Source organism: Pontibacter sp. H249 (assembly GCF_037892465.1).
Lineage (GTDB): Bacteria > Bacteroidota > Bacteroidia > Cytophagales > Hymenobacteraceae > Pontibacter.
Map to the genome: position 1 here is coordinate 1 of NZ_JBBKTR010000010.1, position 57,671 is coordinate 57,671.

Annotated in this window: 56 protein-coding genes and 1 tRNA gene; 25 read left to right on the plus strand and 32 right to left on the minus strand. The window is 44.2% G+C overall.

Annotated features, from left to right (window positions below; translation table 11 throughout):
• On the plus strand, positions 1–252 hold a 252-nt coding region (locus WG943_RS12910; protein WP_340409582.1), incomplete at its 5' end, for a hypothetical protein.
• Positions 253–297: 45 nt separating this feature from the next.
• Here WG943_RS12910 and WG943_RS12915 read toward each other — a convergent pair.
• From WG943_RS12915 to WG943_RS12930, 4 genes are all read right to left on the minus strand, one after another.
• Positions 298–630, minus strand: coding sequence for a hypothetical protein (locus WG943_RS12915; protein WP_340409584.1), 333 nt, complete (start codon positions 628–630; stop codon positions 298–300).
• Between the two features lie 77 nt (positions 631–707).
• Positions 708–1,430 (minus strand): 7-carboxy-7-deazaguanine synthase QueE, encoded by a 723-nt coding sequence (locus WG943_RS12920; protein WP_340409586.1) that lies wholly within the window; start codon positions 1,428–1,430, stop codon positions 708–710.
• 16 nt (positions 1,431–1,446) lie between these two features.
• Positions 1,447–2,130, minus strand: coding sequence for a 7-cyano-7-deazaguanine synthase QueC (gene queC / locus WG943_RS12925; RefSeq protein WP_340409588.1), 684 nt, complete (start codon positions 2,128–2,130; stop codon positions 1,447–1,449).
• Positions 2,131–2,164: 34 nt separating this feature from the next.
• Complete coding sequence (locus WG943_RS12930) at positions 2,165–2,644, minus strand: 6-pyruvoyl trahydropterin synthase family protein (RefSeq protein ID WP_340409590.1); 480 nt, start codon at positions 2,642–2,644, stop codon at positions 2,165–2,167.
• Positions 2,645–2,906: 262 nt separating this feature from the next.
• Between WG943_RS12930 and queF the strand changes: the two genes are divergently transcribed.
• The gene (gene queF, locus WG943_RS12935; RefSeq protein ID WP_340409592.1) at positions 2,907–3,407 is read left to right on the plus strand and encodes a preQ(1) synthase; all 501 of its coding nucleotides are present in this window, start codon (positions 2,907–2,909) and stop codon (positions 3,405–3,407) included.
• Positions 3,408–3,549: 142 nt separating this feature from the next.
• On the opposite strand, the gene WG943_RS12940 is transcribed toward queF, so the two are convergent.
• The 4 genes from WG943_RS12940 to mltG all read right to left on the minus strand — a co-directional run bounded on the left by WG943_RS12940 (position 3,550) and on the right by mltG (position 6,323).
• Positions 3,550–3,634, minus strand: a tRNA-Ser gene (locus WG943_RS12940).
• Between the two features lie 144 nt (positions 3,635–3,778).
• Positions 3,779–4,750 (minus strand): YihY/virulence factor BrkB family protein, encoded by a 972-nt coding sequence (locus WG943_RS12945; RefSeq protein ID WP_340409594.1) that lies wholly within the window; start codon positions 4,748–4,750, stop codon positions 3,779–3,781.
• A complete protein-coding gene (locus WG943_RS12950; RefSeq protein WP_340409596.1) occupies positions 4,747–5,160 on the minus strand; it encodes an acyl-CoA thioesterase in 414 nt (137 codons plus the stop codon). Before WG943_RS12950 ends, WG943_RS12945 begins: the two co-directional genes overlap by 4 nt.
• A 92-nt stretch (positions 5,161–5,252) precedes the next feature.
• Positions 5,253–6,323 carry an endolytic transglycosylase MltG gene (gene mltG, locus WG943_RS12955; RefSeq protein ID WP_445323635.1) on the minus strand — a complete coding sequence of 357 codons (1,071 nt, stop codon included), beginning with the start codon at positions 6,321–6,323 and terminating at the stop codon, positions 5,253–5,255.
• Positions 6,324–6,539: 216 nt separating this feature from the next.
• Here mltG and WG943_RS12960 point away from each other — a divergent pair, with 216 nt between their 5' ends.
• Positions 6,540–7,166 carry an L-threonylcarbamoyladenylate synthase gene (locus tag WG943_RS12960; RefSeq protein WP_340409598.1) on the plus strand — a complete coding sequence of 209 codons (627 nt, stop codon included), beginning with the start codon at positions 6,540–6,542 and terminating at the stop codon, positions 7,164–7,166.
• 78 nt (positions 7,167–7,244) lie between these two features.
• Here the strand turns inward: WG943_RS12960 and WG943_RS12965 are convergent, their stop codons facing one another.
• Complete coding sequence (locus WG943_RS12965; RefSeq protein ID WP_340409599.1) at positions 7,245–8,150, minus strand: lysophospholipid acyltransferase family protein; 906 nt, start codon at positions 8,148–8,150, stop codon at positions 7,245–7,247.
• A 218-nt stretch (positions 8,151–8,368) separates the two neighbouring features.
• Between WG943_RS12965 and WG943_RS12970 the strand changes: the two genes are divergently transcribed.
• Together WG943_RS12970 and WG943_RS12975 are read left to right on the plus strand one after the other, a co-directional pair.
• Positions 8,369–8,953, plus strand: a complete 585-nt coding sequence (locus tag WG943_RS12970; protein ID WP_340409600.1) for a WbqC family protein — start codon at positions 8,369–8,371, stop codon at positions 8,951–8,953.
• Positions 8,954–9,065: 112 nt separating this feature from the next.
• Positions 9,066–11,666: an ATP-dependent Clp protease ATP-binding subunit gene (locus WG943_RS12975; RefSeq protein WP_340409601.1), complete on the plus strand. Its 2,601-nt coding sequence runs from the start codon at positions 9,066–9,068 to the stop codon at positions 11,664–11,666.
• Positions 11,667–11,810: 144 nt separating this feature from the next.
• On the opposite strand, the gene WG943_RS12980 is transcribed toward WG943_RS12975, so the two are convergent.
• On the minus strand, positions 11,811–12,179 hold the full coding sequence (locus WG943_RS12980; protein ID WP_340409602.1) for a hypothetical protein: 369 nt from the start codon (positions 12,177–12,179) through the stop codon (positions 11,811–11,813).
• 304 nt (positions 12,180–12,483) lie between these two features.
• On the opposite strand from WG943_RS12980, the gene WG943_RS12985 reads away from it, so the two are divergent.
• From WG943_RS12985 to WG943_RS13000, 4 genes are all read left to right on the plus strand, one after another.
• Positions 12,484–14,043 (plus strand): acyl-CoA carboxylase subunit beta, encoded by a 1,560-nt coding sequence (locus tag WG943_RS12985; protein ID WP_340409603.1) that lies wholly within the window; start codon positions 12,484–12,486, stop codon positions 14,041–14,043.
• Positions 14,044–14,140: 97 nt separating this feature from the next.
• The gene (locus tag WG943_RS12990) at positions 14,141–15,211 is read left to right on the plus strand and encodes a M42 family metallopeptidase (protein WP_340409605.1); all 1,071 of its coding nucleotides are present in this window, start codon (positions 14,141–14,143) and stop codon (positions 15,209–15,211) included.
• A 102-nt stretch (positions 15,212–15,313) separates the two neighbouring features.
• Complete coding sequence (locus tag WG943_RS12995) at positions 15,314–15,556, plus strand: hypothetical protein (protein ID WP_340409607.1); 243 nt, start codon at positions 15,314–15,316, stop codon at positions 15,554–15,556.
• Between the two features lie 95 nt (positions 15,557–15,651).
• Positions 15,652–16,431, plus strand: coding sequence for a helical backbone metal receptor (locus tag WG943_RS13000; protein ID WP_340409805.1), 780 nt, complete (start codon positions 15,652–15,654; stop codon positions 16,429–16,431).
• A gap of 7 nt (positions 16,432–16,438) precedes the next feature.
• Here WG943_RS13000 and WG943_RS13005 read toward each other — a convergent pair whose 3' ends face one another.
• Genes WG943_RS13005 through aroB form a run of 3 tightly spaced genes read right to left on the minus strand, consistent with a single transcriptional unit; the run spans position 16,439 to position 19,232 of the window.
• The gene (locus WG943_RS13005; protein WP_340409609.1) at positions 16,439–16,963 is read right to left on the minus strand and encodes a hypothetical protein; all 525 of its coding nucleotides are present in this window, start codon (positions 16,961–16,963) and stop codon (positions 16,439–16,441) included.
• Positions 16,964–16,968: 5 nt separating this feature from the next.
• On the minus strand, positions 16,969–18,198 hold the full coding sequence (locus WG943_RS13010; RefSeq protein ID WP_340409610.1) for a 3-phosphoshikimate 1-carboxyvinyltransferase: 1,230 nt from the start codon (positions 18,196–18,198) through the stop codon (positions 16,969–16,971).
• On the minus strand, positions 18,195–19,232 hold the full coding sequence (aroB, locus tag WG943_RS13015) for a 3-dehydroquinate synthase (protein ID WP_340409612.1): 1,038 nt from the start codon (positions 19,230–19,232) through the stop codon (positions 18,195–18,197). The genes WG943_RS13010 and aroB overlap by 4 nt, the downstream gene beginning before the upstream one ends.
• Positions 19,233–19,513: 281 nt before the next feature.
• Between aroB and WG943_RS13020 the strand changes: the two genes are divergently transcribed.
• Complete coding sequence (locus WG943_RS13020; RefSeq protein WP_340409613.1) at positions 19,514–22,207, plus strand: cation-translocating P-type ATPase; 2,694 nt, start codon at positions 19,514–19,516, stop codon at positions 22,205–22,207.
• Positions 22,208–22,216: 9 nt separating this feature from the next.
• Here WG943_RS13020 and WG943_RS13025 read toward each other — a convergent pair whose 3' ends face one another.
• On the minus strand, positions 22,217–23,311 hold the full coding sequence (locus tag WG943_RS13025) for a bifunctional 3-deoxy-7-phosphoheptulonate synthase/chorismate mutase type II (protein WP_340409614.1): 1,095 nt from the start codon (positions 23,309–23,311) through the stop codon (positions 22,217–22,219).
• A 315-nt stretch (positions 23,312–23,626) separates the two neighbouring features.
• Between WG943_RS13025 and WG943_RS13030 the strand changes: the two genes are divergently transcribed.
• The gene (locus WG943_RS13030; RefSeq protein ID WP_340409615.1) at positions 23,627–24,811 is read left to right on the plus strand and encodes a proline dehydrogenase family protein; all 1,185 of its coding nucleotides are present in this window, start codon (positions 23,627–23,629) and stop codon (positions 24,809–24,811) included.
• 148 nt (positions 24,812–24,959) lie between these two features.
• Here WG943_RS13030 and WG943_RS13035 read toward each other — a convergent pair whose 3' ends face one another.
• Positions 24,960–25,151, minus strand: a complete 192-nt coding sequence (locus WG943_RS13035; RefSeq protein ID WP_340409616.1) for a hypothetical protein — start codon at positions 25,149–25,151, stop codon at positions 24,960–24,962.
• Positions 25,152–25,296: 145 nt separating this feature from the next.
• Between WG943_RS13035 and WG943_RS13040 the strand changes: the two genes are divergently transcribed.
• The 7 genes from WG943_RS13040 to WG943_RS13070 all read left to right on the plus strand — a co-directional run bounded on the left by WG943_RS13040 (position 25,297) and on the right by WG943_RS13070 (position 30,970).
• Positions 25,297–25,872, plus strand: a complete 576-nt coding sequence (locus WG943_RS13040; protein ID WP_340409617.1) for an RNA polymerase sigma factor — start codon at positions 25,297–25,299, stop codon at positions 25,870–25,872.
• A 44-nt stretch (positions 25,873–25,916) separates the two neighbouring features.
• The gene (locus WG943_RS13045; protein ID WP_340409618.1) at positions 25,917–27,002 is read left to right on the plus strand and encodes a S1C family serine protease; all 1,086 of its coding nucleotides are present in this window, start codon (positions 25,917–25,919) and stop codon (positions 27,000–27,002) included.
• A 153-nt stretch (positions 27,003–27,155) separates the two neighbouring features.
• Positions 27,156–27,854 (plus strand): fasciclin domain-containing protein, encoded by a 699-nt coding sequence (locus WG943_RS13050; RefSeq protein WP_340409619.1) that lies wholly within the window; start codon positions 27,156–27,158, stop codon positions 27,852–27,854.
• A gap of 156 nt (positions 27,855–28,010) precedes the next feature.
• Complete coding sequence (locus tag WG943_RS13055; RefSeq protein WP_340409620.1) at positions 28,011–28,730, plus strand: fasciclin domain-containing protein; 720 nt, start codon at positions 28,011–28,013, stop codon at positions 28,728–28,730.
• Positions 28,731–28,852: 122 nt separating this feature from the next.
• Positions 28,853–29,494, plus strand: coding sequence for a fasciclin domain-containing protein (locus tag WG943_RS13060; protein WP_340409621.1), 642 nt, complete (start codon positions 28,853–28,855; stop codon positions 29,492–29,494).
• Positions 29,495–29,640: 146 nt separating this feature from the next.
• Positions 29,641–30,180, plus strand: coding sequence for a hypothetical protein (locus WG943_RS13065; protein ID WP_445323636.1), 540 nt, complete (start codon positions 29,641–29,643; stop codon positions 30,178–30,180).
• Between the two features lie 163 nt (positions 30,181–30,343).
• Positions 30,344–30,970: a DUF4142 domain-containing protein gene (locus WG943_RS13070; RefSeq protein ID WP_340409622.1), complete on the plus strand. Its 627-nt coding sequence runs from the start codon at positions 30,344–30,346 to the stop codon at positions 30,968–30,970.
• A 27-nt stretch (positions 30,971–30,997) separates the two neighbouring features.
• Here WG943_RS13070 and WG943_RS13075 read toward each other — a convergent pair whose 3' ends face one another.
• A complete protein-coding gene (locus WG943_RS13075) occupies positions 30,998–31,555 on the minus strand; it encodes an arylesterase (RefSeq protein WP_340409623.1) in 558 nt (185 codons plus the stop codon).
• 96 nt (positions 31,556–31,651) lie between these two features.
• Positions 31,652–32,104, minus strand: a complete 453-nt coding sequence (locus tag WG943_RS13080; protein ID WP_340409624.1) for a PA2169 family four-helix-bundle protein — start codon at positions 32,102–32,104, stop codon at positions 31,652–31,654.
• 263 nt (positions 32,105–32,367) lie between these two features.
• On the opposite strand from WG943_RS13080, the gene WG943_RS13085 reads away from it, so the two are divergent.
• Positions 32,368–34,476 carry a carboxy terminal-processing peptidase gene (locus WG943_RS13085; protein WP_340409625.1) on the plus strand — a complete coding sequence of 703 codons (2,109 nt, stop codon included), beginning with the start codon at positions 32,368–32,370 and terminating at the stop codon, positions 34,474–34,476.
• An 88-nt stretch (positions 34,477–34,564) separates the two neighbouring features.
• Positions 34,565–36,301 (plus strand): gamma-glutamyltransferase, encoded by a 1,737-nt coding sequence (ggt, locus tag WG943_RS13090; RefSeq protein ID WP_445323637.1) that lies wholly within the window; start codon positions 34,565–34,567, stop codon positions 36,299–36,301.
• A 72-nt stretch (positions 36,302–36,373) separates the two neighbouring features.
• Here ggt and WG943_RS13095 read toward each other — a convergent pair whose 3' ends face one another.
• The 3 genes from WG943_RS13095 to WG943_RS13105 all read right to left on the minus strand — a co-directional run bounded on the left by WG943_RS13095 (position 36,374) and on the right by WG943_RS13105 (position 42,052).
• On the minus strand, positions 36,374–36,868 hold the full coding sequence (locus tag WG943_RS13095) for a hypothetical protein (protein WP_340409627.1): 495 nt from the start codon (positions 36,866–36,868) through the stop codon (positions 36,374–36,376).
• A gap of 36 nt (positions 36,869–36,904) precedes the next feature.
• Positions 36,905–40,660 (minus strand): T9SS-dependent choice-of-anchor J family protein, encoded by a 3,756-nt coding sequence (locus WG943_RS13100; RefSeq protein WP_340409628.1) that lies wholly within the window; start codon positions 40,658–40,660, stop codon positions 36,905–36,907.
• 234 nt (positions 40,661–40,894) lie between these two features.
• Positions 40,895–42,052, minus strand: coding sequence for a trans-sulfuration enzyme family protein (locus WG943_RS13105; protein ID WP_340409629.1), 1,158 nt, complete (start codon positions 42,050–42,052; stop codon positions 40,895–40,897).
• A 313-nt stretch (positions 42,053–42,365) separates the two neighbouring features.
• Here WG943_RS13105 and WG943_RS13110 point away from each other — a divergent pair, with 313 nt between their 5' ends.
• Complete coding sequence (locus tag WG943_RS13110) at positions 42,366–43,394, plus strand: hypothetical protein (protein ID WP_340409630.1); 1,029 nt, start codon at positions 42,366–42,368, stop codon at positions 43,392–43,394.
• Positions 43,395–43,662: 268 nt separating this feature from the next.
• The gene (lysS, locus tag WG943_RS13115) at positions 43,663–45,204 is read left to right on the plus strand and encodes a lysine--tRNA ligase (protein ID WP_340409632.1); all 1,542 of its coding nucleotides are present in this window, start codon (positions 43,663–43,665) and stop codon (positions 45,202–45,204) included.
• 73 nt (positions 45,205–45,277) lie between these two features.
• Here lysS and WG943_RS13120 read toward each other — a convergent pair whose 3' ends face one another.
• From WG943_RS13120 to WG943_RS13130, 3 genes are all read right to left on the minus strand, one after another.
• Positions 45,278–45,766, minus strand: coding sequence for a YtxH domain-containing protein (locus WG943_RS13120; RefSeq protein WP_340409634.1), 489 nt, complete (start codon positions 45,764–45,766; stop codon positions 45,278–45,280).
• 248 nt (positions 45,767–46,014) lie between these two features.
• Entirely contained in the window at positions 46,015–46,335 is a 321-nt protein-coding gene (locus WG943_RS13125; protein WP_340409636.1) for a YtxH domain-containing protein, read from the minus strand.
• Between the two features lie 166 nt (positions 46,336–46,501).
• On the minus strand, positions 46,502–46,912 hold the full coding sequence (locus tag WG943_RS13130; protein ID WP_340409638.1) for a YtxH domain-containing protein: 411 nt from the start codon (positions 46,910–46,912) through the stop codon (positions 46,502–46,504).
• Positions 46,913–47,109: 197 nt separating this feature from the next.
• Here WG943_RS13130 and WG943_RS13135 point away from each other — a divergent pair, with 197 nt between their 5' ends.
• Both WG943_RS13135 and WG943_RS13140 read left to right on the plus strand, forming a co-directional pair.
• The gene (locus WG943_RS13135) at positions 47,110–47,346 is read left to right on the plus strand and encodes a Kazal-type serine protease inhibitor domain-containing protein (protein ID WP_445323639.1); all 237 of its coding nucleotides are present in this window, start codon (positions 47,110–47,112) and stop codon (positions 47,344–47,346) included.
• Positions 47,347–47,360: 14 nt separating this feature from the next.
• A complete protein-coding gene (locus WG943_RS13140) occupies positions 47,361–47,735 on the plus strand; it encodes a cupin domain-containing protein (protein WP_340409639.1) in 375 nt (124 codons plus the stop codon).
• 128 nt (positions 47,736–47,863) lie between these two features.
• On the opposite strand, the gene WG943_RS13145 is transcribed toward WG943_RS13140, so the two are convergent.
• The 9 genes from WG943_RS13145 to WG943_RS13185 all read right to left on the minus strand — a co-directional run bounded on the left by WG943_RS13145 (position 47,864) and on the right by WG943_RS13185 (position 56,084).
• Positions 47,864–48,676 carry an enoyl-ACP reductase FabI gene (locus WG943_RS13145; RefSeq protein WP_340409640.1) on the minus strand — a complete coding sequence of 271 codons (813 nt, stop codon included), beginning with the start codon at positions 48,674–48,676 and terminating at the stop codon, positions 47,864–47,866.
• A 196-nt stretch (positions 48,677–48,872) separates the two neighbouring features.
• Positions 48,873–50,552, minus strand: coding sequence for a DNA repair protein RecN (gene recN / locus WG943_RS13150; protein WP_340409641.1), 1,680 nt, complete (start codon positions 50,550–50,552; stop codon positions 48,873–48,875).
• Positions 50,553–50,800: 248 nt separating this feature from the next.
• Positions 50,801–51,031: a hypothetical protein gene (locus tag WG943_RS13155; RefSeq protein ID WP_340409643.1), complete on the minus strand. Its 231-nt coding sequence runs from the start codon at positions 51,029–51,031 to the stop codon at positions 50,801–50,803.
• 73 nt (positions 51,032–51,104) lie between these two features.
• Positions 51,105–52,010: a type IX secretion system protein PorD gene (porD, locus tag WG943_RS13160; RefSeq protein WP_340409645.1), complete on the minus strand. Its 906-nt coding sequence runs from the start codon at positions 52,008–52,010 to the stop codon at positions 51,105–51,107.
• The gene (gene coaBC, locus WG943_RS13165; protein ID WP_340409647.1) at positions 52,003–52,665 is read right to left on the minus strand and encodes a bifunctional phosphopantothenoylcysteine decarboxylase/phosphopantothenate--cysteine ligase CoaBC; all 663 of its coding nucleotides are present in this window, start codon (positions 52,663–52,665) and stop codon (positions 52,003–52,005) included. The genes porD and coaBC overlap by 8 nt, the downstream gene beginning before the upstream one ends.
• Positions 52,646–53,206 carry a flavoprotein gene (locus tag WG943_RS13170; RefSeq protein WP_340409648.1) on the minus strand — a complete coding sequence of 187 codons (561 nt, stop codon included), beginning with the start codon at positions 53,204–53,206 and terminating at the stop codon, positions 52,646–52,648. The genes coaBC and WG943_RS13170 overlap by 20 nt, the downstream gene beginning before the upstream one ends.
• Positions 53,207–53,215: 9 nt before the next feature.
• A complete protein-coding gene (locus WG943_RS13175; protein WP_340409650.1) occupies positions 53,216–53,545 on the minus strand; it encodes a DNA-directed RNA polymerase subunit omega in 330 nt (109 codons plus the stop codon).
• 11 nt (positions 53,546–53,556) lie between these two features.
• Entirely contained in the window at positions 53,557–54,387 is an 831-nt protein-coding gene (locus tag WG943_RS13180) for an outer membrane protein assembly factor BamD (protein WP_340409651.1), read from the minus strand.
• An 80-nt stretch (positions 54,388–54,467) separates the two neighbouring features.
• The gene (locus WG943_RS13185) at positions 54,468–56,084 is read right to left on the minus strand and encodes an OstA-like protein (protein ID WP_340409653.1); all 1,617 of its coding nucleotides are present in this window, start codon (positions 56,082–56,084) and stop codon (positions 54,468–54,470) included.
• A gap of 123 nt (positions 56,085–56,207) precedes the next feature.
• Between WG943_RS13185 and tilS the strand changes: the two genes are divergently transcribed.
• Complete coding sequence (tilS, locus tag WG943_RS13190) at positions 56,208–57,539, plus strand: tRNA lysidine(34) synthetase TilS (RefSeq protein WP_340409655.1); 1,332 nt, start codon at positions 56,208–56,210, stop codon at positions 57,537–57,539.
• The last annotated feature ends 132 nt before the right edge of the window (positions 57,540–57,671 follow it).

Below are 57,671 nucleotides of genomic sequence, written 5' to 3' on the forward strand. Positions count from 1 at the left end.
AACCATGTAGAGTATAAAATCATATCCACCGGCAATTTTGCTCCTCAGGATATCATGTTAGCTGGCTCGAGCGGTTCTGTGGAGAGTGCCGGCCCATATACCGGCCACCGCGATATTGTTTTTCCTTTTCAGGGCAGTATCCAATTCTCTATTCCTGCATCTGTTAGTACTCCTGTTCAGTCTCAGAGCAGAATGGAATATGAGATAACAGAGCCAGGCCACTGGCGAATTACCATTACAATAAGCCAGTAAACAAGTTTAACTCAAGCTGTAGCAGCGTTGGAGCAATTTTAGATCTTACTTTTTAATGATTTGGATAAAGCCTTTGCTATACTCTTTTTTACCAGTTTCTTCATTTACACCATACCAAATGTCGGCTATATAATACGGTGTAATATAAGTAGTGGCAAACTCTTCCGCTCCTTCTATCAACTTATAGTCGGTAATCATTTCATAACCGTCAGCTAGTGCTTTATAGTGGGCTTCATCTTCATCATCAAGCTCATCAAGGTACTGGTTGTAAACCTGATGGTAGCTATCAGTTACTGCCTCGTACATACGTTGCAGCTGCGAAGTCTCAAATTCCATAAAACCTTCTTCGTCCTTAGTCCACCAGCCTTTCAACTTCATTATCTTCAGCTTTAAAATTTAAGATGGAGAGCAAATAGCAGCGATTATGCTTTCATACTTTTGGGGAGCAAGTATGCTTATTCTACATTCAGGATTTTATGCGTTTGCACCGAAACACGCCATTCTGGGTTATCCAAGGCATAGTTAATGGCCATTTGCGTTGCCTGCTGTAGCCTAGCCCCGTCTTCTGGCTGTAACCACAGTAAAGGCAGTTGGCTACCTTGCACCTGGTTCGGGCGCTGGCGCTTTGCAAAAGCATCATACTTTTCAGGATGGTAATCTGGTAACACCAGTTTCAATTCATCAAAGTACTCTAACGTAAGTTGATCCTGCGGTAGCTTTGGACTGCACACAATCCAATCAGGAGTAATTAACTCGCCCTGTTCTTCACTCCAGCAGGACTCTTGTAGCGATACAGTTCCATTTGTTTCGATGGCGATAAAGAAGCCTGCCTGGTGCAGTGCTTCCACTAACTCCGGCTTCAGGTGCAGCAGCGGCTCACCACCGGTTACCACACAAAAGTTTACATCGCCTCCAACACTGCGCATTTCCTGTGCAAGCTCTGCTGCAGTATAGGCTTTGCTTCCTTCTTTAGTAAAGTCGGTGTCGCACCACATGGGGCAGTTGGCACCGGTACGGGCAGCGTCGCGCTCACGTGTATCGGCATAGCCAGACCATAAGTTACAGCCTACCATGCGCACAAACACAGCCGGCCGGCCTGCAAACAAACCCTCGCCCTGCAGTGTCTTCCAAACTGATTTTACTCTGTATGTTGTCTCTTTTATAACCTTTACTTCCATCTCTTCTACTCTCTTCTTAACCTAACCAACCCTTTGCTTTTGCCTCTTCGTAGCCCTTAGCGCGAAGTATAGATGCCGGATTATCCAGCCTGCCGTAACCCCACTCGTTATAGGTGGTGCGGTCGCCGTTGTAATCAGTGTGCGACATATCACGCACAATGTCTAACACCCTAAGGTCGTAAGCAAGTTTCCAAGCTTCGGCTTTGCTCATGTACATCAGTGGCGTGTGAATGCGTATATCTTTGTCTAGTGCCAGCGTCATGGTCGTTTGCAGCGAATCGATGAACACGCGGCGACAATCCGGATAGCCTGAATAATCGGCCTGGCACATGCCTCCTACTATATCGGTAATGTTTTGGGTAAAAGCGTGACTGATGGCGATGGTAAGGAACACGGCATTTCGACCTGGCACAAATGAGGCTGGTAACTCTTCGTTCAGTTCATGCGGCGCCGACATATCTTTATCGTGCTCTGTTAAGGCTGAGCCCTGCAACATACCGCTTATATCAATAACTTTAAAGGGCACCTGCGCCTTCTCAGCTATCAGCTGCGCCTGTTTTAGCTCTACCTCATGCTTTTGCCCATACTTGAAGCCAAGCGCCTCTACATGCTTAAACTGCTCTTTTGCCCAAAACAGGCAGGTGGTAGAATCCTGGCCACCTGAGAAAAGAACTAAAGCTGTATCTGTCTTTAATGACATATTGTTGATCGAAATTGTAAATAAAATAAAAGTACTACAAAGGCATTTGCTCTGCCATGTGCTTTTGCTCCCGCTCTGCCTGCAGCTCAGCTATACTTACCTCATGTTCTGCATAACAAGTTTCTGTTTCCTGTAGCTTTACATAGATAGTTTCTACCTCATGCTGCACCAGCACATCTAGCGCCTCATTAATTAGGTAATGAATCACATAGAGGCAGATGTTTTCTGAGGTGGTATCGTAAGGCAGGATGTAATGCTTAGACTGAAGCAGTGCGACAGCCTGTTGCAATGCTACATCGGTTTCGGCTACAAGCACACCATGGTCCCAAGCCTGCACTAATGGCTCCAGCACTTTCTTGATCTCTTTAAAATCTATGAGCATGCCGTTATTGCCTGCAGGACCGCTAAGCTCTACCCACATTTGGTAAGAATGGCCGTGCAGGTTTTGGCAACCGTCTGTGTGCCACGGAAGCCGGTGCGCTCCCTCCCACCTAAATCTTTTGGCTACTTTCATGTACTTATACTAATGCTATAGTATGACTCTAGAGTACATACTTTTACAGAATCATACTTTTATACTTGCTTGGCTTTGAATTTTATACTTTCTGATGCCAGTAAACTTTATGCTACAGAATAACTGCGGCATAAACCCCACAAGTTAGTCATTATTAAACTCTGATAATAAATCTTTCATTCCTTCTGCTGATATATTTATACAAATAGCACTAATTATGTCATACCTTTGTTGCTCGAAAAACTCATGTTTAGTAAAAGTGATGAACACTACAGAACAGATTGATATTAAAGAACAGCTAAAAGACACTTACAAGAAAGCGTTAGAGCACACCAGCAGCGCCCTTGATTACATGGCAGAGTATGGCATTAAGCCTGATGGCAAGTTTGGCTTGTTCTTCTCGCCTGAAACACGCCAGCAGGACATCCACATCATGCCTTACAAGCATAAGGCAAAGCAAGTGGTGGTATATGAAACAGAAGCAGGAGAGTTCTCGGCCCTTTGCCCTTTCTCTGGCTTACCTGATTTTGGCACGCTGCGCGTAGAGTATGTTCCGGGCTCACACATCCTGGAGCTAAAGAGCCTGAAGTACTACCTGTTATCCTGGAGAAACATCGGCTCGGCACAGGAAGACATCACGGCTTATGTGTTTGAAGACCTGAGTAGAATTCTGACAGACGCTGATTACTTAAAAGTAACTACTGTGTATAACGTGCGCGGAGGCATAAACACCACCTGCGAGATAGATAGCAGAATGCAGTAATAGTTACTGCCAAAGTATAAAGCCCACCTCCTACGCAAGTATGGGGTGGGCTTTTTTTATAGTCAGAACTCAGGCTTTGCTCTCTAAAGCTCTGGAAAGGCATTAAAAACAAAAAAGCCCAGACTTTTCAGTCTGGGCTTTGCAGAGAGTGAGGGATTCGAACCCCCGGACCTGTTACAGTCAACGGTTTTCAAGACCGCCGCGTTCGACCACTCCGCCAACTCTCTAACGATTTCGGATACAAAAGTAGGGCGCCGCCCTGAATTATCAAAACTATACGCGAAAATTTTTCTTCAGTTTTAGGCTTTTAAAGTATAAACACCTGATTTTAAACTAGAAAATTTTTATAAAAGTGTAGTCGCGTCAAAAATTCATACTTTGGCAGGCGCAACATGCGGCACTTTAGCGCCTGCACGTACCAGTCGTTTGGTTACCGTATCGATGCTCACATTAATCTCAAATCCAAAGATCAGGATCATCGAAACAAAGTCCAGCCAGATCATCAGACCAATAAGTGCACCGATTGAACCGTAGAATTTGTTATAAGTATCGAAGGCACTAATATAACTGGAGAAAATCATCGATACCAAAAAGATAAGACCAGTTGCCACCACAGCACCTGCCGAGAAGAACGGCCATTTATCTTTGATAGCCGGCACAAAGTAATATACTATAGAAGTTGCCAGTAGGAACAGCAGTATGATAGCAATGTATTTCAGGATAACGATTAAAGTATAAGTATACGACTCTGTTACTACCTCATAAAAAACCAGTACATCTAAAATCCACTGGCCAAAGAAAATTGTAGCCACGGCCGTGAAAAGTATAAGGGAAAGTACTACTGTTAAAGCTGTGGCAATAAGGCGTTTCCTGACATAGCTGCGCTTATAAAAAGTATGGTACTTTTTATCAAAGGCATCCATCAGAGACATAATGCCATTAGTAGAAAGTATAAGCGCAAACAAAAAACCAAAAGATAGCAAACCGCCTCGTGGCTTGTTCACAATATCTTCTATGGTAGAGTATGCTGCTGCATACATCTCCTCTGGCATAAAATCACCTAGGAAGTCAAGTATACTTTGGCCGAGGTCCAGGGATAGTATGTTTGGAATGTAAGGGATGAGCGTAAACAAAAAGATAATGCTCGGGAAAATAGCCAGTGTAAAGTTAAAGGCCATATAAGACGCACGCTTGGTAACAGAATCCAGGCGTAACTCCCCTATCAGCACATCTGCAACATCATATACCGAAGACTGCCCATTATTAAACCGCCATCGTTTTAAAAAAACGATGAATTTACGGTATGCCCTGCGGCGCTTCAGGTATTGCTGGTTAAGCCTCATGCACTAAAGTATGCGTCCAGTTTCTCATGAATCAGGTCTGGAATGGCGGTTGGCCTACCTGACTTCATATCTACAAAAACCATGGTGGTCTCCCCTATGTTCAGCAGGGTTTGCTCTTCGTTGTATACTTCGTACTCAAAAAGTATACGAGAGCCTTTTGGTTTATGCTTAAGCAAGAGTTTAATTGTAAGCAGATCATCATACTTTGCAGGGCGCACATACTTGCACTTCAGTTCCAGCACAGGCATCATAGTACCGGTGGCCTCCATCTCTTTGTAATGGATACCCAACCTCCTGAATACCTCGGTGCGCGCCACTTCATAGTATGCGGCATAGTTACCATAGTATACATACCCCATTTGGTCGGTTTCGGCATATCGTACCCGTATCTGTACTTCTGATTCGAACATGGTTTTGTTTTTGACAAAGGATTTCCAGACAAAAGACAAAGGACTTAAAATACTATTTTGTCCTTTGCCTAAAAGTCTTTTGTCCTGGTGAATTACTTCATAATATTCCTAGCCGTCAGTGCTTGCTGGTAGCGGCGGGCATTAGCTATATGCTCTGAGTGGGTAACGGCGAAGCTGTGATAGCCTGAGAAATCTTCTTTTGCACAGAAATAAATATACTTATGCTGCTCTGGGTTTAGCACCGCGTCGATACTAGAAATATTAGGCACATTAATCGGCCCCGGAGGCAGTCCGGCATACCTGTAAGTGTTGTAAGGCGAGTCGTGCTGCAGGTGCACGTTAAGCACGCGGCGTATCGTAAAGTCTCTTACAGCAAATACCACGGTTGGGTCGGCCTCCAGGCGCATGCCCTTCTGCAGGCGGTTCAGGTAAACACCGGCAACACGTGGTTTTTCGTCGTTCTTAATTGTCTCGGCCTGCACGATAGAGGCAAGTGTACTTACCTGATTTGGTGTTAATCCCAGTTGCTCCGCCTTAGCCTTACGCTCCGCTGTCCAGAACTTGTCGTACTCGGTTTTCATACGGGCCATCAGTTCTGGTGCCGTGGTGGTCCAATACACCTGGTATGTGTTCGGGATAAACATGCTTACAATGGTAGTGGTGTCAAACCCAAGCGTGGCCAGGTAAGCATCATCATTTAAAAGACTATCCAGCTCTTCTTCAGTGGCCTCTATCTCAGTGGCTAGCTTAGCCGCTAACTGGTTGCGTAGGCGTATGTTGGTAAAGGTAAGATTTACCGGCGTTTGCTGACCCACACGTAGCACCCCAATTACTTGGCGGTTGCCCCAGCCATGCTCCAGTTTATAGCGTCCGGGCTTTACCAACTCGTCATAGTCCATCAGCTTGGACATAAAGCGTAAAGACAATTTGTCTATGATCGCACCAGATGCTTCAATTGAGTCCATGGCCTGCTCATAAGTAGCGCCCGTTGGAATGGTCACGAAAGTATCGCGGTCTTTTGTGTCTACGTTAGGCGTGTACACAATCTGGTAGGCATAGTAAGAGAAGCTCACAAACAGGAACAGTAAAAGCGCAATCAGGCTTGGCATCAAGATGCTTTTCTCTTTTCTCTTTCTTTTAGGTGTGGTTGTATTCTGATCCATAATGTTTTAAAAGCCTGAAAACCACCTTAAGGTTCCGGCTCGGTATGTATTCGAGGGGCAAAAATAACACTTATACAGCTAATTGCGAATGTGCTAGCTTGCGAATGGCTTAATTTAAATTTGTGTACTTCTTTAATTACTGCGTAGCTTAGCTGAAACGCATGTTTGCATTATCAAGTATGTGTAGGTTATACTTGTACATTATAAAATAAAACTATGCCCAACGCTGTTTTCCTTCAGATACACCCCGACAACCCACAAGAGCGAAAAATACAGGAAGCTATAGAAATTCTGCGCAACGGTGGCGTGATCATTTATCCTACAGATACCATTTATGGTATTGGCTGCGACATACACAACAACCGTGCTGTAGAGCGGGTATGCCAGATAAAAGGTGTAAAACCCGAAAAGGTAAACCTCTCTTTTATCTGCTCCGATCTTACTCACATATCAGACTACGCTAAAATAGACACCCCTACTTACAAGGTAATGAAAAAGGCCTTACCCGGTCCATTTACCTTTATTTTGGATGCTACCAGTAATGTACCAAAGTATGCAGGCGGCAAAAAGAAAACAGTGGGCATACGTGTGCCTGACAATAAAATAGCTCTCCAGTTGGTAAAGGAGTTGGGCAATCCTATACTTTCTACCTCCATCCGCGACGAAGACGAAATACTAGAATACAGCACCGACCCCGAACTGATTTATGAAAAGTATAGAAACCTGGTTGACTGTGTGATTGATGGCGGCTATGGTAATAATATTGCCTCCACCGTAGTGGATGCCAGTAACAATTTTGAGGTTTTAAGAGAAGGCGCAGGTGATATAGAGCAGTACCTTTAAGAGAAAAGCGAACTGCATTATAAATGGTTAGTACAGCTTAAATTGTCTGTCCACTTTGTAATAAATGTCTTGTAGTTTTTAATTGGCCGCAGGCCGCTTATGTTTCCAGCGTTTGTGGGTCCAGAGGTAATCCGCAGGATTCTGCCGGATAGAGGACTCTAATTTTTGGGCAAAAGTTTCCGTGATTGATTGCTGTCCAGGCGTGTTTATATCTTGTGGGCTTCCGTCGGAGATTAACTCAAAAGTAAGCGTATAATGCCCCCTGCTGGTGCGTTTTACATCCAGAAATAATACCGGGCAGCCAAAACGGTTTGCCAGTTTTTCGGCACCTTCATAAAATGGCGTATCCTGGTGCAGGAAGGTTGTCCAGAAGGTAATCTCGCTTTTAAGAGGAGTTTGGTCCGAAAGCATGGCAACCACGCGCGGTTGGTTACGGTTAGCTGCAAAGTCGCGAAGGGTATCTTTCATTTTTATTAGCCTTGCTCCTAACTGGCTTCGCGTTTTTAGCATAAAGGCTTCAAAAAACGGGTTGTTAAGTGGCTTATAAATGCCAAAGGCCGGAAAACTGAATTGCACCGCACCGGCCGAGAGCACCCACTCCCAGTTGGCAGAGTGCGAGCCCATGGTAATAACTGTCTTACCCTGCTGTACAAAATTATCCAGTAGTTCCTGGTTCTGGAAACAGATGCGTCGGTCCATCTCCGCAGCATCCATAGACCTCAACTTAAGTGTCTCCACTACCACATCCATAAACTGCTTGTAAAAGCCTTTTGTGATCTGGTGTATTTCCGCATCGTTTTTTTCTGGGAAGGCATTGCGCAGGTTACTTACTACTACCTTTTTGCGATAGCCAACTACATAGTATACTATAAAGTATAAAAAGTCGGAAAGCAGGTACAGCACAGAGAGCGGTAAAACAGACAAGCCCTTCAGCAGCAGCCAGAGCGGGTAATAAAGCGGCGATATTTTTATACTTTTATCCATTAGCTAAACAGCAGCTGCAAATGTACAACCAACCTCCGGCATTATGAAATCTCGAATTTCATGCTTATTTAGCGTTTGGCAGCTCCGCTGCCGACAAAGAATTATCTGACTAAAGAAAAAGACCATAAATATTATCACCTTCTTTTGTCCTTTGTCACAAAGTCTTTTGTCTTACTTATAACTATCTAACTATAAAAGTGCTTCTCCTTACCGAAACCATGTACAACCCGCCTGTAGCTTACTTCTGGCATGCCCTCCACAGCGATGAAGTACAGCTAGAGACACACGAAAACTATATAAAGCAAAGCTACCGCAACCGCTGCCATGTGCTTACGGCGCAGGGGTTACAGCCACTAAGTGTGCCTGTAGTAAGGGGCAGCAGCAAAGACAAAACCTTAATCACTGAGATAGAGATAGACTACAGCCAGAAATGGCATAGCGTACACTGGCGCACGATACAGGCAGCATATGGCCGTGCACCTTATTTTGAATTTTACAGTGACTATATAAAGGAGGTGTATGAGCGGCAGCCAAAATTTTTATTTCAATTAAACGTTGATTTATTACAGCTTTATTTTAAATTACTGAAGCTAAAAAGGCCACTCCAATACACAGCGTTTTACAGCGATCAGGCTCCAGAAAACGTGTTGGATCTGAGAAATAAGATTCATCCTAAAATCTATCCTGACAATTTGCACGTAAAACCCTATACGCAAGTATTTGGCAAACATTTTGTACCAGACCTTAGTATAATTGACTTGTTGTTTACCCAAGGGCCAGCATCACTTTCATATCTGCAGTAAGGTGCTCTGATACTGAACATTAATACTGCACTGCTTGTTAAAAGGTAGAGTTCTAAGTAAGCCTCAACCAATTATTAATTTTTGACTTTTTTTAAGTTTATACAAAGTATACATGGAAGCTAAATTCTCAAACCGAGTGAAAGAGGTTATCTCGCTCAGCCGTGAGGAAGCTATTCGACTTGGGCATGACTACATTGGCACCGAACACCTGGTGCTGGGCATGATCCGGGAAGGAGAAGGAACTGCCATTGCTCTGCTCAAAAAGTTGGGCGTTTCGATAGATGAATTAAAGTACGCTTTAGAACAAGCTACCCGAAATACAGCTACGCAAAGCAGCAATATTACCGGCAGTATTCCGCTTACCAAGCAGACTGAGAAGGTGCTCAAGATAACATACCTGGAGGCAAAGATCTTCAAGAGTGATATCATTGGTACAGAGCACCTCTTATTATCCATCCTGCGGGATGAAGACAACATTTCTTCACAAATCTTAGCGAAATTTAACGTGAACTACGAAGCAATAAGAGACTCCCTGGATTATCATAGCAATAATCCACTTGCATCGTCAGATACTGACGATTCTGATGACTCAGACAAGTTTTTGGGTAGCTCCTCTTCTCGCTCTGGCAGCACAAGTAAGAAACCCGGCGAAAAGTCGCGCACACCGGTGCTCGATAACTTTGGCCGCGACCTTACAAAACTGGCCGAAGACGATAAGTTGGACCCAATAGTTGGCCGTGAAAAGGAAATTGAGCGTGTGGCACAGGTACTTAGCCGCCGCAAGAAAAACAACCCTATACTTATAGGTGAGCCAGGAGTTGGTAAAACCGCCATCGCCGAAGGTCTTGCCCTGCGTATTGTGCAGAAGAAGGTAAGCCGCGTGCTGTTTAACAAGCGTGTAGTAACCCTGGACCTTGCCTCTCTGGTAGCTGGTACAAAGTATAGAGGTCAGTTTGAAGAGCGTATGAAAGCCGTGATGAACGAGTTGGAGAAGTCTCCGGACGTAATCCTTTTCATTGACGAACTACATACGATTGTAGGTGCCGGTGGCGCTTCTGGATCACTGGATGCCTCTAACATGTTTAAGCCAGCGCTTGCACGTGGCGAGATACAATGCATCGGTGCTACTACCCTGGATGAGTATCGCCAGTACATCGAGAAAGATGGTGCGCTTGCACGTCGTTTCCAGATTGTAATGGTAGATCCAACTACTCCGGAAGAGACAATCGAGATATTGAACAATATCAAGGACAAGTACCAGGATCACCACCACGTAAACTATACTGATAAGGCTATTGAGGCATGCGTTAAGCTAAGCGATCGTTACATGAGTGACCGCTTCCTGCCAGACAAGGCAATCGATATACTTGATGAGGCTGGCGCGCGTGTGCATATCAACAATATTATTGTTCCGGATGATATTCTGAAGCTGGAAGAGCAGATTGAGAACATTAAAGTTGAGAAAAACCGTGTGGTAAAGAGCCAAAAGTATGAAGAGGCTGCACAACTACGCGATAAAGAGAAAAAACTCATCGACCAGCTCGAAAGTGCTAAGAAAGACTGGGAAGAGGAGACCAAGAAGAAGCGCTATACAGTAAAAGAGGAAAATGTGGCAGAAGTTATTGCCATGATGACAGGTATTCCTGTGAAGCGTATTGCCCAGAAAGAAGGCGTGAAGCTACTTAACATGGGCGAAGAATTAAAAGGCAAAGTAATCGGACAGGACAAAGCTATTACCCAACTGGTAAAAGCCATACAGCGTACCCGCGTTGGTCTGAAAGATCCGAAGAAGCCAATTGGTTCTTTTGTATTCCTTGGCCCGACTGGTGTAGGTAAAACAGAGCTTGCTAAAGTACTTGCCACTTACCTGTTCGATAAAGAAGATTCGCTGGTGCGCATCGATATGAGTGAGTACATGGAGAAATTCAGTGTATCTCGTTTAGTAGGAGCGCCTCCAGGATATGTTGGTTACGAAGAAGGTGGCCAGCTTACTGAGAAGATCCGTCGTAAGCCATACTCTGTCGTTTTACTGGACGAGATTGAAAAAGCGCACCCAGATGTATACAACCTGTTGTTGCAGGTGCTGGATGATGGTATCCTGACTGATGGATTAGGCCGCAAGGTTGACTTCCGTAACACGATCATCATCATGACTTCGAACATTGGTGCCCGCGACCTACAGGACTTCGGAGCCGGTATCGGTTTTATGTCGAAGAGCAAGCAAGAGAATGTAGACGACATCATGAAAGGCACTATTGCCAGCGCTCTGAAGAAAACATTTTCTCCTGAGTTCCTAAACCGTCTGGACGATGTGATCGTGTTTAACTCACTTAACCGTGAGGATATGCACAAGATTATCGAGCTGTCGCTTGGCAAATTGTTTAAGCGTGTAGAGGCACTGGGTTATACCATCGAGCTTACAAAAGAGGCAAAAGACTTTGTAGCTGAAAAAGGATATGATCCGAAGTATGGCGCCCGTCCGCTGAACCGTGCAATCCAGAAGTATATCGAGGATCCAATTGCGGAAGAAATCCTGCGTGCAGAAGTTAACCAGGGTGACACGATAAAAGTAGATTACGAGAAGGGCAAAGACCAACTAGTTTTCTCATCTACTAAATCGGGTGGCAAGAAGGGCAAATCTGCTTCCGCTTCTGATGAGGAAGAAACAGAGCCTACTAAGTCATCAGGCTCAGATAAGAAAGACAAAGAATAAACATTGTAAAGTATAGCATAAAGGCTGCCTGAATCAGGCAGCCTTTATTTTTTGCCCTGAGCAACACGCTTATACTTTTCCTGCGGCTTCAGTACGGGCATCACATAAAAAGGAGCCGTTTAGCTCCTTTTTATAATTTAAATTTTAAAATTTATCTGATATATCAGCCTTCCCAGCAGTCTCGAAGTGGGTAGCTTGTTTTATTGTTTTGCCTTTTCCTTCAGCGTCTTCATAAGAGCGTTCTTCAACTTCTATGGAGAGAACTTTACCTTTCAGTTCTTTTGAATCTACTTCGTTTTTATCGATACCTATTGCTTTTAAAAAGGAAGCTAAAATAGGTTGTCCAGGCTCACTTAAGTAGAATCGCTGATTTACAAAACCGTTTTCGTTTTCCATTCGGCAATTGATAAACGGAATATCCTTGTTTTCACTTCTTCCTTCTTCTACTTCTGTTATCTTCACCACATGTCTGCCTTCTGGCAGAAAAGGCTTTTCATTTATCTTCAACTTCATAATACTATTGCTTGTTTTGCTAATTTTATACGCAAAAACAATGCAATTGTTATAAAAAAAGCTGACACCTGCCCTTTATTACTAATTTCATTAGCAATAGCTATGTTATTTAATAGCTTCTGTAGATAAGATAGCCTTGTTAGCTGTACCTAAATATGCTTTGTTGAAGAAATACAAATTATCATCTAAAAACACATGCAAGAATATTAAGAAATTAACATAATTATAAAGTTTTTAGGAGCAGAGTTTTTAAATTTGAGGATAAATCATTTTTGAATCCATTAACTAGTTATACTACATATACATGGCCGGAGACATCAGACAAGTCCAGATAGAGACGCTTGAGCGTAAAAATGCAGAAGCCCTACTAGGTGGCGGAGAAGACCGAATAGCTGCACAGCACAAGAAAGGAAAACTGACAGCCCGTGAAAGAATTCACCTGCTGCTCGACGAAGGCTCTTTTGAAGAAATCGGTAAGTTTGTAATGCACCGCTCTAAAGACTTCGGCTTGGATAAGCAGTACTTTTTAGGTGATGGTGTAGTAACCGGATATGGCACCATACATGGCCGTTTAGTATATGTTTTCTCTCAGGACTTTACCGTACTTGGTGGATCGCTTTCTGAAACACACGCCGAGAAGATTGTGAAGATCATGGAACTGGCCATGAAAAACGGTGCGCCTGTAATTGGCTTAAACGATTCAGGTGGTGCTCGTATCCAGGAGGGTGTGGTATCACTGGGTGGTTATGCCGATATCTTCTACCGCAACACACTGGCCTCTGGCGTTATTCCTCAGATATCTGCCATCATGGGACCATGTGCAGGTGGCGCGGTATACTCTCCTGCCATTACCGATTTTATTATGATGGTGCAGGATACATCTTACATGTTTGTAACCGGACCAAACGTAGTAAAAACAGTAACCCACGAGAACGTAACTTCTGAGGAACTTGGCGGTGCCAGCACACACAGCACAAAGAGTGGTGTTACACATTTCTCTTGCGCAAACGAAGTAGAATGTATCAACTACATCAAAAAACTGTTAAGCTACATTCCTCAGAATTGCGAAGAGCTTCCGCCATCATTACCATACGAGCCGCAAGGAGACGAAACCCGCGAGGTATTGGATACCATTGTACCAGAAAACCCGAACCAGCCTTACGACATCCGTGAGGTTATTGAAGGGATTATTGATACAGACTCTTTCTTTGAAGTACATAAGAATTTCGGCGAGAACATTGTAGTTGGTTTTGCCCGCTTAGGTGGTAGAAGTATAGGCATTGTGGGCAACCAGCCTGCCGTGTTAGCGGGTGTTCTAGATATAAACGCTAGCACCAAAGCTGCCCGTTTTGTACGCTTCTGCGATAGCTTTAACGTTCCGCTGCTTGTGCTGGAAGATGTTCCAGGTTTCCTGCCAGGTACGGATCAAGAGTGGCGCGGTATTATTACAAACGGTGCAAAATTGCTTTATGCTTTCTGCGAGGCTACAGTTCCGCGCATTACCGTTATTACCCGCAAAGCCTACGGTGGCGCTTATGACGTAATGAACTCGAAGCACATTGGTGCCGACATGAACTACGCCTGGCCAACTTCCGAAATTGCTGTAATGGGTGCACAAGGTGCTGCCGAAATCATCTTTAAGCGTGAAATTGCAGAAGCTGAAGACCCGGCTGCTAAACTTGCGGAGAAAGTACAGGAGTATAAAGATAAATTTGCTACACCTTATCGTGCCGCACATCGTGGATTTATTGACGAGGTTATACTTCCATCAGAAACAAGAGCCAAACTGATAAAGGCATTTAAGATGTTGGAAAATAAAGCAGTAACACTGCCACGCAAAAAACACGGCAACATTCCGCTGTAAACATACATATACTATACTTATGGCCTGTGCTTAGGCAAACCAACTTGAGCACAGGCTTATTTGGTTATTATTTACACAACACAACCTCACCTTAAACATGAGACAAGAATCATTCGATTTCTTACAGAAATACCTGAATAACTCCTCTCCTACCGGTTTTGAGTCGGAGGGTCAAAAGCTTTGGCTGGAGTATGTTAAACCATATATCGACGAGCATTTTGTAGACACGTACGGTACTGTAGTTGGCGTTATTAACCCGCAGGCAGAGTATAAAGTAGTAATTGAGGCACATGCCGATGAGATCAGCTGGTTTGTAAACTATATCACGCCAGAAGGCTATATTTACTTAAAGCGTAACGGCGGCTCCGATGCTTTAATAGCTCCATCTAAGCGTGTAAATATTTATACTGCTAAAGGCATCGTAAAAGCTGTTTTTGGCTGGCCGGCTATCCACGTACGTAAGGTAGAAAACGATAAAGCTCCTACTATAGAAACTGTATTCTTGGACTGCGGTGCAAGCAACCGCGAAGAGGTAGAGGCCATGGGTATTCATGTTGGCTGCGTAGCTACTTTCGAGGATGAGTTTACTGTAATGAACGACCGCTACTACGTAGGTCGTGCCCTAGATAACCGTGTAGGCGGCTTTATGATTGCGGAGGTAGCGCGAATGATCAAAGAAAACAACAACCAGCTACCGTTTGGCCTATACATTGTAAATTCCGTGCAAGAAGAAATCGGCTTACGTGGCGCTGAGATGATCGCACATCGCATTAACCCGGATGTTGCCATTATCACCGACGTTACCCACGATACACAGTCGCCGATGTACGATAAGAAAACAAGCGGCGACATCCACTGCGGAAAAGGACCTGTTATTGCCTATGGCCCTGCTGTACAGAACAATGTGCGCGACTTGGTTATCCGTACTGCCCAGGAAAAAGAGATACCATTCCAGCGTTCTGCCGTGTCGCGTGCCACAGGTACCGATACCGATGCGTTTGCTTATTCAAACGCCGGTGTAGCTTCTGCACTTATCTCCTTGCCTTTAAAATACATGCACACTACCGTAGAAACCGTGCATAAAGACGACGTAGAAAATGTGATCAAGCTGATTTACGAAACAGTGCTTAAGATTCAGGACAAGCAGGACTTCCGCTACCTGAACTAAAAATTATCTTATACTTCAGAGGCCTCACATGCTGCATTAGTATGTGAGGCTTTTGCTTTATAACACCGCTGTTCGTAACTTATACTTAAAACAGACACTGCTATGAAAAGATACTTGTTTTGGCTACTAATGTGGATACCTTGGCTTGGGCTTTATGCAATCCTCATTTTACAGAAGCAGGAAACATTCCCTTGGTTCACGGTTATGCAAATTCTTATTCTAAATATCATTGTAGTAAATATCCGGCGGAAGCAAGTAGGATTATCCATTGCTGCAACACTCAAGTCTATGGTTCCGGGCATCGGGTATCACGAGTGGAGACGTTTATACTTTGCCAAACCTTAAACATTAAGAGGTCTGAAAGGTGCAGTGAGTTTATAAATCCTCACCCATTCCTAATTTATCATTCATAATTCTTTAACGTGCTTTTCACTGATCAAATGGGCAACAGCATTAAGCTGGAGCATCCACCACAGCGCATTGTATCTTTGGTACCCTCACAAACTGAGCTGCTTTTTGGTTTAGGATTAGGAGACAGAATCGTTGGCGTTACTAAATTCTGTATTCACCCTAAGGAGCAGGTAAAGCAGAAAACAAAGATTGGTGGCACTAAGAATTTTAAGTTTGATGTGATAGACCAGTTACAGCCCGACCTGATCATCGGCAACAAAGAAGAAAACTATAAAGAGGGCATAGAGCAATTACAGCAAAAGTATAAAGTATGGATGAGTGACATTCATACTTTAGATGATGCGCTGCAGATGCTGCAGCAGGTAGGGCAACTAACTGGAACAGATGCCAGAGCAGCAGAACTTGAGGAAAGTATAAAGTCAGGATTTGAGCATCTAAAGCCACTACAGCCAAGTATAAAAACAGCTTATTTTATCTGGAGAAAGCCTTACATGGCTGTTGGCAGCCACAATATTATAGACTACATGTTGGAGCGTTGCGGCTTCGAAAATGTGTTCAGCAACTTGTCCCGTTATCCTGAAATAACTGCAAAACAGCTACAACTGGCAAATCCGCAGCTTATACTTTTATCTTCAGAGCCATACCCTTTTAAGGAGAAGCACATACAGGAATTTCAAGGGATTTGCCCACAAGCAAGTATAAAAGTAGTAGACGGTGAAATGTTTAGCTGGTACGGCAGCAGGCTTTTACACGCTCCGGCTTATCTGCAGCAGGTGATTGAGCAGGTGAAACAGGAACAGAAAGTATAAGCCTAAACTACAACTTATCTAACAGCTTAAGCGCCTTTTTCGAAACAGCCTCAAAGTATAAAGCATCTGCCTGTAACTGATCAATTGTTTTCCCTTTTATCGGCCGCTTATTGGTAGGGTCAAGTAATGAGGTAAGTGTAATGATTTTTCGCGCCCGCTGCTTCTGCTCTAGCTTTATACTTTCTGGGTTTATTTCCTCCAACTGCTGCACCAGCAAATGTCGGAAATCTTTACCCTCCAGCGCCTCCTCCTCAAGCAAACGCATAATAGCTGCTACTGCTTCATCCTCGAAAGGTGATTCTATGGCAATACTGACCAACTCGCTAGTTGTTGGCAACGGAAGCCGGATGAGCAGCTCGTAGCCGCCGCTGCTTTGTTCGCCGGCTGTAGTATAGCACTTCATCCAGAACCTGCCAGATGAAGTATCTTTATACACTGCTGCCCAGCCTCCGGCTACCTCTTCCATCAGCTGCATCTTGTCCAGAAGCTTCTCTATCAGTTTTGCATTTCCATACAGCTTCCGTTCTTCCATTATATCTATTCGTTATACTTTACCTTAAAACCAGCTTTCTCCAGATCCTCCCAAAACCTAGGGTACGATTTGCGCACAACAGAAGGTTCTTGTATTGTGGTAGGTGCGAGCAAAGCCAGAGGAGCAAAGGCCATGGCCATGCGGTGGTCTTGATAAGTACGAAACACGAAGCTCTCTTTAGAAATAATACCCGGATCCATTCTAAAAACGCCTGGCGTTATTTCCTCTAATTTACAGCCTAAGCTTAGCAGCTCAATTTGCAGGGCATGAATCCTATCTGTTTCTTTTATGCGGAGGCTTTCCAAACCGGTTATTTCCAATGTTACGCCCAAGGCAGCACTTAAAGCAACCACTGTCTGTGCCAAATCCGGGCAATCAGAAAAATCGTAAACCAAGTGCTTTTCGCAGCGCTTTTTAGTTAATCTCACACCTTCGTCTGTAAAGTAGGTATAAACGCCCAGGTGGTTCATAATTTCTGCCACGGCACTGTCACCTTGAAAGGATTTTTCTTTTAGGCCAAGTAAAGTTATGTCAGCTTCTTTAGCCAGAGCCACCATACTATACCAATAACTTGCCGCCGACCAATCTGACTCAACCTGAAAGCTGCCGGATGTATACTTTTGATGCGGAACAGTAATGATACTATTCTCGAATGTTGCCTCTACACCAAAGTGCTTCATCAGCGAGAGCGTCATGTTGATATAGGGTTTAGAGCTGATTTTGCCCTCCAACTCCAGAACCAGCCCCTCCGGCAACAGCGGTGCCACCATGAGCAGTGCCGATATGTACTGGCTGCTGATGTCGCTGCGTACTTTCAGGTGCTTTTTGCCGCTGCCTTTAAACGCTTCTATTTTCAGCGGAGGATACCCCTCTTCACCAAGGTAAGCGATACTTGCACCAAGTTCACGCAGTGCATCCACCAGCACTTTAATAGGGCGCTGGCACATGCGTGCTGTTCCGGTAAGTGTTTTATCCTGGCCCGTTATTGCATAATAAGCTGTCAGAAACCGCATTACCGTGCCTGCATCTTCGGCATCTATAGTTTCATCCTCACTTTTAAGCAAACGCTGCAGCAGCTGCGTGTCATTGGCTTCTGAAAGGTTATATAGCTTAGACGATGCACCTGATAGCGCCGAAATAATTAAAGCACGGTTTGCCTCACTTTTGGAAGCAGGTAATTTTATACTTGTGTTTAAAATACCTGATGGGTGGCTAAGGGTAAGGCTTTTGCTCATATTAAGGAATAATAACGCAGCGACTCAACAATTTGCTGCACTGTAACAGGCTGGTCGTACACTGCTTTGCCAATGCCGCTTAACAACGTACAGTTAATGGTAGTGCGGGTATTCTTTTTATCCTGAAGGGCCAGTTGTGCTATACTTTGGATATCGGCCTCGGTTAGGTGCACTTTCTCATACACCGACACCAGAAATGTCTCTATCTTATCCAACTCCTCCTGCGACAGCAGCTTATGATTTACAGATAGCCAAGCTTCACAAAGCATGCCTACTGCCACTGCCTCACCGTGCAGTAGTTCCTGCTCCGGCTTTTCTAGCAGGTAGCTCTCCACAGCATGCCCCACCGTATGGCCAAAGTTTAACACTTTACGATAACCGCCCTCCAACGGATCAACCTCTACTACTTTAGACTTTATACTTACCGAATGGCGAATCAGCTCTTCCCAATCTTCTGTAAACAAACCTACATGCCGCTGCGTCTGGAAAGCCTCTTTATCTGCAATAAGCCAATGCTTTATAATCTCGGCATATCCGGATTTTAGCTGCCGTGGTGGCAACGTTTGCAGAAAAACAGGATTAATAAAAACAGCCTGCGGCTCCTGGTATACACCAATATGATTCTTTAAACCATGAAAGTCGATACCCGTTTTTCCGCCTACGCTGGCATCTACCTGCGCAAGCAGCGTAGTAGGCACCTGCACAAAGTATAAACCACGCTTAAACACAGCCGCACAAAAACCACCCATGTCCCCGATCACGCCGCCGCCCAAATTCACCAGCACCGACCAGCGGTCCAGGTTCAGTTCCGTCATGCGCTGCCAGATGTGCTCACAGGTTTTTAGGGTTTTGTGTTCCTCTCCGCTTTGTATTTGTATCAGGTCATGCTCAGGCAAAAATGGTTTAACCGCAGGGTAGCAATGGTGTAGCGTGTTTTCATCCACCAGCACCGCCACTTTGCTAAAGGCACGGTTTTGTAAAAAATCCGACAGCTCCTGCAGCGCCTGTTGGCCTATATGTATAGTTTCAGTCATGTTTTATCAGTATTTTTTTCTGAGCATAAAGCATCTTTAACCAAAGAGACAGACTCTACTACATACTTGCTCATGGTTTTTACAAAGATACGTGATACAGCTGCCAGCAGCAAAGTAATTGTCTAAAGCCCAGGCAAACGCTTCTTTACGTAAACACACAGCAAATGCGGCTGTTATACTTCAGATAAAAATTACGCATTTATCACTCATAATCAAGCTACCCACTTTTAAAACAATTAACCTCCTCCGTATCGTACACTAAATCAACCATCAGGAAAGCGATGAAAAGCTGGCACACCCAATCTGCTAAAGAGGTATTAAGCGACCTTGGCTCATCAGAGCAAGGCCTGAGCAAAGAGGAAGCTACGGCGCGCCTAAACAAGTATGGCTCTAACGAACTGCAGGAACGTAGCGGAAAAAGCCCTTTGCGGATGCTGTGGGAGCAGTTTACACAAGTTATGGTGCTTATCCTGATCGCGGCGGCCATTATCTCAGCTTTTTTGGGCAAAAACATAGAAACCATCGCCATTATGGCTATTGTTGTGCTGTTCGGGGTACTTGGGTTTGTACAGGAATACCGTGCAGAGAAAGCCATGGCTGCCCTGAAACGCATGGTAGTGCCTTTGGTAAAAGCCCGAAGAAATGGTGTAGTACAGGAGCTGTCGGCACGGGAGCTGGTGCCCGGCGATGTTGTACTGCTGGAGGCGGGCAATGTAGTACCGGCAGACATGCGGCTGCTCGAAAGTGCCAACCTACGTGTGCAGGAGGCCGCGCTTACCGGCGAATCAGAGGCAGTGGAGAAAGAGATCATACCTTTGGAAAGGTCAGACCTGCCACTCGGCGACCGCAAGAACATGGTATACCTGGGCACGAACGTAGCCTATGGCCGCGGTACAGCGGTGGTGATAGGTACAGGCATGCAAACTGAGCTAGGAAAAATTGCCGACCTGCTACAGGAGGTATCCGCAAAACAAACCCCGCTGCAGCAGAAGTTGGACCAGCTTGGCAAGCTATTGGCCATACTTGGTTTTGTGGCCGCCGTGCTCATGTTCGTGGTGGGTGTTTTAATTGGAGAACCGCTAGAAGATATGTTCCTGACTGCCGTAAGTTTGGCGGTGGCTGTGGTGCCCGAAGGCTTGCCCGCAGTAGTTACCATTACCCTGGCTATTGGCGCTCAGCGGATGTTGAAACGGCATGCCCTCATGCGCAAGCTTCCTGCTGTAGAAACGCTTGGCTCTGTTACTGTTATCTGCTCCGATAAAACGGGTACCCTCACCGAAAACCGGATGACAGTAGTTACTGTGGCATTTCCGGATGAACAACTGGACCTGAACGCTGACGGGCAGCAAGAGAAAAGTATAAACATCCCGGATAAAGCCAAGCTAGCGCTTACCATTGGCATGCTTTGCAACGACAGCGTCCTTAAATCTTCTGAGGGAGAAGAGCCACAGGTAATCGGAGACCCCACAGAGGGAGCCTTGTTGGCGGCGGCTAGTAAAGCAGGCTTCCAAAAAGATAACTTGGAGCAGCAGCTTCCCCGTGTACACGAAGAGCCCTTCGACTCTAATCGTAAACGCATGACTACGGTCCATCAAGTTAACTCTGGAAGCGAGATACCTGCAGAGTTACAGTTTCTTCCTCGCCCACCCTACCTTGCCTGCACCAAAGGCGCCGTAGACAGCCTGCTCAAAATCGCGGACCAGGTGTGGCTCACAGACCACCCTGAACCCATGACTGAAGTATGGCGCGAACGCCTGCTGAAACAAAACGACGCACTTGCACAGAACGGAATGCGGGTGCTAGGTATCGCATTCCGTGAGTTACAGGCACCCAAAAAGGATGGAAAATCATTGGAAGAAGCCTTAACCTATGTGGGAATGTTGGGTTTGATAGATCCGCCAAGGGCTGCTGTAAAGTCTGCGGTTGCCACCTGCCGTACCGCCGGCATCCGCCCGATCATGATTACCGGTGACCACCCCCTTACTGCTGCTGCCATAGCCAAAGAACTGCAGATTACCGATAACCCAGAAGCCGTAACTGGTGAGATGCTGAACAAAGTATCGGAGGCGGAACTCGCAGAGTTGGTGTCGCGGGTATCTATTTATGCGCGGGTATCGCCGGAAGATAAGCTGCGCATTGTGGAAATGCTGCAGAAAAAAGGGCAAGTAGTAGCCATGACCGGCGACGGGGTGAACGACTCTCCTGCTCTCAAAACAGCCAATATTGGTGTGGCCATGGGTATAACAGGTACCGATGTAGCTAAAGAGGCATCGGACATGGTGCTGCTGGATGATAACTTTGCCACCATTGTAGCGGCCGTAGAGGAAGGGCGCGTTATTTATGATAACCTGCTCCGCTTCGTTAAATTTTCATTGGGAGGCAATCTGGGCAAAGTGCTGGTGATGCTTTGTGCTCCTCTGCTAGGTATAAATATAGCCCTGCGTCCCCTGCAATTGCTTTGGCTGAACCTGCTCACTGATGGCCTGATGGGGCTTGGGTTAGGCACCGAGCCGGCAGAACCGGATACTATGAAACGCCCGCCTCGCTCTCCCAAGCAATCTGTACTTGTCCGCCGCGACATCATCCATGTAACTTGGTCAGGGGTATTAATTGGTGCAATCACGCTTGGAATGGGCGCCGCCTACATTAACCCGGATAACCTCGAAGATATGCGCTGGCAGACCATGATCTTTGCAACCTTAGGCTTTACTCAAATTGGGCACGCGCTTGGGCTTCGTGCAGCTGGCCACTTTCCCTTCTCCGTAAACGGTAACCCACTTATTATTTACATGGCTTCGCTTACGTTTCTGTTACAAATAGCTGCCATTTATGCGCCTTTCTTGGAGAAATTCTTTGGGCTGGAGCCGCTTGCTCTGCCCGACCTTGCCTTATCTATTAGTGCTGGATTTGTAACATTGATAGCGGTACTCCTGGAAAGCCGTCTTCGCCGGAAAATCCATATAGATATTAAGTAAGCTAACTCCTTACTTTATTCCATCTTTCATCACGGCAGTCTGTTTCCGAATTGATTCCACATGAATAAGTTTATATAACTCTTCTACAAATGCCGGGTCAATGCCCGCTTCGGAAGCCCAATCAGCCCTTGTTCTGAATATTTCTTTCCAGCGCTCTAATTGCAGCACCTGTACATTGTTCTGCTTTTTATACTCTCCGATCTGTTCTACCAGTGCCATGCGTTTGGCAAGCGCAGCTATTATATCATGGTCAGCAGCATCTATCTGCAGGCGCAGTTCTTCGGCACGGTTTACCAGTTCAGCATCATCGTAATTGGTTTTGCGCACCTGCAGCTTCTCAAATATCTCGGCAAGCTTGGCTGGGGTTACCTGCTGATCGGCATCGCTTAGCGCATTGGTTGGGTCAGGGTGCGTTTCTATCATTACACCGTCGTAACCTAAATCCAACGCCTTCTGCGATACCGGAAAAATCAGGTCGCGGTTGCCAGCAATATGGCTAGGGTCTACTATGATGGGCAAGTTCTGGAAATGAGCCTTTAACTCAATAGGTATCTGCCACACCGGTGCATTTCTGTACTTTGATTTTTGGTACGATGAAAAACCACGATGAATAGCAGCTAAATCTGTAACACCTGCATTATAAATTCGCTCAATAGCACCTATCCAGAGCGCCAGGTCAGGGTTCACTGGATTTTTCACCATCACTGGTACCTGTACACCCTGCAAGGCATCAGCAATTTCCTGCACAGCAAAAGGGTTTACGGTAGTGCGGGCTCCAATCCAAAGTACATCTATACCATACTTTAGGGCCTCTTCCACGTGCTTTGCATTGGCAACCTCAGTTGTTACTTTCAGGCTAAACTCCTGCTTTACTTGTCTTAACCATTCCAACCCTTTATAACCTATCCCTTCAAAGGAGTTTGGCCTTGAGCGTGGCTTCCAGATTCCGGCTCTAAATAAATGCACAGGCTGCTTAGCAAGTGCCTGCGCTGTCTGCATCACCTGCTCCTCGCTTTCTGCACTACAAGGTCCTGCTATTCTGAGTGGCCCCTGCTCCCCTGCCAGAACCTGGGTAAAAAAAGACTCTTTGTTGTTAAATTTCATCTAATAAAATACTTACTGCAAAGGTACCGAACTAATAAGATAATTGACATTTTAGAAAAGAATTAAATGCTTCAGGCATCATTCCGGCTAATTTCCCGTTCTAGTTACAGAGCATCTTTCAGTACAAATTATACTATTGATAATTGCCTCTAAAAAACTACATTTAGTACCCTTAGATAAAACAGCAAACAATGGACAGGAGTTTATTCTCAGTTAAAAGTAGCCCAACGCGCTAGAAAAGCATCCAACTAACTTATAAAATGGTTGTTAACATAATCTGATACACTATCTTTGCGCGCGCTAATACATACTTTTATGAATCCTGTTACCCAAGTTTCATTCGACGATACTGCTGTTGCATTTTCATCAAAATCCAACGCTGAATTATACAAAATGTACCTGCTGTTCAAATCTATGAACAACCCTGCCTTTGTAAAGGTAGGCGGCACATTGCTTAACACAGCCATTAACCTGCACCTGCCTGTTAAGTTTATCATCAAGCCAACTATTTTTAACCACTTCTGTGGCGGCGAGACCATAGAAGAATGTGATAGTGCGATAAAAGAACTTGGCAAGTATAACATAGGCACCATCCTGGACTATTCTGTTGAGGGTGAGGGTGATGAAAAAAGCTTCGACGCTACACGCGACGAACTGCTGCGCACCATAGAAAAAGCTCATGGCAATAAAAATATTCCTTTCTCTGTTTTTAAGGTAACAGGCTTGATTGATATAAACCTGCTGGAGAAAGTGCAGAAAAAACAAGATCTTTCTGCAGCTGAGCGGGCTGCTTTTGAACGCGGCCGCGATCGTGTAAACGCCATCTGCAAGCATTGTTACGATAGGGATGTGCGCGTATTTATTGATGCTGAGGAAAGCTGGATTCAGGAGACCATTGATAACCTGACTTATGAGATGATGGCACTCTACAACAAAGAGAAAGCTAACATCTACAATACTTACCAGATGTACCGCCACGACAGGCTGGATGTAATTAAGCGTGATTTTGATAATGCTATAAAAGGCGGTTATTACTTGGGCGCGAAACTGGTACGTGGTGCTTATATGGAAAAAGAACGTAAGCGTGCACAGCAGGAAGGGTACCCTAGTCCAATCAATCCAACGAAACAAGCATCAGACGATTTGTTTAATGCATCGCTGCGCTTCTGTGTAGAGAACATTGACAGAATAGCTTTCTGTAACGGCACACACAACGAAGCAAGCTGCTATTTGCTGATAGAACTGATGGAGCAGTACAACATTGCACCTAACGACCCTCGCGTATACTTTGCACAACTTTATGGCATGAGTGATAACTTGTCTTACAACCTGGCGCACGCTGGCTATAATGTAGCGAAGTATGTGCCTTACGGCCCGGTAAGAGAGGTAATGCCATACTTACTGCGCAGAGCAAACGAGAACACAGCTATAGCCGGACAAAGCAGCCGTGAGTTTCAGCTGATTCAAAATGAGGTGGAACGGCGAAAAAAGCAACGATAACTTTAAAACAACAAAAGGCTGGTTATTAATCAGCCTTTTTTAAATATTTGTTATTACACAGGCACAAAAAAAGCGGGACCTCGCACCTAAGTACGAGGTCCCGCTTTGTGTTTCGAACTATAAGCTATTCGCTGTAGTTCTTGCTTAATTACTGAACTGGAGCAACAGTAGTGTCAGCTTCAACAGCAGTAGTGTCTTCTACTACAGTCTCTTCTACAACTGGAGTCTCTTCTACAACTTCAGTCTCAGTAGCTTCAGTTTCAGTAGTAGTTTCTTCGCTAGTGCAAGCTGTGAAAGAAAGAGCAAGAGCTACGATTGCGAAAGTGAATAAATTTTTCATTTTGTGTTTGTGATTAAGTGTTTTGGTTTCGATTTTGGAACTTTATACCAAGACGGCAGATAGGTAACCCAACTTTTTAAAAAATTTAAAAATATTTTTTCTGTGGGTTACAATCCTGCCTTTCATGTATTAAAATTTGACTGGAATGAAGAAGAGTTTGTATGAGATGGATGAGGCAGTGATCGAGGGAATCCGGCGCGATGATGAACGTGCGCTAGCTTATCTGTACAAACTTTATTTCCCAATGATCTCTCATTTTATTTTGAGTAACAGCGGAACCGAAGACGAAGCCAAGGACATTTACCAGGAAGGCGTTATCGTGTTCTATGAAAAGATACGGGACAACAGTTTAGAGCTTAGCTGCCAGATTAAGACTTACCTGTACTCAGTGTGTAGAAGGCTTTGGCTGAAGCGGCTCGCTGAGAAAGGCCGCTATACAACTAAACTGGATGAAACCGGTGACTTAGTACCCGTTGAGGAAGACACGCAACAGCACGAGGAGCAGGAACGACAGTTTGGTATAATGGGCGAAGCACTTGGGCAGTTGGGTGAACCGTGTCGTTCGCTTTTAGAAGATTATTACATTCATACACAAAGCATGCAGGTGATTACGGAGAAGTTTGGCTACACCAACTCTGATACCGCTAAGAACCAAAAGTATAAGTGCCTGCAGCGCCTGAAGAAATTATTTTTTGCCACCTATAAGCCAGGTGTTGAGTAAAGGCTTAAACATTAAACCGGCTTTTAGCCACATTTCAGAAGAAGATGTTAGAGTACCGCGCTTACGAACAGATTGAACGCTACCTGAATGGAGAAATGGCAGTAGAGGAACAACAGGCTTTTGAAGCACTGTTGCACACTGACATGCGCCTAGCCGAGGAAGTACGTGAGCACAAACAATTGCTTGATTCGATGCAGAAGTATGGCAAACGCCAGGCGCTAAAGCAACAACTGCAGAACATCCATACTGAAATGGAAACTAAAACGCTGGAGGCCTCACCAAGTGCCTGGAAAGTATTTTGGAACCGCCATTCACAAACTGTTGCAGTTGCGGCAAGCGTTTCACTGCTTTCTGTATTCGGCACACTCTGGAGTGTGCAACAGTTAAAAGCACCGGTACAACAGCAAACAGCACGCTACGTTGAACTTCGCCGCGAGGTAGAACGCCTTAAAAAAACACAGACAGCTATCATCAACGGCATTAACGATGCTAGCAAGCCTGCTCCCCGCGCAGCTGCTTTTAGTGGTACTGGCTTCGCTATTTCTGCAGATGGCTACTTAGTAACCAGTTCGCATGTGGTAGAAGGCGCAGACTCCATCATGGTAGAGAACAAATCAGGAATAAAGTATAAAGTAAGCGAAGTATACCGCGACGAAATACATGACCTTTCTATTTTAAAGATATCTGACAGCAACTTCACAGGCTTTAATAAGCTGCCTTATACTTTCAAAAAAGAAGAGTCAGATCTTGGCGAGAAAGTGTTTACTTTAGGCTACCCACGCGAAGATGTTGTTTTTGGAGAAGGCTCACTTAGCTCAGTTTCTGGCTTTGAGGGCGATACAACTTCTTATCAAATTTCTATTCCGCTAAACCCCGGTAATAGCGGCGGCCCATTACTAGACGATAAAGGGAACCTGATTGGTGTGATAAGTGGCAAGCAAGCCGGACAAGAAGGTGCGGCCTTTGCTGTTAAATCTGCTTACCTTTTACAGATGATACACGAGTTGCCCGCATCTACTACCATGACACCTATGACATTACCTAAGTATAATTCACTTTTAGGTAACCCTAGGCCTCAACAGCTTAAAAAGCTAAAAGACTATGTTTTTGTAGTTAAAGTGTACAATTAATACGTTAAGCCCCATCTTTATTTAGTTTAAGCTGCTAAAGCTACTCTTTATTGGTTGGAATGTTAGTGCGCTAGTCTAACATTTTGTTATAATTTCAGTTAAATAAGGGATGTACAGGCATTTGCCTCACATTTAAATTTAGAACTGAAAGCTATGAAACAAAGATTTTTAAAACCAATGATTGCAGCAGCTGTAGTATCCTTTACAATGTATAGCTGCGCTAGCTCTGATAACATGAGCGATACAACGGCTATGGACGAAACCACCACCATGAGCGAAACGCAGACCATGGGCGGTGAAACTGAAGATATGCAGCCTGAGACTGACGCAAATATGAACACTGATATGGGCATGGAAACAACTATCACCATGACCAATCCAGTTGAAATAGATGCTATGTTTGAGGACATCGCTGATACAAAGCAGATGGATGTTATTGCACTAGCTAAATCAACCCCTAACCTTTCAACTTTTGTTACACTCGTAGAAACCGCAGGTTTAGCAAATATGCTTTCCTCTGGAGGAACATACACTATATTTGCGCCAACTAACGAGGCCTTTGCTTCTCTATCTCAAGATAAGCTTAACATGCTGATGAAGCCTGAAAACAAAGCAGAGTTGTTGAAGGTATTGCAACTGCATGTGCTATCCAATAAAGTTGAATCGTTTCAATTTAAAGACAACCAACGCATACAAGTAAGCGAAGACAAGTTTATTAATGTAAGCGTTGATAATAGCAACATTATGATTGGCGGCGCTACAGTTGTTCGTCCTGATGTAGAAGCCTCTAATGGTACGCTACACGTAATAAACGGTGTAGTAAGCACCACTGATGATAGTGGCATACGCTAATATCATTTTGTAACCAATTTCCTTAAAATTTCATAAAAATACATATAGAGTTGGTCCTTCTAATGTCAGAGGGGCCTAACTCTATATGTATTTTATTTTCTGTTTAAGCTTTAGCTAGCTGCAGAAATATTATGTTCCACTAAAAGTTTAATAACTATGAAAACGATAAAACCACTGGCTGCTGTAGCTCTTGCATCGGCAACGATGTTTGGGTGCGCCAGCTCTGACGAAATGAATAACACAACGGCTATGAACGAAACCACCACCATGAGCGAAACACAGACGATGGGCGGTGAGACTGAAGACATGGACGACGCAAAAAGTGTTGTAGTAGCAACAGAAGTATCAGTACCAATTGCTACTATACCAGTTGCCACACTTTCTCTTACAAACCCTGTTCAATTAGGCGATATGTTTAATGATATTGATGATACTGAAAAGTATAACATGATAGAACTTACTAAAAAAAGCCCTAACCTGAGCACTTTTGTACAATTGGCAGAAGCGGCAGGCATTGCCGATGACCTTACACAAGAAGGTGATTTTACTCTTTTCGCACCAACGAACGAAGCGTTCTCAAAATTATCTAAGCAGGATTTGGAGATGCTCCTGATGCCTGAAAACAGAGCTAAGTTAACAGCTATTTTGCAGGCGCACGTTATTCCATCAAAAGTAGTTTCTACACAGTTCAATTCATCCCAGCGTATAACGTTGTCGGATAATCGTTACCTGCCTATTTCAACTTCTAATAATATTATCACAGTAGGAGGTGCCGCTATTGTAGTTTCTGATGTAGAGGCATCAAATGGTATGGTACATGTTATCGATAGGGTAATTATTCCGAGCCAAGACGCAATAGATGATGACTTACGATAACCAATAGTATAAGATTATTCACTAAAACAGCTCTCTCAGAACAGGAGAGCTGTTTTTTTATTCAAAGTATAAATTCTACCGTAAAAACTTATGAACTGTAAAACTCTGAAATACAAAATGCTATGAAAAACCACAAATACAATTTACTGCTTTTTACTTTGTACTCAGTGTTCTTAGCGGCTTGTGCCGGCACCGAAAACACAGATACTGGCACGAATACTACAACAGCTGAAACACAAATAATGGAAGACAACTCAGGGAGCCAAGCTGCTATGAACCCTGATACAGATATGTCGTCGGAAGACACCACAAGAGCTAACGTTTCTGCGGACAACACTATTGGCCGTGATATGAACATTGTAGCACTAGTACAGCAAAACCCAAACCTATCAACCTTTTTTGAATTAATAAAACAAGCTGATATGGTTGTAACATTGGAAAGCCCTGCTCCTTATACTGTGTTTGCTCCTACTAACGAAGCATTTGAAGCCTTGCCTGCAGGCACTGTAGAGGCACTGAAACAAACTGATGACAAAATAGAATTAAGGAGACTGATCCAGGCACACATTCTGCCTAACAGGATAGCCTCAACTGAAATGCGCGACAACATGCCTATGAAAACGGCGCAAGGTGATAACGTAATTGTAAGAAAGAAAGGGCAAACCTTAACAGTTGGTAATGCCACAGTTGTTATAGCCGATGTAACAGCCTCTAACGGTATAGTACACGTGATAGATAGAGTGCTGGTACCACCTAAAAAGTAAGCAAAATAGCATGTTACCCAAACAAATCCACCTGCTGCAAAGCTACTGTCGTAACTAAAAGAACCTTGCATCGTTATAATAAACCTAATCCAGAAAGCGATTTCTGGTGTAATATTTACAATCGATAAAACTATAAAACAAAAGCTATGATGGACAAAAGAGATAATTCCGGCATGATGACGGCCATGTTCCGTGACAGAGAGAGCGCAGAACGCGCATACAATGAATTAAGAGCACGTGGATATGACAAAGATGATATCAATGTAGTAATGTCTGACAAGGCGCGCGACCGCCATTTTGGAGATGATGTAGACAAAGAAGGTGATACTGAACTTGGCAACAAGTCGCTGGAAGGAACTGGCGCTGGTTCTGCCATTGGTGGTACACTAGGTGCTATCATTGGTGCTGTTGCCGCTATTGGTACTTCTGTAGCCATACCAGGTTTAGGCCTTATTGTGGCAGGTCCTCTGGCAGCTGGCTTAGCTGGTGCTGGTGCAGGCGGTTTAACAGGTGGCCTGATTGGTGCACTGGTTGGCGCCGGTATACCTGAAGAGCGTGCCAAAGTTTATGAGTCTGGCATTAAGGAAGGTAACATCGTGCTTGGCTTTAAGCCTCATAACGCTGAAGATGCACGTTATTTTGAGTCGCATTTCCAGAAAAACAGAGGAGAGCATATTTATTACTAAGCTATCTGAAGTATAACAAAAACAGCAGCGCCTGCCCAAAGTTTTGGGCAGGCGCTGCTGTTTTTGTTATTTGTCACTACTAGCAAAAAGATGCTTAGGCAAACAATTTAAGCTTATTGCGTATGCAAAAGGTAAACACTAGTTGTATCAAAAGTATAAACCTATGAAAAAATATTTGATGGGCATATTATGCCTGGCACTACTGTCTGGGATGTATGCATGTGGCGACACCAGCAACACCGACCAAACAACAACTATAACAGAGGCAGGATCAGCAGCAGACTCTGTGCTGACTGATGACAGAAGAGAATTACTTGCTTACACAGCACGGCATATGATGCTCCAAAAAGAACTAGCGTCTATGGCCCAGCAAAAAGCACAAACCGATAGCCTTAAACTTTATGCACAGCGCCTTAACGAATGGGCTACTACAAAGCAGAATGAATTAAAGGACCTGGAGCAGCAGTACAACTTTACCTTATCGCAACAATTAAGCGATGATGAAAGGGACTATCTAGATGACCCTCAGGAAGCCGATGCAAATGAATTTGACGAGGAGCTGTGGGAAGAAATGGTTAAATCACAAAAAGATGCCATCAAACACATCGACAACAATATAAAAGACATGGAAGAAACGGATGCTTCGGCTTTTGCTATTTGGGAGCGTAATACACTTAAAGAGCTCAGAGCATACATGGAACAGGCCGCGGCTTACGAACTGGAACTGGAAAACAGAAGTGACCAACGTGGAGGTATCTCTAAACCTATTGTAGAAGAGATTAATAATTAACAAAAAGGCAGCTTTACAGCTGCCTTTTTACATTTCCAGCATATCCTTTAGTACATCCCAAGTATGTTTGGCCAGTAACTTTTGTCCTTCAGCATTAGGATGTAAGCCATCGGGTAGGTTCAGGTGCCGCATACCGGCAACTCCCTCTAACAGGAAGGGTACAAAAGCAACATTGTTTTTTAGGGCCAATTCCCGGAAAAGCTTCCGGAACTCAGCCGCGTATCTGCCAGGTACTATATCTGGTATCTCCATACCTGAAAGTATAATCTTTGCCTCGGGGTGCTGGTGCTTTACTTTATCAACAATCTGCTGCAGGTTTTGGGTTGTTTCGCGTGTAGGAATGCCTCTAAGGCCGTCGTTTGCACCGAGTGCCAACACAAAAATGTCTATTAGCTGCGATAGCCACCTATCTATTCTGTAGAGTCCTCCTGCTGAGGTATCGCCGCTTACACCTGCATTAATTACTTTGTATCGAGTATAGCCTTCTTCACTTAATTTACTTTGGATAAGACTGGGATAAGCCTGCGCAGCTGGCAAACCATAGCCTGCCGTTAAGCTATCCCCGAGAAATAAAATGTTTTTCATGAATTAGATTAGCGTAATGGGGTGCTGCAAAGTATATTCTGCTAAAAACAAAAAAGGGTTGCCTGTTTGGCAACCCTTTTTATCATATCACTAGCTTTAATCAGCTGAGTTCTTCATCTGGCGCAAGCGCTCGCAAGTGGCCATAGAAGCATTTTTTTGCTTTTCAACCATTTGCACTACGTTTTGCGGCAGCTCATTTTTATTATCCAGAGCATCATTATAGGCTTTTTGAGCCCACTCTTCGCCGTATAAATTAGATTCTATCACAGATTCCTCATCACGGCCAACAACTGTATTCTTTACATCCATCCAACCACGGTAAACCTTACCTTTTGCAGTTGTGCCTGTCTCAGTAGAGCCTCCTAGGTTGCTAATGGTGCTGTTTATCTCGTTAGAGAACTTGGTGCTCTGGTTTACAAGATCGTTGTAGTAAGATTGGTGCGTAGGGTCTTTCGTTAACTTAGCGGCGTGCTTATAGCCCTCTATTCTATCGTTAACAAACAGATTTAACTCTTGTAAAACATCTACGGCTTTTTGACTGTTATTCATAGCATTTATTTTTTGTTTCTATAATTGGAAACGAAATAATAAGGCCTGCAGTTATAATAAATGTAAACTAAGGGCGTAACGTATAGATAAACCAGACTTTAATCTAAAGAATACACTTACCTGTAGAAAGCCTAAGCGCTACTTTATGATTTAAGTTGTATTTATACTACATTACGTTTTGAAAAACACAAAATTAACGAAGAAGTAATCCAATAGCGGCATTACTTTTGCACAGACTAACTTGGTTCAACTAACTTAATTAGATGCTATCATTGACAACCAGAATAAAAATTATATTATCGGTACTTGCAGTTGTTTTACTGACAGGCTCCTTTATACTTTATAGGGCTACTGATGTTCCTGAGGGTAAAAACGAGATACTGATCAAGGCACTGATGCAAGGCCTTACCCAAGGGCATTACCGACCAGAGAAAGTAGATGATGCTTTCTCCAAAAAAGCATTTGGCCTTTACTTAAATCGCCTAGACTATAATAAAAAGTTCTTGCTTGCTTCTGATGTAGCTCAGTTGCGCAAGTACGAAACGGCTATAGACGACCAGTTGCGCGATGGTTCTTATGCTTTTTTTGATATGTCTGCAGCGCTTATTGAGCAGCGTGTAAAAGAAACAGAGCCTTTCTATAAAGAGATTCTTGCCAAGCCGTTCGATTTTGAGAAGGATGAAAATATTGAGTTAGAGGGCAAAAAACTATCTTATGCAAAAGATAAAGCTGCTCTTAAAGAAGAGTGGCGCAAACAACTAAAGTACCAGACACTGGTGCGATTAGCTGATATGCATAAAGACCAGGAGCAGGCTATGGCTAAAGGCGAGAAAGTAGAGAAAAAGACTTTCGAGCAAATGGAGAAGGAGGCCCGCGAAAAGTTAACTCAGAATTACAAAGACTTGTATGATCGCCTTTCAAAAATCAATAAAGAAGATCGACGTGCTATCTATATTAATGCTGTAGCTAATGTGTACGACCCCCATACTGGCTATTTCCCGCCAAAGGCTAAGTCTGATTTTGACATCAACTTTACAGGAAGGTTAGAAGGTATTGGAGCTTCTTTAACAGAGAGCGACGGACAGATTAAAGTGAATGAGATCGTTCCAGGCAGTCCGTCTTACCTTCAGGGCGACCTGAAACCAGGTGATGTAATTCAGAAAGTTGGTCAAGCTAAAGAAGAGCCTGTTATTGTAATGGGTATGCGTTTAGATGATGCTATTCAGTTGATCCGTGGTAAGAAAGGCACTGAAGTACGCCTTACTGTAAAGAAGCCAGATGGATCAACAAAAGTTGTTCCGATTGTTCGTGATGTGATTGTGTTTGAAGAAACCTATGCACAATCTGCGATAATTGAGGACAAAGATAAAATTGGTTACATAAAGCTACCTGGTTTTTATGCCGACTTTGAGCGTAATGGCGGCCGTAACAGTGGCGCTGACGTGAAGAAGGAAGTAGAGAAGCTAAAAGCTGCTGGTATGAAGGGTCTTATACTTGACCTTAGAAACAATGGCGGTGGCTCTTTGGGCGATGCCGTAGAAATGGCAGGTCTGTTTATTGAAAGAGGTCCTATTGTACAGGTAAAAACAGCATCAGGAAAAGCCATTGTACTAGATGATCGTGATCCAAAGGTGCAGTATGATGGTCCGTTAACTGTGCTAGTGAATGCAAACAGTGCTTCGGCCTCTGAAATTTTGGCTGCTGCCCTACAGGATTATAAACGTGCTGTGATTATTGGTAGCCCAACTTACGGTAAAGGTACTGTACAACAATTTGTAGAGCTGGATGAGGCACTGCCTGCACAATTTAACGCTTACAAGCCTTTTGGCGCACTTAAGCTTACAACACAGAAGTTCTATAGAATTAACGGTGGTACAACGCAGTTGCGTGGCGTAACTCCTGATATCATACTTCCAGATGCCTATAGCTACATGGAGTTCGGTGAAAAAGAGCAGGAATACCCGCTTCCGTTTGATGAAATAGCACCAGCCAACTATAAAACTTGGATGAACAACAGGTTGAATGTGTCTAAGATACAGGCTAACAGCAAAAACAGGATTTCGCAAAATACTTCGTTTAATCTGATAAAAGAAAGCGGAGAGCGCCTGAAAAAACAATCGGAGAATACAGCCCGTTCACTGCAGTTTGCAAAGTATTTAGCTGAGGAAAAGAAAGCAGAAGCCGAGGCAAAACGTTACGAAGAGGCTCAGAAAGAAGTGCCTGTATTAAAGGTTGACCGCCTGCCACAGGATCTTCAGGCTATCGGTACAGATACCGCACAGGTTGCACGTAATAAGGAATTCCTGAAGAGCATCCGTAAGGATATCTACATCGAGGAAGCCGTAGCTGTAATCCAGACTGATCTTAAATAAGTAACCTTAATTATACTTAAAGCGCCCGCTATGTTGAACATAGCGGGCGCTTTTTTTATATTACCCTTTCTTAACCTCATCCTATACTATGCAAAAGAAAAGCACACTCCTTCCCTACCATACTTCAGTTAAAGTATGGCTGCTACTTATTGCTATACTTCCCACCCTTTTCAGCGGCTGCGGCAAAACCACCAGAACACCGGAGGCAAGCCAGCAAGGCTATACTTCTGATAAGGCAATGGTTGTGTCGGCACACCCTGATGCTTCCAGAATTGGTTTAGAAATACTTCGGAAAGGAGGAAATGCCTTTGATGCTGCTATTGCTACACAGTTTGCACTTGCAGTGGCGCATCCGGCTGCGGGTAACCTGGGTGGTGGTGGCTTTTTGGTATACCGCCAGTCCGACGGCAGCGTTGGCTCTTTGGATTACCGTGAAAAAGCCCCCGGCGCTGCTACCGAAACCATGTACCAGGATGCGCAGGGCGAGGTGATATCAGAGCTTAGCCTGTCCGGGCACTTGGCAGCTGGTGTACCAGGCAGCGTAGCCGGTATGTACGAAACTCACCAGAAGTTTGGCTCTTTGCCATGGGAGGAGTTGGTACAACCCTCTGTTGATCTTGCCAGAAATGGTGTAGTGTTAACAGAGAAAGAAGCAAATGGCCTAAACAGCACCCGCGACAGGTTTATAAAGCATAACAAGCACCTGCCCTACCTGGCTGTAAAAGTATGGAACCCCGGCGATACCCTTAAGCACCCTGATCTGGCACGTACCCTAGAGCACATCCGCGACAAAGGCCGAGACGGCTTCTATAAAGGCGAAACAGCAGACCATATAGTAAAGGAGATGCAGCGTAGCAATGGTATCATTACTCACCAGGACCTTGAGAAATATACCGCTGAATGGCGCCAACCAATTACAGGAAAGTATAAAGATTACAAAGTTATCTCGATGGGACCTCCCTCGAGTGGTGGCGTGGCTTTAATGCAACTGCTTACCATGATTGAGCCTTACAACATCAGTAAATATGGCTGGCAGAGCCCTGAAACCATACATCTGATGGCAGAGGCAGAGCGCAGGGTTTATGCTGATCGTGCTGCTTACCTTGGTGATCCTGATTTTGTAAAAGTACCTGTAGAGCAACTACTCGATCAGGAATACCTGAAAGACAGAATGAAATCGGTTAGCCTGGAAAAAGCAACAGCCTCAGCAGAGATAAAAGAAGGTGTGCTTCCGGTTTACGAATCTGAACAAACTACCCACTTAAGTATAGTAGATGCAGCAGGCAACGCTGTATCAGTTACAACCACACTGAATGGCAGCTATGGCTCTAAAGTAATAGTAGAGGGCGCGGGCTTTTTGTTAAACAACGAGATGGATGATTTCAGTGCCAAGCCAGGTGTACCGAATATGTATGGTCTAGTAGGCGGTAAAGCCAATGCCATTGCACCCGGCAAGCGCATGCTGAGCGCCATGACACCAACTATACTTGAGAAAGATGGTAAGCTGTTTATGGTGGTAGGCACTCCAGGCGGATCTACAATCATCACATCGGTTTACCAGACTATCTTAAACGTGATAGAGCATAACATGACCATGCAACAGGCAGTTGCCGCACCCCGCTTCCACCACCAGTGGCTACCCGACGCTATACAACACGAGCCAAAGGCCATTAACCCGGAGGTTAGAACCCAGTTACAAAACAAAGGTCATAAGTTAATGGAGCGTAGTACTTATGGTCGCGTTGATGTCATATTAGTATTGCCAAACGGAAAACTGGAAGGTGGCGCTGACCCTCGTGGCGACGACACAGCCATGGGATATTAGAATGGTGTACTTTTAAAACAAGCCCGGTCTATACTTCTTAAAGTATAGACCGGGCTTGTTTTTTGTCTGATTTCAGTATAACTCTTTTTCGGCAGCCTTTCGTTTCTGAATAAAGCCTGCCACGTACACCCCTACTGCAGCTACTCCTGTCAGCGTCATTAAGCCGAAGAGAGCTGCTCTGCGATTGCGTACTTCTGGGGTAAACTTTTGTATAGCATCTGCTGATGGCATTAATGCTTTTGTTAGCAAAGTGCCCGTCATCATACTGAGCACTGATGTAAGACCTACGGCTGCGTGTGCAACATTTCTATTACCTTGCTTAACTCCTGCGTTAAGCAACAGTAGCGCCCCTCCTACTGCAGGCGGAATAAGTGCCGTTTTAGGTTTATTTTCGTTTAGAAGGTAACCTACAAGCCCTGCGCCAATCAGTGTGGCAGCGTGTGTTGTGTTTGCTATGTCTGGTCTGTCTACAATATTCATACTTCTCCAAAATTTATACTTATCCTTTACCTCCTCCGGAGGTCTTTGGTTATACAGAAAGTATAGAAACAAAAGAGCCTGCCACAAGTGTGGCAGGCTCTTTTTATATGGTAAGCTAGCAGCTTAGTTCTTCATTAATCGAGTCTGGTAAACTTCTTTGCCAGCCTGAACTTTGATAATGTAAACACCATTGGCCAGGTTGCTTACTTTGCTGTTCAAGTTCTGATTAACTGCATCTAAATTGCCAGTTGTTTCGAATACTCTTCTGCCATCAATAGACCAAACGCTCAGGCCAATATTGCCTTTAGCTGCTTTTGCTGGCAATACCAGGTTTACGTAGTTTATTGCTGGGTTAGGATACACGCTAAACTGACCTTTTGTAGCATCTGCAATACCGGTAACAACATCATTACGCTCAATAGTCAGAGCAAATGTAGACTCTGTCCTACCAATCATAAGCTTGTTGCTTACTGAAGCAATACCGAAAGTTATCACTTCGTTTTCTTCAGCTGTCTCATCGTCGATGATATTAACACTGAACTTAACAGATGTAGCGCCAGCTGGTACTGTAACTACGATGTTGTTGTTATCAACAGCAGGTGTTGTAGTATAGTCGCCATCGGTGCCGTAAGTTACGCCTGTACCGTTTGTTACAGAAATCGTAATTTGCTCTTCAGCTACAGTTGCCTGATCTAATTCAAGCATAACTTCTGTTAAACCAGACTCCTCGTTAATCTCTAAGGCTGCTGCAGTAAAGTTTACAGCAGACTTATCGTTATCAGTGATGGATAATGTATAAGTGCTCTCTTCACCGATAATCAGGTTGGCACTCTTGCCTGTGATCATAAACACCACCTGCTCGTTTGCCTCTACCAGGTTATCATCTGTAATCTCTACCTCAAAAGTAGCAGTTGTAGCGTTAGCAGGAACCGTTACCGTAACCAAACCCTCTTCAGCGCCAGTTACAATATAATCTGCTGCAGATGCTGAACCGCCAGTTAATACACTTACTGTTACAGTCTGCTCAGTTGCCTGTGCTTCAGAAAGGGTAAGGCTCACGTTATACTTACCAGCATCTTCAGCTTTAGTTGCTGTTGCTTCAGTAAAGCTTACTGCTGGAGTAGCTGAAAGATTGAAACGGGCAGAAACTGGCATATGATCAGAAGACGTGCTTCTGAAGTTACTGATGCTGTTCAGGAACTGATCTTCAATTGTAACAGACTCTGTAATATAATCATCAGATAACGTAGAAGTAACTATCATATGATCTAAGAAGCTCTCATATTGGCCTGATGCATATGTATAAGCACCCGTTAAGCTTAGGTCATACGTAAGAGCATCATAGTCTTCATCATCCACAAACGCTTTAAAAGTAGAAGGAAGGTTATTTACAACTGACACATCCACGTCGTCGTTGTAATCGCCAAGTATAATAATGTTCTTACCTGCGTAATATGCATCAAGTGAGTCTTTTAGCATTTCAACGTCAAATTTACGCTGTGTGTGCTTATCAACGTTTGTACCACTGTTGGCTCTTGTGTGCAGGTTAATTAGTGTAATATCCTGCTTCACGTTGTTTACTGTAGTTTCGAACTCTACCATGAAAGGCAGACGGCCGCTAGACCAAAACTTAGAGGCTCCCTCTGGGTAGCTAGTAAACTCAGAAGCATATTGGCCTTTTCTGGCATCAGTATAAAATTTCTCAAGAAGTACTTTTTCTTTCTTAACCTTTGCTATTTCTGGTTTATAAAGGAAATATAGCTTCTGCGGAGTAAGAGTTGAAGTTTCATCCCATGAATATGAATAAGCACTTGAAGCAACATATTCATAACCTAGTTCACCTGCTAAGCGCTGAATTTCATCATCATTAGAAACTTCCTGAAGTGCCAGGATGTCTGCATCAAGATCAGAGAATACTTTCTTCGCATTTGCGTACTGAAGTTCTTCATTATCCGGGCCAAGCTCTCTTCCATCTTTGTCTTTATCAGCACCAAACCACTCCATGTTCCATGTAACAACGTCAAGTGTGGTGTTCTTCAGAATAGAAGAACCTGTAAGTGTACCAAGTTCCATTACAAAGTCATCACCTGATGTAGCTGTTACTTTGCCTTCGAAACGAAGCGCTGTAGACTTAGGCAGGAAGCGCACGAACAGTTCATCGCCTTCGGCAGCCTCTTCGGCTGTATAAGTAACTGATTGTGCGTATGTAACATTATCTTTAGAAACTTCAAAGTCAAGCAAATTGCTTGAGATAACGATATCTTCTGTAAAGCCAAGAGCTTTGAAAGTTACATAGTTGGCTTCGCTAAAATTGCCTTGTGCCAGTGTACCAAAATCAAAAGATGCATTGTCAGCAATAAATTTGTAAGGCTCATCTGTTACAGTGAAGTCATCAAATGTCCAGCGAGAAGACCCATTACTTCCTTCAACCGAAGTATATACAATAGCAACATGAACAGATGCTTGCTTATACTGATCTAACAAAAATTCAGATTGAGTCCATACGTCAGAGTTGGCTGCTGGCAGCGCAATATCTAGCTCATTCCATCTTGCAGTTGTAGGAGCACTTGTACCGTCATAGTTTGTTGAAACCATTACCTTTAGCCCAGGACCAACAAAAGCTGATCTAGTCCAGAACGAAAGCAAAGGAATATTGAAACCTGTTAAATCAAGAGCAGGAGATATCAGCCAATCTTCATTGTTTTTAGAACCGTTAGCATAACCGTTAATCTGAACTGCATTATTGCTTCTTCCAAAAGTTGTACATTCCCACACCTGATCGCCAGTTACACTATAAGCCATCCAGCCACCAGGAAGCGTAGTACCGCAGTTATTAAAGTTTTGTGTGTATGGGCTTGCAAAGCTGCCTGTAATATTTAAAACTGATGACTCAAAATCATCGCTCTTATGAGTGACTGTTCCAGTAAATTCACCTACAGTGCTAGAGGTAGCACGAACATACACTGTAAGTTCAGCAGCTAGTTCAGCAGCTGTAAAAACTAAGTTACTAGCATATCCTGCATCCGCACTTTTAGAAATCTCAATGGAAGCAGAAGCCTCAAGAGTAACATCACCTGTTAAATTGCGACCAGAAATGGTATATGATCCTGTAAGTAAAGCTCCAACTACGCCATCACCTAGATTAAGAGAAGTTGGTGCTATAAAAGCAGGAGCATTACTATCTACTGATTCAAAGCTCAACGTAAAATCATCAATTGCAAATACATCTCTTGATCCACCTCCAGTGGAGCCAGATAGAGCTACAATTCTAAAATGAACAGGTTCATCCAGATTATCAATGGCGGTTAAATTGCTCACCGGTATTGATACTGCTGTTGACTTTATACCTGAAGTTGTGATTGTTGTACCTGTTGAGATGAAGTTTGAAGGCTCTTCACCAACAGCATAATCTACTGTCCATGTAACAGTTCGCCCATCGTTAGTTAACTCCTGAGCCTTAAAATCAATTGTGAAACCACGGTATCCTTTTGTATTTGCTAAACTAAATACAAAGGCAGCCCCAGGATCTCCAAAACTTCCTGTTTGTCTAATTGCTAATGCTCTGTCAGATGAAGAGTTTTGTTCAGTTGTGCTAGCAGTAGTTCCTAATCCATCAAGAGAAGCTCTGTTGTTAAATTGTCCACTAGTAGAACTCCATGCAGTTTGTGCAGATGTAAAGGCTACTGAGTTACCTAAAGAGTTAGCAGTAGCCCCTGTTCTTACTGACCATCCATCAGGAAGCCCACTACCAATACCATCAAAGTTTTGGGTATAAGGGGAAGTTGTTAATGTTACCTGCCCCCACGCCTTATTGTTGCTACCTAAAAAGGCACAACAAACCAGCACAAGAGCGAATAGCTTTTGTAAATGTTTGACCATAAAAGTTGATTATAAAATTGAATTGGGTTGATTTTCGTAGACATGCAGGCACTCCTACCCGAGAGCAGGTAACACATAGAAAAGACTGGAGGGCCTGATTCATTACACAAAGCTAACTCCAATTTTTATACTATGTATTATCTATATATTAAGAATCAGTTCATTACAATAAATTCATTATAAATGCTTGAAATATCTTTGAAAAGGATAATTCAAACAGACACCACCGCCTACCTATATCTCTGATAATGCCTGTTCGATGTCATTTATCAGGTAATCCGGAGCTTCCAGGCCAATATAGAAACGTACTAAGTTAAACGGCAGACTAGGCTTTAAACCTCCAACTGTGTAAGCAGCAGCTATCGGGTAGATAAGAGATTCGTGCCCGCCCCAGGAGGCTGCCATTAAAAAGTGCTGTAGTTTATTGCAGAAGGCTTCTACTTTACTGATGTCCTTTGTCTTGAGCAAAATGGAAAACTGCCCTGTGTTATTGCGTAGTTGTTTATGGGCAAGTTCGTACTGCGGATGCAAGGGCAGAAACGGGAAATTTACATGCGCTACTTTAGGATGGCTTACTAAATATTCGACCACCTGCCTTGTATTTGCCGCAACACGCTCCATACGGATCGGCAGTGTTCGTAATCCTCTGATAAGCAGCCAAGAATCGTGTGGCGAAAGCACTGCCCCTAAGGTCATGTATTCGCGTTCAAATATTTTGTTTATCATAGCACGTGGCCCGCAAATTATTCCACCCATTACATCAGAATGCCCACCAATATACTTGGTGCACGAGTGCACTACCAAGTCTACACCCAAAGCGATTGGGTTTTGATTAATAGGACTGGCAAAGCTGTTGTCGATGATAGTAGTGCAGTTATGTTCTTTTGCAATAGCTGCTATGGCGGCAATATCTTGTAATTCAAAAGTATAAGAGTTGGGGCTCTCCATGTACAGCAGGCGGGTGTTAGGCTTTATAGCAGCTCTATAGTTTTCAGGATCTGTACCGTCTACCATGGTTACCTCTACCCCAAATCTTGGCAGAAACCGCTTCATTAAAGCATTTGTCCAGGTATAAGGTTTTTTAACAGAAACAATATGATCACCGGCGCTTACCTGCGAAAGTATAGCCGCCGATACTGCTGCAATACCGCTGCCGAAGGCAATGGCGTGTTCAGCTCCCTCGAGGGCAGCTATCTTTTTCTCCAGAATAGTTACAGTGGGATTGTTGCCCCGCGTATACAGGTGCGCCTCCGGCTCATGCTGCAACATATGCCTTAAGTCCGCTACAGTTTTTGCCGCAAAGTTACTTGTTTGTAAAATAGGTGGGGCAACGGCATTAAAGTATAACTCCCTGTCTTCTCCCAGCTCGTTAAGTATGTAAGATAGCTCCATAGTTCCTGCTTTATTTTTCCTCTTCTTACTCTTATTTTCCACTACTTGTTTAGTGCTTCCTGCTCAGCCATACTTTGTCTAAACTTAAAGTAATTTATGAGCTGAGTTTATACTCCTCAGCCATACTTCAGAAGAGCGCAAACTCATTTTATCCCCATACTTTCAGTTACTTAAAATCGGTGTCATCATCAAGTATAAATTATTTTCAAATATTTATACAAATGACTGTAAATCAATAGTTTAAATCACTTTAAAACACCTGATTTTATTGCCTCTTTTGCAACTGTACAGCCTCCAGAATTGTTGATAAAGTATGAAAGAGAAAGAAGAAAATAATGTAATTCAGCTTAACCAAAACGAGCCTGCTGAGCAAGATAAAGAGTGGCATAAATCCATTCCGGCACAGGTGTTTCTGAACTACTTTTTCGCTATCAATTATCATTTACAACATGGCGAAACAAGTGGGGTAGAGCAGCTTACTTTGCTTAAAGAATCGCAGGCTGAGCTAAACGAAGAAGATCTAGAAAAGGTAAAACGCTACCTGCTTAACTCTTGGAGCACTGAGTATGCACTACGCACTACGGCTGCCCTCGGCGACGAAGCGTATATGCGTAACGCACTACACTGGACTTTCCCGCAGGCGTACTATACAGTCTTCTCTGGTTTGCAGGCATTCCTGTATACCAGAGGCATCAAGTCTAATAATGAGGCTCTTATACTTCGCGAGGCTGGCAGGTTAGTTGTAAAAAATGCTTACCCGAAAGCGGTTGGGTTCTACGCATCTGGCCATTACGACGAATTTAACATACACCGTTTGCCTTTGTCGCACTACAAGCCCGGTTTACAGATTGCAGGCAAGGAGTTGGAGGCCCAGGCACAGATTGGTCAGTTTTTACGCACTACACGCCGCCAGAAAGCTAAAAGTATACGCCAGCAGGTGCAGGCAAATTCTGCTACAGCTATCCGGAGTGCTAAAACCGGTGAGGTGCTGCAGAAGTTCGGTCCACAGCACTGGCAGCAACTAACGTGGCGTATTGGCTATACCACGTTGTTCGATTTGCTCGCTCGTTTGCGCATATCCTCTTCGCACCGCGAAATAGAACGCTTTGTGCAAGCCGATATAGACTTTAAGCTTTTTCATGAGTCGCTGTTAGAGATTGTGAGTTACCTGAACGGCATTCACGAAAGTTATGTAGCACAGGCAATGGGCATACAGCAGTACGAGGCATTTGTAAAAGAATTACCGGCTTACCTGCAAAATTCATTTGTGGCAGCCAGGTTAAAAGAGCATATCAAACCACTTTTCGGCGACGAAGAGTACCAGTTGGGACACGCAGCTTAAGCTTACACCACATCCCTGTTTATACTTCTGGCTCCTGCAGGTTTATACTTGCAGGAGCTTTTTGTTTCATCAACAATTTCTGAGAGAAGATCGCAAACTTATTCAAAGATCTATACTTCTCAATTACATTGTATACACTTCAACAATTTATCCTTCCTGCCATTTAACAACCAGCTCTTAACAATCACAAATTAAGTCTTTAAAAGCTGCCGATTATTTAGCAATTTTGCAGCTTGATTTTGAACATATCATCTATAGTATAAATCGCATGCAACTTAGCGAACAGGAACTGCGCCGCCGCCATGAGCGCGAAGAGCTGGAGAAAATGGGTATTAACCCATATCCCTCTGAAACATTTGAGATTACGGCTACTGCCAAAGAGATAAAGGAGAACTTTGATAAAGAAAAGAACAACTACCAGGAAGTAACGCTGGCAGGCCGCCTGATGAGCCGCCGCATTATGGGTAAAGCCTCTTTTGCCGAGCTTATGGATAGCACGGGCCGTATCCAGATCTATGTTTCAAGAGACGATATTGCACCAGGCGAGAACAAGGACCTGTACAACACCGTGTTCAAGAAAATGCTTGACATTGGTGACTTTATCGGCATAAAAGGATATGCATTTGTAACGCAGGTAGGTGAGATTTCGGTGCACGTAACAGAGCTTACAGTACTGGCTAAGTCGCTGCGCCCGCTGCCTATAGTAAAGCGCGAAGTAGATGAAAATGGTGTAGAGCACGTCTATGATGCGTTTAACGATCCGGAGTTGCGTTACCGCCAGCGTTACGTAGACTTAGTAGTTAACCCGCATGTGCGCGATACATTTAAGAAGCGTACGCAGCTGGTAAGCACTATGCGCAACTTCTTGTCTGAGAAAGGTTACCTGGAAGTAGAAACCCCAATTCTACAGCCTATCCACGGTGGTGCGGCGGCTCGTCCGTTTAAAACGCACCACAATACCCTGGACATGACGCTGTACCTGCGCATAGCCAACGAGTTATACTTAAAGCGCCTGATCGTGGGTGGTTTCGACGGTGTGTTCGAGTTTGCGAAAGACTTCCGTAACGAAGGCATGAGCCGCTTCCATAACCCAGAATTTACGGTAATGGAGCTTTACGTTACTTACAAAGACTATAACTGGATGATGGACCTTGTGGAGGAAATGGTAGAGAAAGTTGCCCTTGCCCTACATGGTAAAACAGAAGTTCAGGTAGGTGAGAATGTAATTAACTTTGCCCGCCCGTGGAAGCGCTACACTATGTACGAAGCTATTGAGCACTTCACAAAAATCGATATCTCTAACATGGATGAGCCGGAACTGCGCCAAGCAGCTCAGAAATTAGGTATCCACGTTGATCCAACGATGGGTAAAGCAAAGATCATTGATGAAATTTTCGGTGAGACGGCAGAGCCATACTTGATACAACCAACGTTTATTACAGATTACCCAGTAGAGATGAGCCCGCTGGCTAAGAAGCACCGTAGCAAGCCAGGCTTGGTAGAGCGTTTCGAGGCGATCTGTAACGGTAAAGAGATCTGCAACGCCTTCTCTGAACTAAACGACCCTGTAGACCAGCGTGCCCGCTTTGAGGAGCAGTTGGAACTGGCTAAGCGAGGCGACGTAGAGGCAATGGCCCTTGACGAAGACTTCCTGCGTGCCTTGGAATATGGCATGCCACCAACAGCAGGTTTGGGTGTAGGTATAGATCGCCTGAGCATGATCATGACTAACTCAAACTCGATTCAGGATGTGCTGTTCTTCCCGCAGATGAAGCCGGAGAAGCATGACAAGAAAGAAGAAAATAACTAGTATCGTTTTGTTTATAAAAAGAAAGCGCCCCATAGCAGTACGGGGCGCTTTCTTTTTATAACTTATCTATTTCTTATAAACCCGGTGTTTTTCGGGAATCGTTGATCATTCTGTTTACTTCGGTATCATCCCAATTCTTATTAGCGCCAGTGCTGGCTGTAGTGCCACCTGCGCCTGTTGTAGAGCTACCGGCAGTTGTACTGCCTGGCTGGTTCTTGCTCAGGTTAGGGTTCTTGTAAGGTTCTTTTTTACCAGTCCAAGATTCTACTTTAGATTTAGTTGCAGAATAGCCTTTACTTAACTGGTCGCCCCATTTACTTGCAGAATCAGATACCTTTTTACGAGTTGCTGTACCTTTATCAGGAGCCATCAAAATACCGGCTATAGCACCAGCTGCAGCACCTGCTAATAACCCTAGTGCAACTGCACCTGTTGCATTCCCACTGCTTCCTTTCATTCTTTTAGATGCAGGAGTCTGCTGTCTCATCTGGCGTACCGACGAGTTTGTATTATATGTTGATCTTTCCTCTCCCAGGGATCTGGTTTCCATTTTCGTTCTCATAGTTATACAGTATTTGTTTACAATCTAAACTTAGATGCAAAGCTACTTATTGTGCCTTGCTGTAGATTTAATAACGGTATACAGCCGTGCAAGGTTAAAGTTCTGAAAGCTGTACTAATACAAAAGCGCCTGCTATACGTGTATAGCAGGCGCTTTTACAATGTATCGTCAGCCGCCTCAGCAAACTATAAAATAGTTTCGGCTTTATTAACGATATATTGCTATCTAAAACGTAATCAGTTTATTAGTTAAGCATTGCCGCCTGTAGTAGTGCCGCCTGTGCTGCCAGCACCTGAAGTACCAGTTGTGCCAGCGCCACCAGATCTACCTGATGTATCGCCACCATTATTATCAGAACCGGTTTTACCCATATTGCTGCTCATGTTCTTGATCTCGTCAAGGCCTGCCTGCAGGTTCTTCTCCAGGTCTTTGCTAAGCTTACCAGCCCATTTTCTAACACTTCCGCGAGTAGCCTCGCCAGTATCAGGCGCCATTAGCAAGCCAGCTATTACACCTGCACTTGCACCAGCCAAAAGGGCTAAAAGCACTTTTCCGCTATTGTCTTTCATAGTTGTTATAATTAATTTATTAGTTTATCTGTTAACTATTTTCTTAAATAACGATAGTCTGTAGCATTAAGTTATATCTATACAACAGAATACTATTATACTTAAAAATAAAAGTATAAAAAAATGTTTTAATGCCCAGTACTAAACCTATAGAAAGTATAGCAGGCTAGCTTCTTAAATCAGATAGAAGTTTAAGCACTTCATCTTTGGTTTTGTTCAAACGGGTTTGCAAACGGCTCAGCAACTCGTTTTCACTACCCTGCTGGTAAGAAAGATCCTCATCTGTTAATTCATCATAGTTTTGTCTAAGCTGGCGCTTTACATCTTCCCAGGAACCATGCATTACCAGTTGGTCATCCTGGGCGCTACTTTTACCCGACTTAGACTTGATGCTTTCTGTCCAGTTCTTAATTGTTTTGTTCAAGTCATCTCCGGCTTTGTTAAGGGTGCGCTTCAGGTCATCACGGTTTGCCTGTCCGTTTTTAGGCGAAAGTAGAACACCGGCTGCAATGCCAGCACCTATTCCTGCCAGAGTTGCCATCAGAATTTTGCCGTTGTTGTTGTTCATGTTATTCATGCGCTTTATTTTATTTAGTTATGTTTTGTACAAATGCGCACTATACCTTTTATTCATTTCTGACGGCATAGCCTAATTCAGATAAAATTAGATATTTTTGCGCTTCAGATATCATACGGCTTCAGCACTACTTGGTTAGTTGCTAGCTTAAAACTGTAACACATCGTATAACATCTATCATATATAAAGTATAAACTATGAATAAGTTTTTTGCCATACTTCCAATGGCAATCTTTCTGTTTAGCAGCTCCTGCACTAAACCTGCCCAGGAAACTGCTACGTGTATCGACGAAACTAAAGTTAACCCTGACCTTGTGTGCACTATGCAATACGACCCTGTTTGCGGTTGCGACGGCAAAACATACAGCAACTCCTGTGTTGCAGACCGTGCCGGTGTAACATCCTATACCAAAGGCGAGTGCCCAGTTAAATAGTAACAAGCAGTAACATGAGCGACAAAAAATACATAAAGCAAACAAAACCCTTTAGGGTACCAACCACCGACGGCAAGCTTATTGAAGAGCACTTCGGGCACGCCTCTACCCGTACCGGAGACTTCAGCGTTGCACACATGGTTGCACCACCGCACTGGAGCGAGCCGCACCAAACTCCAGACTTCGATGAAATAACCATTGTTACCCGTGGCCGAAAACTTATCGAAATTGACGGAGAAGAGGTAGAAGTGAAGGCAGGCGAGACCATACTTATCAAAGCCGGTACTCGCATCCGCTATGCTAACCCCTTTGACGAGGAAACAGAGTATTGGTCGGTATGTATACCCGCTTTCGATATTAATGCAGTACACCGCGAAGAAGAGCAGTAACCGCTTTTGTAAACTGCGCCAGCGAGTTTGACAGAAACCTTATAAAAGAGAAATCCCCTGCTATGGTTTAGCAGGGGATTTCTCTTTTATAAACTTACCGGGTTCTCGCCCAACTATACTTTTAAGAATTACTTGCTGATCATTTCAACAATATCCTCAGAGATACCCATGCTGCTGAATCCACCATCGTGCATCAGGTTTTGCATGGTTACGTAACGCGTAAGATCTGAGAAAAGCGAAATAGTATAGTCAGCACAAGCCTCTGCAGAAGCGTTTCCAAGCGGCGACATTTTATCTGCGTAATCGTAGAACGCATCAAAGCCTCCTACGCCAGTACCTGCAGTAGTTTTAGTCGGAGACTGAGAAATAGTATTTACACGGATTTTTTTGCTGCGGCCTAAACGGTAACCATAGTTACGTGCAATAGACTCTAGCACTGCCTTAGCCTGCGACATATCAGTGTAATCAGGGAATACGCGCTGTGCTGCAATGTAAGAAAGGGCTACAATAGAACCCCACTCGTTCATGGCATCCTGCTTCTCGGCTACATGCATTACTTTATGAAAAGACAGCGCAGATATATCAAGCGTTTTCAGGAACCAGTCGTAGTTCAGGTCGCCGTAAGATTTGCCCTTGCGGATGTTCGGGCTCATGCCTATAGAGTGCAGTACAAAATCCAGCTTACCGCCTAAAATCTCCTGTGCTTTAGAGAACAGGTTCTCCAGGTCTTCCACAGAAGTTGCATCAGCAGGTATAATTTGTGCATTGCACTGTTCTGCCAGTTTATTGATCTCACCCATACGCATAGCCAGCGGAGCATTCGTCAGCACGAACTCAGCACCCTCTTCTTTGGCACGCATCGCTACTTTCCAGGCAATAGACTTTTCGTCCAGCGCTCCGAAAATGATTCCTTTCTTTCCTTTAAGCAGATTATAAGACATGTCTTTATCGTTGTTTTATACTTTCAAAGATTTGAGCCGGCAATATAGCAATAACTAAGTATAACTCAAGATGCAAGTCGCTTACATTCTGGCGAACAGGTAGTAAACGTATGTGATTGGACTAGGTACCTGCAAGAAAGAAAAAGCCCTCTCCTACTAAGTAGAAAAGGGCTTTTGTTTTATTACTTCCTATATGTTACATCGACAACAACTCTTTAGCGCTTTTAAAAGCACTGGCGCTTGGGTTGGCGCCGGCAATCATGTGTGCAATTTCGTTTACGCGTTCCTCTTTGTTCAGCTTTTTAATACGGCTGATGGTGCGGTCTTCGGTGTCATGTTTGTATACAAAATAGTGGGCATTGCCTTGGGCGGCAATTTGCGGTAAGTGTGAGATAGCAATAATCTGGTGCTTCTGCGCCATCTGCTGCATCATTTTACCCACTTTAACGGCTACCTCACCGGATATACCCGTGTCAATCTCATCAAAAATGATAGTTGGCAATGCGGTTTTATCGGCCAGCATATACTTTACACTCAGCATTAACCTCGAGAACTCACCACCAGAAGCGGCTTTCACCAGCGACTGTGGCTGTGCTCCTTTATTCGCGCTAAAAAGTATGCTTATTTCATCGGTACCTGTGGCAGACGGTGCTGTATTGGCATGTTGGATAACAATTCTGGCATTTGGCATACCAAGCTCTGCAAGCAAAATATAAAGCTCTTTCTCAAAATGGCCAAACGATGATTTCCTGCGCTCAGAAAGTATGGCTGCTTTACCAAGAACTTCTTTCTCTGCTTCTTCCATTGCTTTTTTAGTGCTGGCGATAGCAGAATCTAAGTTTAGTACGCTACCTACTTTACCCTCCAGATCACGCTGTATTTCCAGAAGTTCTGCATTAGACTGTACCTGGTGCTTGCGCTGCAAAGTATAAATCATATTCAGGCGTTCCTGTACTTCTACAGTTCGTTCCGGGTCTGCTTCTGTTTTGCGCTCAGCATCTTCCAACTCACCGGCAATATCGCTCAGTTCGATCATGCAGCTTTCGGTGCGGGTGCGCAACTCGTCATACTTTGGCGAGAATTGCGCCAGCTGACTAATTAAGTGTGCTGTGTCTTTAAGAGCAGAAGTAATGTTAAACTCAGACTCTGTCAGGTACTGAACTGCCTGCGTTAGCTTCACTTTTATGTCTTCAGCATTCTCCAGCTGCTTCAGTTCGTTCTCCAGTTCTTCCTGTTCGCTCTCCTGCAGGTTTGCCTCTTCCAGTTCGTTCAGCAAGAAAGTATGATAATCCAGCTCCTTCTGTGCCTGCGCCAGCTGGTCTTCCAGCTTACGATAATCCGAGTCCAGCTTTTTATACTTGCGGTAAGTGTCGTTGTAGTCTTTTAAATAAGACAAGTTGCCTGCGTAAATATCCAGCGAAGTGTTACCGGCATAAACATCCAGAATGTTAAGCTGATAACTGGTATCGCCTAACTGTAGGGTGTCATGCTGCGAGTGGATATCCATTAGGTTTTCACCAATCTTACGGATCACGTCCAGCGTTACAGGGGTATCGTTCACAAAAGCACGTGACTTACCGCTAGGGCTTATCTCCCGGCGAAGTATACATTGGTCATCATAGTCCAGGTCTTCGGCAGTAAAAACCTCCTTCAAATTGTACGACGAGATATCAAACACTCCTTCAATCACGCACTTCTGCTCCTGATCAAACAGTAGCTTGGAGTCGGCACGGTTGCCCAGCAGTAAACCAATAGCGCCCAACATAATGGATTTACCGGCACCGGTCTCGCCTGTAATAATGTTAAGCACCGGAGAAGGATTCATCTCCAGTTTCTCGATCAGGGCGTAATTTTTTATTTTAAGATCTATCAGCATATAAGTAGTCTCGAGACTATAGGCATAAAATGAAAGGCTTTTTGCCTATGCTAAAGTTCGCTAATTCTGTAATTATTTTAAATGATGTTGAAGTATAGTTTATACTTTGAATTGCTGCTTAAGATAAAGGAAATCTCTGTACTTGTGTAAAAGGCGTCTGCTTTACTAATAATACTAGCTTAATTTCTCTGAGAAAAAGACTCTTGCTTGATACCTAAAAACAGGAATCGACTTATACACCCGCATCTTTAGTAGGAAGCTTCTATGTCGTAGATTACCTCCTCTACCTCATCCAAGTTAAACTCATGCTTATTAAAACGGAAGTCTTTTAACTGCAACTTATCTGCGTTTATACTTGATAATGAACCAGCTAATACTACTTTATTGCGTAGCACCACCTGTACTACAGGCTGCTGCAGTAATTCAGACAAGTGTTCTTGTAAATCGTTTCGGAAGATACGGACCTGGCGTTTGCCCATAGTATAAGTATAATTTCTGGCAGCTTGTTCTGCCGCTGTGAAGTTACACCCTTTTACCGGAATTCTAAAAATTTTAGCGTTTTAGCAAAACTTCGTATTTGGTGTTGTTGGTGGGGTCGGTTTGGGAGAGTAATGTATAAGCTTGTTGCTTTTGAGCCGGCGCAGCGTTCTTGAACATATTTACCAGTTCATCAGCTTTGGCATCGAAGAAGGAGCGTACCACCGCTGAGTTTGGCTTTTGCTGCTGCAGGCGCTGCACACTTTCCAGAACCGTAATCACAGACTGGCGTGCTTTCTCTGGGTTCTCCACCATAATATCCAGGCCCTGGCGGTGCATGTTGTAAAGCCCTTCGCGGAAAGGTAGGAACTGCGGGTCTTGCATGTTATCGATAAGCCAGTAACGGTTACGATTGCTGTCGAAAGCTTTCCAGCCTTGATAACCTGCACCTTGCGAGGCCGCCAGGTTAACTATACCCCTTGCTTTGTCAAAAGCGGGTGCGCCTCCTAAACGACCAAAACTGTCGTTATCAATGCCAATAATCATATAGGCGTAAAATGCCAACATCGAAGATAAGTTGGAAGTATAGCTGTTCTCTGCAAAATCAAGTGGCTGTGCGGTGTTGAACTGGAACGTCCAGTCTTTATCGATAAAAGAGAAAAGCGTGGATTCGTAACCTGTACCATAAGCCGGCCTTACCGACACTACCTGCACGTTAGCTTTGAAAATGCCAATTTCCGGCATCTCTGTCAGGTTAATGAGTAGGCGACATTTGATTCTTTCATCAGGGCGGTAAGCCTGTTCGGTCCAGCGGCGGTTGTTCATAAACTCGAAAATGCGGGTCTGCATATCCGTGAACAGCTGCCTATCGGTGTACTGTACTTGCTCGCTGTTAACTACAACATCGCACTGCAGCTCCTGGGCGTTGGCTGTCCAGGCTGTCAGGCAAAACATCAACAAAGCAAGTATCTTCTTAACCATTTATACGCTTGTGAATCAGGTTTACTATATCTTGGGCTACCTCTGTTTTCTGTTTAAGATCGAAAGCAGTGGTAGCGTCTTTTTCTATGATCGTTATTTTGTTCGTGTCGTGCTTAAAGCCTGCCCCCGGATCGTTCAGCGAGTTTAGCACGATCATGTCCAGGTTCTTTTTCTGCAGCTTTTCGCGGGCGTTGGCGCTTTCGTTGTGCGTTTCAAGGGCAAAGCCCACCGAAAATTGTCCTGCCTTTTTCTCTTTGCCTAGTGCCGCTGCTATATCAACGTTCTTAACCAACTCTATAGTAAGTTCGTCGCCGCTTTTTTTAATTTTTTTGTCTGCAAAAACTTTAGGCTTGTAATCAGCTACGGCGGCGGCAAACACCATAATATCGGCTGTCGGTGCCAGCTGTTTCACGGCGGCGTACATTTCGTCGGCAGTGGTTACAGAGGTTACATTTATACTTTGATCGTTAGCTTTTATACTCACAGGACCAGAAATTAACTGCACCTTAGCACCATGTGCTGCAAAGCACGCTGCTAAAGCGTAACCCATTTTACCAGTAGAGTGGTTCCCGATAAAACGCACCGGATCTATTGGCTCGTACGTTGGGCCTGCTGTTATTACTACTGTCTTGCCTTTAAACGAATCTTGTATCACCTGCAAAAAAATTCTGAAGCACTTGAACAATTTCTTCCGGCTCTGCCATACGTCCCTGCCCTACTAAACCACTTGCCAATTCACCATAGCCTGCTTCAATTACCCGGTTGCCGTAGCCGCGCAGTTTCGTAAAGTTATTTTGCACTGACGGATGCTGGTACATATCCAGGTCCATGGCAGGCGCTACAAACACAGGGCAACGTGCTGAAAGATAGGTAGCGGTAAGGAGGTTATCGCAAAAGCCATTAGCCATTTTGGCCACCGTGTTGGCACTGGCTGGGGCAACTACTAAGGCATCAGCCCAAAGGCCCAGGTCCACGTGGTTATTCCAGGTGCCGGTTTCGTCTTTTACAAACTCGGTTAACACTAGTTTTTTAGAGAGTGTTGCCAGTGTAAGAGGAGTAATAAAAGCAGAAGCAGAAGTGGTCAGGATTACCTGCACTTCTGCTTCTGCTTTTATGAGCTGGCGAACCAGTAAAGCCGCTTTATAGGCAGCTATACTTCCACAAACTCCTAATATGATCTTTTTCTGCCGGAGCATCGGCCTGTATTACAGGGAGCTTTCCTCTGTTGTTTCTTCGTCTGGTATACGGCAGTATACTTTCTCCTCTAGGAACTCCTCAATAGCAAGGCTGGTAGGCTTTGGCAAACGCTCGTAGTATTTAGAGATCTCGATCTGCTCACGGTTCTCAAACACTTCCTCCAGGTTATCTACAGTAGTTGCAAATTCAGCCAATTTAGAGTTCAACTCTTCTTTCAGCTTCACTGCAATCTGGTTCGCTCTTTTAGAGATCACAGCCACAGACATGTAAACGTTGCCAGTCTCCTTTGCGAAGTCGGCCATGTTGCGTGTAACAATTGATGATGGAACTGATGCCATATATTTTATACTTAAGAATTTGCTTGTGCTTGATTTAACTTTTTAACTTTCTCCAGCTCTGCCAGTGTATTTTCATATACATCCAGAGCATTACGCGTAAATTTGCCGTCAGGATACTGATCTATAAAACCTTGGTAGTAATCGACAGCCTGCTGCAGACGTTCTTCCTGCTTGCCCGGTATACTTTCCATAGCAAAACGGTACTGCGCATCCAGCTTTAAATAAGCTGCCTCCTCGCTGTAAGGCGACGATGCATGCTCTTTCTGGAAATTATCAAATGCCACTACAGCTGATCTCCAGTAACGCAGCTGATAGTATAAACGAGCATTGTCAAAAGACTTTTTGTCCAGCTTTTTCAGCAGCTCCTCCACCAGTTCGTTGGCCTCTGCAATACGATCGCTGGTTGGGTAGCGCACCATAAACTCCTGCAGCGCTTCAATGGCTGTAAGCGTAGTTGTCTGGTCCTGCTCGTGGCTTGGAGACTGGTTGTACAAAGAAAGTGCCTGGTTATACATGGCTTGCTCTGCCAGCGGGCTGCGTGGGTACGTCTGGTAAAACGTTCTGAAGTGGAAATCTGCCAGCAGATAATCACCTAGTTCATAGTGTGTATCTGCCAGGTAAAACTTTGCTTGCTCGGCCTCTTCGCTACCAGTAAGCAAAGGTACTACCTGTTCCAGCAGTTGGTTGGCGCGGTAGTAGTCCTCTTTTTTGTGATACTCAAGGGCAGCCTTGTATTTCTTGTCTACGTCGTCGCTTTTTAAAAGCTTCTGAAAATTGCTGCAGCCGGAAACAACTAGCAACAAGCCTACAATTACGACGGTATGTAAAAAGCCTCTATTCATGAACGGGCAAAATTATACAATATCTATGTGATTTACAAAACTGAAATAAATGGGCAAAATACCCGACTAAACGTTACTTACTACTTCTTCTTAGTATTAGCACCCTTTTTAGTAGCCGGTTTAGCAGCCGGAGCTTTTTTGGCTGGCGCTTTTGCTTTTTGTGGTGCCCTTGGCGCAAATACATCTTTTCGTGTAGGCCTAAGTTCTGCCATCCAATTAAAACCTTGCAGGCGCCTTTCCGAATCTGGAAGTTCGTGCGGCGGAATAAAACTTGCATCCGGCTGCACCAAGAACGATATCGTGTTGAGTTTATTTTCTGCAAACTTTAAAACCATGTTACTGCAGATGGCTTTGTTCATACCTGTTAACACACTATCCCCCTCGAGGGCAAAGTATAAACTCTCACCGTTGCCGTTTACATTTACCCGTCTGATGTCACCCTCCTGAAAATAAGCTACCATGTTGCGCCCTTTTACCTGGTTATAGTTCTTTAGCGAATCCTCTGAAGAGATAAAGGCATTGCTGTACATGTACATCCTGTCTATGGTCTTATTGCGCAACTGCACATGAATAGTATCAGATACTAATTGGCTGTTTTCGCTCCATAGCACTGGTTTGCGATTAAAGTGCATCACGGAGTCGGTGCGGTTATAGCTCAACGAGTCGGCTTTGCCCTGCAAGTCTTTCTTAAAGATCTTTACATTAGGGTAAGCAAACAGCATACTTTTCACTCTTATACCCTTAGCCTCCTGAGAATAGAGCGTATCTGCAGATAAGTATAAAGTATCCTTATCAAGTATAGTTTCCATTACAGGGCTACCGTACACTTTGGCCTCCCCTCTGTCGCGCCAATAGCGGCCAACCTGCCCCCTGATGGTTACATCATCTTTAAGCGAACGCAACGACACGTTTTTCTCAGCGTAGCCGTACCCACGGTTCTCATCATAATATAGCTTATCGCCACCCAGCCTGTATTCTTTTGTAAGAATATAAGCGTTACGGCCAAAGTTCGAGACTTTAGTTATAGTATTGTATGTGCCCTCTTCGGCGTACAGGTCGCCTTGCTGGCCCCGGATAAAAGTCGGCCCCTGAAAGTATACAATTTTGCTCAAGGTGTTGTAGCGCATATTCTGAGCATCTATGTTATAATCTGCTGTAAATACCTTCACATCCTGCTGAAACGTGAACATTTTAGAGCGGGTATCATACGTGCCACGGCGGCTTTCCAGGCGGTTTTCAGGGTCTACAATGGTGCCGCCTTCTGTATACACAGCCGTTTTTTCATTTAAGTTGTAGTCCAGGCTGGGTGTGTTCAGTGTCATGCGCGGGTCTGTCATCACCACATTGCCGATCATTTTTGCCATGCGTGTGTTGCCATCGTAAGTGGCACGATCACCACGCATGTTCACAGTATCGGCCTGGTTGATGCGAACGTTTCCAAAAGCCTCCAGAAAGTTTCGGTCCTTATACTGATAAACTGAATCGGCAAACAAAACGGCATCGCGCTGCTTAAACTGCACGTTCCCAATCAGTTTGTCGATGCGCTGCCCATTAAAAGTGCCACCTACCAGAGAGTCGGCGCCTTGCAGCTCTACTCTACTACCCTGCTGCTGTGCCTGCCGTGGCCTTTGTTGTCCGAAAACCACCACCGAAAGCAGGGTAAAGACAATAGAAAACAGTAATTTTGTATAGTTCATTTAGATTCTTGACAAAGGACAAAGGACGCTGAGACAAAGGACTTATTTCTTTTGCTTTTCATCTAACAGTCTTTCGTCTAATTTATACTTCAAAATTATAAAAATTTTACCAGCCGCTGCTTTATGCTACAGAAAGTTTCAGGTTTTATACAAGCGCAAAACCTTTGCCAACCCGACAGTAAAATATTAGCGGCCGTTAGCGGCGGCATCGATTCGGTAGTGCTTTGCGAAGTGCTGCACCAGCTAAAGTATACTTTTGCCGTTGCCCACTGCAACTTTGGCCTGCGTGCCGAAGAAGCCGAAGCCGACCAACTGTTCGCCAAAAAGCTTGCCAAGCAGTATGATGTACCGTTCTTTACCGAAAATTTTAACACCCGCGCCTTTGCCGAGCAGGAAAAACTTTCGATACAGATGGCTGCCCGCACGCTGCGCTACGAGTGGTTTGAACAAGTGCGCCAGCAAGAAGGCTACGACTACATTGCCACTGCCCATCATAGCAACGACCTGACCGAAACCATATTGCTGCACCTTACCAAAGGCACCGGCATTGCTGGCCTGCATGGTATTCCGCCAAAAAACGGGCACATTATCCGGCCTATGCTTACCATTACCAAAGACGACATATACGACTTGGTAACCAGCCGCAAACTTATCTGGCGCGAAGACAGCTCTAACGAGACTACCAAGTACCAGCGTAACAAAATAAGACACGAGGTAATTCCGGTGCTAAAGGAGATAAACCCCAGCCTGGAGGAGACCATGCAGCATACAGCCGAGCGTGTAAGCCACGCTGAAAGTATAGTAGCTGCATACATAGACCAGCTAAGACAGGAAAGTATAAAAGAAGCCGAAAATGCCTGGTATATTTCGCTGGTACCGCTGCAAAATGCCACGGGCTTGCCGGTGGTGGTGCATGAACTGCTGCGCCCTTTTAATTTTAGCTACAGTGTAGTGTTGGAGTTAGTAGAGGCGTTGGATGGTATATCTGGCAAGCAATTCGACTCTCCGACTCATACATTAGTAAAGGACCGCGACCAACTGGTAATTACGCAACGCAGTCTAAGCAGCTTTGGAAGTATACTTATTAAAGAGGGTGATACCGAAGTAGAAGCTGGTAACTTGGTATTTAAGCTTAAGCATGTCGATGCCGACAAGTATAAATTGAATACTAAACCGCATGTGGCTGCTCTGGATGCTGAACAATTAAAATTTCCGTTGAAGCTACGCAGCTGGCAGGAAGGTGATTGGTTTGTACCCCTAGGCATGAACGGCAAGAAAAAGATCAGCGACTTTTTAATTGATAAAAAAGTACCGGCCAACCTTAAAAGCCAAACTCTGGTATTAGTATCCGACCAGTCTATAGCCTGGATAGTGAACCAGCGCTTGGATAATCGCTTTAAAGTAACAGATAAGACAGAACGGGTGGTGGAAATAAGCGTGCAGGCGAAGCCGTAGACTGCACGATAAAGGACGATTTGACAAAAGACAAAGGACTAAATTGTACAGAAGAAATCTTTTATCCTTTGTCTGATAGTCTTTTGTCCTAAACCAAAGGTTTTAATAATAGATTTTTCTAATTTTACGGGA

Coding starts and splice junctions, on each gene's coding strand:
- WG943_RS13005 (WP_340409609.1), bottom strand. CDS start 16,963: ATGGAAGAACGGAAGCTGTATGGAAATGCAAAACTGATAGAGAAGCTT.
- WG943_RS13075 (WP_340409623.1), bottom strand. CDS start 31,555: ATGAAAAACATTTTATTTCTCGGGGATAGCTTAACGGCAGGCTATGGT.
- WG943_RS13130 (WP_340409638.1), bottom strand. CDS start 46,912: ATGAATAACATGAACAACAACAACGGCAAAATTCTGATGGCAACTCTG.
- WG943_RS13085 (WP_340409625.1), top strand. CDS start 32,368: ATGCTATCATTGACAACCAGAATAAAAATTATATTATCGGTACTTGCA.
- WG943_RS13055 (WP_340409620.1), top strand. CDS start 28,011: ATGAAAACGATAAAACCACTGGCTGCTGTAGCTCTTGCATCGGCAACG.
- WG943_RS13035 (WP_340409616.1), bottom strand. CDS start 25,151: ATGAAAAATTTATTCACTTTCGCAATCGTAGCTCTTGCTCTTTCTTTC.
- WG943_RS13020 (WP_340409613.1), top strand. CDS start 19,514: ATGAAAAGCTGGCACACCCAATCTGCTAAAGAGGTATTAAGCGACCTT.
- WG943_RS13030 (WP_340409615.1), top strand. CDS start 23,627: ATGAATCCTGTTACCCAAGTTTCATTCGACGATACTGCTGTTGCATTT.
- WG943_RS12990 (WP_340409605.1), top strand. CDS start 14,141: ATGAGACAAGAATCATTCGATTTCTTACAGAAATACCTGAATAACTCC.
- WG943_RS12995 (WP_340409607.1), top strand. CDS start 15,314: ATGAAAAGATACTTGTTTTGGCTACTAATGTGGATACCTTGGCTTGGG.
- WG943_RS13080 (WP_340409624.1), bottom strand. CDS start 32,104: ATGAATAACAGTCAAAAAGCCGTAGATGTTTTACAAGAGTTAAATCTG.
- WG943_RS13045 (WP_340409618.1), top strand. CDS start 25,917: ATGTTAGAGTACCGCGCTTACGAACAGATTGAACGCTACCTGAATGGA.
- WG943_RS13110 (WP_340409630.1), top strand. CDS start 42,366: ATGAAAGAGAAAGAAGAAAATAATGTAATTCAGCTTAACCAAAACGAG.
- WG943_RS13175 (WP_340409650.1), bottom strand. CDS start 53,545: ATGGCATCAGTTCCATCATCAATTGTTACACGCAACATGGCCGACTTC.
- WG943_RS12965 (WP_340409599.1), bottom strand. CDS start 8,150: ATGGATAAAAGTATAAAAATATCGCCGCTTTATTACCCGCTCTGGCTG.
- WG943_RS13155 (WP_340409643.1), bottom strand. CDS start 51,031: ATGGGCAAACGCCAGGTCCGTATCTTCCGAAACGATTTACAAGAACAC.
- lysS (WP_340409632.1), top strand. CDS start 43,663: ATGCAACTTAGCGAACAGGAACTGCGCCGCCGCCATGAGCGCGAAGAG.
- WG943_RS12975 (WP_340409601.1), top strand. CDS start 9,066: ATGGAAGCTAAATTCTCAAACCGAGTGAAAGAGGTTATCTCGCTCAGC.
- WG943_RS13060 (WP_340409621.1), top strand. CDS start 28,853: ATGAAAAACCACAAATACAATTTACTGCTTTTTACTTTGTACTCAGTG.
- WG943_RS13010 (WP_340409610.1), bottom strand. CDS start 18,198: ATGAGCAAAAGCCTTACCCTTAGCCACCCATCAGGTATTTTAAACACA.
- WG943_RS12980 (WP_340409602.1), bottom strand. CDS start 12,179: ATGAAGTTGAAGATAAATGAAAAGCCTTTTCTGCCAGAAGGCAGACAT.
- WG943_RS13135 (WP_445323639.1), top strand. CDS start 47,110: ATGAATAAGTTTTTTGCCATACTTCCAATGGCAATCTTTCTGTTTAGC.
- WG943_RS13185 (WP_340409653.1), bottom strand. CDS start 56,084: ATGAACTATACAAAATTACTGTTTTCTATTGTCTTTACCCTGCTTTCG.
- queC (WP_340409588.1), bottom strand. CDS start 2,130: ATGTCATTAAAGACAGATACAGCTTTAGTTCTTTTCTCAGGTGGCCAG.
- WG943_RS13000 (WP_340409805.1), top strand. CDS start 15,652: ATGGGCAACAGCATTAAGCTGGAGCATCCACCACAGCGCATTGTATCT.
- queF (WP_340409592.1), top strand. CDS start 2,907: ATGAACACTACAGAACAGATTGATATTAAAGAACAGCTAAAAGACACT.
- WG943_RS13025 (WP_340409614.1), bottom strand. CDS start 23,311: ATGAAATTTAACAACAAAGAGTCTTTTTTTACCCAGGTTCTGGCAGGG.
- WG943_RS13120 (WP_340409634.1), bottom strand. CDS start 45,766: ATGAGAACGAAAATGGAAACCAGATCCCTGGGAGAGGAAAGATCAACA.
- WG943_RS13070 (WP_340409622.1), top strand. CDS start 30,344: ATGAAAAAATATTTGATGGGCATATTATGCCTGGCACTACTGTCTGGG.
- recN (WP_340409641.1), bottom strand. CDS start 50,552: ATGCTGATAGATCTTAAAATAAAAAATTACGCCCTGATCGAGAAACTG.
- WG943_RS13100 (WP_340409628.1), bottom strand. CDS start 40,660: ATGGTCAAACATTTACAAAAGCTATTCGCTCTTGTGCTGGTTTGTTGT.
- WG943_RS12915 (WP_340409584.1), bottom strand. CDS start 630: ATGAAGTTGAAAGGCTGGTGGACTAAGGACGAAGAAGGTTTTATGGAA.
- WG943_RS13170 (WP_340409648.1), bottom strand. CDS start 53,206: ATGCTCCGGCAGAAAAAGATCATATTAGGAGTTTGTGGAAGTATAGCT.
- tilS (WP_340409655.1), top strand. CDS start 56,208: ATGCTACAGAAAGTTTCAGGTTTTATACAAGCGCAAAACCTTTGCCAA.
- WG943_RS12970 (WP_340409600.1), top strand. CDS start 8,369: ATGTACAACCCGCCTGTAGCTTACTTCTGGCATGCCCTCCACAGCGAT.
- WG943_RS13180 (WP_340409651.1), bottom strand. CDS start 54,387: ATGAATAGAGGCTTTTTACATACCGTCGTAATTGTAGGCTTGTTGCTA.
- WG943_RS12950 (WP_340409596.1), bottom strand. CDS start 5,160: ATGTTCGAATCAGAAGTACAGATACGGGTACGATATGCCGAAACCGAC.
- WG943_RS12960 (WP_340409598.1), top strand. CDS start 6,540: ATGCCCAACGCTGTTTTCCTTCAGATACACCCCGACAACCCACAAGAG.
- WG943_RS12985 (WP_340409603.1), top strand. CDS start 12,484: ATGGCCGGAGACATCAGACAAGTCCAGATAGAGACGCTTGAGCGTAAA.
- WG943_RS13145 (WP_340409640.1), bottom strand. CDS start 48,676: ATGTCTTATAATCTGCTTAAAGGAAAGAAAGGAATCATTTTCGGAGCG.
- aroB (WP_340409612.1), bottom strand. CDS start 19,232: ATGACTGAAACTATACATATAGGCCAACAGGCGCTGCAGGAGCTGTCG.
- porD (WP_340409645.1), bottom strand. CDS start 52,010: ATGGTTAAGAAGATACTTGCTTTGTTGATGTTTTGCCTGACAGCCTGG.
- WG943_RS12920 (WP_340409586.1), bottom strand. CDS start 1,430: ATGGAAGTAAAGGTTATAAAAGAGACAACATACAGAGTAAAATCAGTT.
- WG943_RS12945 (WP_340409594.1), bottom strand. CDS start 4,750: ATGAGGCTTAACCAGCAATACCTGAAGCGCCGCAGGGCATACCGTAAA.
- WG943_RS13040 (WP_340409617.1), top strand. CDS start 25,297: ATGAAGAAGAGTTTGTATGAGATGGATGAGGCAGTGATCGAGGGAATC.
- WG943_RS13125 (WP_340409636.1), bottom strand. CDS start 46,335: ATGAAAGACAATAGCGGAAAAGTGCTTTTAGCCCTTTTGGCTGGTGCA.
- WG943_RS13050 (WP_340409619.1), top strand. CDS start 27,156: ATGAAACAAAGATTTTTAAAACCAATGATTGCAGCAGCTGTAGTATCC.
- WG943_RS13140 (WP_340409639.1), top strand. CDS start 47,361: ATGAGCGACAAAAAATACATAAAGCAAACAAAACCCTTTAGGGTACCA.
- ggt (WP_445323637.1), top strand. CDS start 34,565: ATGCAAAAGAAAAGCACACTCCTTCCCTACCATACTTCAGTTAAAGTA.
- mltG (WP_445323635.1), bottom strand. CDS start 6,323: ATGGATCAGAATACAACCACACCTAAAAGAAAGAGAAAAGAGAAAAGC.
- WG943_RS13065 (WP_445323636.1), top strand. CDS start 29,641: ATGATGGACAAAAGAGATAATTCCGGCATGATGACGGCCATGTTCCGT.
- WG943_RS12930 (WP_340409590.1), bottom strand. CDS start 2,644: ATGAAAGTAGCCAAAAGATTTAGGTGGGAGGGAGCGCACCGGCTTCCG.
- WG943_RS13105 (WP_340409629.1), bottom strand. CDS start 42,052: ATGGAGCTATCTTACATACTTAACGAGCTGGGAGAAGACAGGGAGTTA.